Origin of the sequence: Nitrosospira multiformis ATCC 25196 (genome assembly GCF_000196355.1) — a bacterium.
Classification (GTDB): domain Bacteria; phylum Pseudomonadota; class Gammaproteobacteria; order Burkholderiales; family Nitrosomonadaceae; genus Nitrosospira; species Nitrosospira multiformis.
The window spans coordinates 1,728,570-1,786,240 of sequence record NC_007614.1 but is presented as its reverse complement, the minus strand read 5'-3'; the positions used below and the strand labels follow the sequence as shown (position 1 = coordinate 1,786,240).

46 protein-coding genes (2 of these 46 cut by a window edge) are annotated in these 57,671 nt (G+C 53.6%); 22 read left to right on the top strand and 24 right to left on the bottom strand.

Going from position 1 to position 57,671, the window contains the following annotated elements:
• Positions 1–3,725, top strand: the 3' portion of a protein-coding gene (locus tag NMUL_RS08160; RefSeq protein ID WP_011380888.1) for a PAS domain S-box protein. 469 nt of this gene lie to the left of the window's left edge; only the last 3,725 of its 4,194 coding nucleotides appear in the window; the start codon falls outside the window, past its left edge; its stop codon occupies positions 3,723–3,725.
• A gap of 83 nt (positions 3,726–3,808) precedes the next feature.
• Complete coding sequence (locus tag NMUL_RS08155; RefSeq protein ID WP_011380887.1) at positions 3,809–5,047, top strand: EAL domain-containing response regulator; 1,239 nt, start codon at positions 3,809–3,811, stop codon at positions 5,045–5,047.
• A gap of 228 nt (positions 5,048–5,275) precedes the next feature.
• Here NMUL_RS08155 and NMUL_RS08150 read toward each other — a convergent pair whose 3' ends face one another.
• Both NMUL_RS08150 and NMUL_RS08145 read right to left on the bottom strand, forming a co-directional pair.
• Positions 5,276–5,647 (bottom strand): VOC family protein, encoded by a 372-nt coding sequence (locus tag NMUL_RS08150; RefSeq protein WP_011380886.1) that lies wholly within the window; start codon positions 5,645–5,647, stop codon positions 5,276–5,278.
• A 29-nt stretch (positions 5,648–5,676) separates the two neighbouring features.
• Positions 5,677–6,045, bottom strand: a complete 369-nt coding sequence (locus NMUL_RS08145) for an Mth938-like domain-containing protein (protein WP_041352477.1) — start codon at positions 6,043–6,045, stop codon at positions 5,677–5,679.
• Positions 6,046–6,273: 228 nt separating this feature from the next.
• Between NMUL_RS08145 and NMUL_RS08140 the strand changes: the two genes are divergently transcribed.
• The 3 genes from NMUL_RS08140 (at position 6,274) to thrC (ending at position 10,501) form a co-directional block, all read left to right on the top strand.
• Positions 6,274–7,503 (top strand): pyridoxal phosphate-dependent aminotransferase, encoded by a 1,230-nt coding sequence (locus tag NMUL_RS08140; RefSeq protein ID WP_011380884.1) that lies wholly within the window; start codon positions 6,274–6,276, stop codon positions 7,501–7,503.
• Between the two features lie 99 nt (positions 7,504–7,602).
• Positions 7,603–8,922, top strand: coding sequence for a homoserine dehydrogenase (locus NMUL_RS08135; RefSeq protein ID WP_011380883.1), 1,320 nt, complete (start codon positions 7,603–7,605; stop codon positions 8,920–8,922).
• 145 nt (positions 8,923–9,067) lie between these two features.
• Positions 9,068–10,501 (top strand): threonine synthase, encoded by a 1,434-nt coding sequence (gene thrC / locus NMUL_RS08130; protein WP_011380882.1) that lies wholly within the window; start codon positions 9,068–9,070, stop codon positions 10,499–10,501.
• Between the two features lie 120 nt (positions 10,502–10,621).
• Here the strand turns inward: thrC and NMUL_RS08125 are convergent, their stop codons facing one another.
• The 3 genes from NMUL_RS08125 to NMUL_RS08115 all read right to left on the bottom strand — a co-directional run bounded on the left by NMUL_RS08125 (position 10,622) and on the right by NMUL_RS08115 (position 13,924).
• Positions 10,622–11,398, bottom strand: a complete 777-nt coding sequence (locus NMUL_RS08125; protein WP_011380881.1) for a gamma-glutamyl-gamma-aminobutyrate hydrolase family protein — start codon at positions 11,396–11,398, stop codon at positions 10,622–10,624.
• A gap of 205 nt (positions 11,399–11,603) precedes the next feature.
• Positions 11,604–12,719 carry a YbdK family carboxylate-amine ligase gene (locus NMUL_RS08120; protein WP_011380880.1) on the bottom strand — a complete coding sequence of 372 codons (1,116 nt, stop codon included), beginning with the start codon at positions 12,717–12,719 and terminating at the stop codon, positions 11,604–11,606.
• Positions 12,716–13,924, bottom strand: a complete 1,209-nt coding sequence (locus NMUL_RS08115) for a cation:proton antiporter (protein WP_011380879.1) — start codon at positions 13,922–13,924, stop codon at positions 12,716–12,718. Before NMUL_RS08115 ends, NMUL_RS08120 begins: the two co-directional genes overlap by 4 nt.
• A 634-nt stretch (positions 13,925–14,558) precedes the next feature.
• Between NMUL_RS08115 and putA the strand changes: the two genes are divergently transcribed.
• From putA to NMUL_RS08100, 3 genes are all read left to right on the top strand, one after another.
• Positions 14,559–18,146: a bifunctional proline dehydrogenase/L-glutamate gamma-semialdehyde dehydrogenase PutA gene (gene putA, locus NMUL_RS08110; RefSeq protein ID WP_238529781.1), complete on the top strand. Its 3,588-nt coding sequence runs from the start codon at positions 14,559–14,561 to the stop codon at positions 18,144–18,146.
• Between the two features lie 107 nt (positions 18,147–18,253).
• Positions 18,254–19,159, top strand: coding sequence for a hypothetical protein (locus NMUL_RS08105; RefSeq protein WP_011380877.1), 906 nt, complete (start codon positions 18,254–18,256; stop codon positions 19,157–19,159).
• Between the two features lie 203 nt (positions 19,160–19,362).
• Complete coding sequence (locus NMUL_RS08100) at positions 19,363–20,526, top strand: acyltransferase family protein (RefSeq protein ID WP_011380876.1); 1,164 nt, start codon at positions 19,363–19,365, stop codon at positions 20,524–20,526.
• A gap of 127 nt (positions 20,527–20,653) precedes the next feature.
• Here the strand turns inward: NMUL_RS08100 and nadC are convergent, their stop codons facing one another.
• Positions 20,654–21,523 carry a carboxylating nicotinate-nucleotide diphosphorylase gene (gene nadC, locus NMUL_RS08095; protein WP_011380875.1) on the bottom strand — a complete coding sequence of 290 codons (870 nt, stop codon included), beginning with the start codon at positions 21,521–21,523 and terminating at the stop codon, positions 20,654–20,656.
• A gap of 59 nt (positions 21,524–21,582) precedes the next feature.
• On the opposite strand from nadC, the gene NMUL_RS08090 reads away from it, so the two are divergent.
• The 4 genes from NMUL_RS08090 to bamC all read left to right on the top strand — a co-directional run bounded on the left by NMUL_RS08090 (position 21,583) and on the right by bamC (position 28,135).
• Complete coding sequence (locus NMUL_RS08090) at positions 21,583–23,064, top strand: FMN-binding glutamate synthase family protein (protein WP_011380874.1); 1,482 nt, start codon at positions 21,583–21,585, stop codon at positions 23,062–23,064.
• 139 nt (positions 23,065–23,203) lie between these two features.
• Positions 23,204–25,813 (top strand): ATP-dependent chaperone ClpB, encoded by a 2,610-nt coding sequence (gene clpB / locus NMUL_RS08085; protein WP_011380873.1) that lies wholly within the window; start codon positions 23,204–23,206, stop codon positions 25,811–25,813.
• Between the two features lie 238 nt (positions 25,814–26,051).
• Complete coding sequence (dapA, locus tag NMUL_RS08080; protein WP_011380872.1) at positions 26,052–26,954, top strand: 4-hydroxy-tetrahydrodipicolinate synthase; 903 nt, start codon at positions 26,052–26,054, stop codon at positions 26,952–26,954.
• Between the two features lie 56 nt (positions 26,955–27,010).
• A complete protein-coding gene (gene bamC, locus NMUL_RS08075; protein ID WP_011380871.1) occupies positions 27,011–28,135 on the top strand; it encodes an outer membrane protein assembly factor BamC in 1,125 nt (374 codons plus the stop codon).
• Positions 28,136–28,401: 266 nt separating this feature from the next.
• Here the strand turns inward: bamC and NMUL_RS08070 are convergent, their stop codons facing one another.
• The 8 genes from NMUL_RS08070 to NMUL_RS08035 all read right to left on the bottom strand — a co-directional run bounded on the left by NMUL_RS08070 (position 28,402) and on the right by NMUL_RS08035 (position 34,715).
• Entirely contained in the window at positions 28,402–28,830 is a 429-nt protein-coding gene (locus NMUL_RS08070) for an OsmC family protein (RefSeq protein ID WP_011380870.1), read from the bottom strand.
• A 162-nt stretch (positions 28,831–28,992) separates the two neighbouring features.
• The gene (gene nhaA, locus NMUL_RS08065; protein WP_011380869.1) at positions 28,993–30,867 is read right to left on the bottom strand and encodes a Na+/H+ antiporter NhaA; all 1,875 of its coding nucleotides are present in this window, start codon (positions 30,865–30,867) and stop codon (positions 28,993–28,995) included.
• Positions 30,868–30,989: 122 nt separating this feature from the next.
• A complete protein-coding gene (locus tag NMUL_RS08060; protein WP_238529780.1) occupies positions 30,990–31,256 on the bottom strand; it encodes a hypothetical protein in 267 nt (88 codons plus the stop codon).
• A gap of 148 nt (positions 31,257–31,404) precedes the next feature.
• Entirely contained in the window at positions 31,405–32,601 is a 1,197-nt protein-coding gene (locus NMUL_RS08055; protein WP_011380867.1) for an acetyltransferase domain-containing protein, read from the bottom strand.
• A 98-nt stretch (positions 32,602–32,699) separates the two neighbouring features.
• Positions 32,700–32,921, bottom strand: a complete 222-nt coding sequence (locus tag NMUL_RS08050) for a hypothetical protein (protein WP_238529779.1) — start codon at positions 32,919–32,921, stop codon at positions 32,700–32,702.
• A gap of 393 nt (positions 32,922–33,314) precedes the next feature.
• Positions 33,315–33,641 carry a hypothetical protein gene (locus NMUL_RS08045; RefSeq protein WP_011380865.1) on the bottom strand — a complete coding sequence of 109 codons (327 nt, stop codon included), beginning with the start codon at positions 33,639–33,641 and terminating at the stop codon, positions 33,315–33,317.
• 86 nt (positions 33,642–33,727) lie between these two features.
• Complete coding sequence (locus tag NMUL_RS08040; RefSeq protein ID WP_074706855.1) at positions 33,728–33,949, bottom strand: hypothetical protein; 222 nt, start codon at positions 33,947–33,949, stop codon at positions 33,728–33,730.
• Between the two features lie 211 nt (positions 33,950–34,160).
• Entirely contained in the window at positions 34,161–34,715 is a 555-nt protein-coding gene (locus NMUL_RS08035; RefSeq protein ID WP_041352475.1) for a helix-turn-helix domain-containing protein, read from the bottom strand.
• A gap of 281 nt (positions 34,716–34,996) precedes the next feature.
• On the opposite strand from NMUL_RS08035, the gene NMUL_RS15945 reads away from it, so the two are divergent.
• The 3 genes from NMUL_RS15945 (at position 34,997) to NMUL_RS15335 (ending at position 36,448) form a co-directional block, all read left to right on the top strand.
• Positions 34,997–35,155 (top strand): hypothetical protein, encoded by a 159-nt coding sequence (locus tag NMUL_RS15945; RefSeq protein WP_167535566.1) that lies wholly within the window; start codon positions 34,997–34,999, stop codon positions 35,153–35,155.
• Between the two features lie 71 nt (positions 35,156–35,226).
• Positions 35,227–35,751, top strand: coding sequence for a hypothetical protein (locus tag NMUL_RS08030; RefSeq protein WP_011380862.1), 525 nt, complete (start codon positions 35,227–35,229; stop codon positions 35,749–35,751).
• Between the two features lie 412 nt (positions 35,752–36,163).
• A complete protein-coding gene (locus NMUL_RS15335) occupies positions 36,164–36,448 on the top strand; it encodes an EexN family lipoprotein (protein WP_011380861.1) in 285 nt (94 codons plus the stop codon).
• Positions 36,449–36,526: 78 nt separating this feature from the next.
• Here the strand turns inward: NMUL_RS15335 and NMUL_RS08025 are convergent, their stop codons facing one another.
• Together NMUL_RS08025 and NMUL_RS08020 are read right to left on the bottom strand one after the other, a co-directional pair.
• Entirely contained in the window at positions 36,527–39,424 is a 2,898-nt protein-coding gene (locus NMUL_RS08025) for a cation-translocating P-type ATPase (protein WP_011380860.1), read from the bottom strand.
• A gap of 412 nt (positions 39,425–39,836) precedes the next feature.
• Positions 39,837–40,382 (bottom strand): SRPBCC family protein, encoded by a 546-nt coding sequence (locus tag NMUL_RS08020; protein ID WP_011380859.1) that lies wholly within the window; start codon positions 40,380–40,382, stop codon positions 39,837–39,839.
• Positions 40,383–40,741: 359 nt separating this feature from the next.
• On the opposite strand from NMUL_RS08020, the gene NMUL_RS15330 reads away from it, so the two are divergent.
• Positions 40,742–41,499 (top strand): IS5 family transposase gene (locus tag NMUL_RS15330; protein WP_148235532.1). Its coding sequence is split into 2 segments (ribosomal slippage): positions 40,742–41,075 and positions 41,075–41,499, totalling 759 coding nucleotides; the frame shifts between segments, so codons are not numbered across the junction.
• Between the two features lie 426 nt (positions 41,500–41,925).
• Here the strand turns inward: NMUL_RS15330 and NMUL_RS08000 are convergent.
• From NMUL_RS08000 to NMUL_RS07975, 6 genes are all read right to left on the bottom strand, one after another.
• Complete coding sequence (locus NMUL_RS08000) at positions 41,926–42,612, bottom strand: endonuclease/exonuclease/phosphatase family protein (RefSeq protein WP_011380858.1); 687 nt, start codon at positions 42,610–42,612, stop codon at positions 41,926–41,928.
• An 82-nt stretch (positions 42,613–42,694) separates the two neighbouring features.
• Positions 42,695–44,848 carry a VTT domain-containing protein gene (locus tag NMUL_RS07995; RefSeq protein ID WP_011380857.1) on the bottom strand — a complete coding sequence of 718 codons (2,154 nt, stop codon included), beginning with the start codon at positions 44,846–44,848 and terminating at the stop codon, positions 42,695–42,697.
• Positions 44,814–45,284 carry a hypothetical protein gene (locus NMUL_RS07990; protein WP_011380856.1) on the bottom strand — a complete coding sequence of 157 codons (471 nt, stop codon included), beginning with the start codon at positions 45,282–45,284 and terminating at the stop codon, positions 44,814–44,816. The genes NMUL_RS07995 and NMUL_RS07990 overlap by 35 nt, the downstream gene beginning before the upstream one ends.
• Before the next feature lie 306 nt (positions 45,285–45,590).
• Positions 45,591–45,947 carry a chaperone modulator CbpM gene (locus NMUL_RS07985; RefSeq protein WP_011380855.1) on the bottom strand — a complete coding sequence of 119 codons (357 nt, stop codon included), beginning with the start codon at positions 45,945–45,947 and terminating at the stop codon, positions 45,591–45,593.
• Positions 45,944–46,927, bottom strand: coding sequence for a DnaJ C-terminal domain-containing protein (locus NMUL_RS07980; RefSeq protein WP_011380854.1), 984 nt, complete (start codon positions 46,925–46,927; stop codon positions 45,944–45,946). The genes NMUL_RS07985 and NMUL_RS07980 overlap by 4 nt, the downstream gene beginning before the upstream one ends.
• Before the next feature lie 222 nt (positions 46,928–47,149).
• A complete protein-coding gene (locus NMUL_RS07975; protein ID WP_011380853.1) occupies positions 47,150–47,734 on the bottom strand; it encodes an HdeD family acid-resistance protein in 585 nt (194 codons plus the stop codon).
• A gap of 355 nt (positions 47,735–48,089) precedes the next feature.
• Here NMUL_RS07975 and NMUL_RS07970 point away from each other — a divergent pair, with 355 nt between their 5' ends.
• Complete coding sequence (locus NMUL_RS07970) at positions 48,090–48,437, top strand: hypothetical protein (protein WP_011380852.1); 348 nt, start codon at positions 48,090–48,092, stop codon at positions 48,435–48,437.
• 104 nt (positions 48,438–48,541) lie between these two features.
• Positions 48,542–49,027, top strand: coding sequence for a hypothetical protein (locus tag NMUL_RS07965; RefSeq protein WP_011380851.1), 486 nt, complete (start codon positions 48,542–48,544; stop codon positions 49,025–49,027).
• 78 nt (positions 49,028–49,105) lie between these two features.
• Here the strand turns inward: NMUL_RS07965 and NMUL_RS07960 are convergent, their stop codons facing one another.
• Positions 49,106–50,086 (bottom strand): NAD(P)/FAD-dependent oxidoreductase, encoded by a 981-nt coding sequence (locus tag NMUL_RS07960; protein ID WP_011380850.1) that lies wholly within the window; start codon positions 50,084–50,086, stop codon positions 49,106–49,108.
• A 240-nt stretch (positions 50,087–50,326) separates the two neighbouring features.
• Here NMUL_RS07960 and NMUL_RS07955 point away from each other — a divergent pair, with 240 nt between their 5' ends.
• The 4 genes from NMUL_RS07955 to NMUL_RS07940 all read left to right on the top strand — a co-directional run bounded on the left by NMUL_RS07955 (position 50,327) and on the right by NMUL_RS07940 (position 56,683).
• A complete protein-coding gene (locus NMUL_RS07955) occupies positions 50,327–52,726 on the top strand; it encodes a catalase (protein WP_011380849.1) in 2,400 nt (799 codons plus the stop codon).
• A gap of 196 nt (positions 52,727–52,922) precedes the next feature.
• Complete coding sequence (locus NMUL_RS07950; protein WP_011380848.1) at positions 52,923–55,433, top strand: mechanosensitive ion channel domain-containing protein; 2,511 nt, start codon at positions 52,923–52,925, stop codon at positions 55,431–55,433.
• 231 nt (positions 55,434–55,664) lie between these two features.
• On the top strand, positions 55,665–56,087 hold the full coding sequence (locus tag NMUL_RS07945; RefSeq protein WP_011380847.1) for a PRC-barrel domain-containing protein: 423 nt from the start codon (positions 55,665–55,667) through the stop codon (positions 56,085–56,087).
• Positions 56,088–56,155: 68 nt separating this feature from the next.
• Entirely contained in the window at positions 56,156–56,683 is a 528-nt protein-coding gene (locus NMUL_RS07940; protein WP_011380846.1) for a hypothetical protein, read from the top strand.
• 1 nt (position 56,684) lies between these two features.
• Here NMUL_RS07940 and egtB read toward each other — a convergent pair whose 3' ends face one another.
• Positions 56,685–57,671, bottom strand: the 3' portion of a protein-coding gene (gene egtB, locus NMUL_RS07935; RefSeq protein WP_011380845.1) for an ergothioneine biosynthesis protein EgtB. The gene runs 312 nt beyond the window's last position; 987 of the gene's 1,299 nt are visible here — the last part of the coding sequence; its start codon lies off the right edge, out of view; it ends in the stop codon at positions 56,685–56,687.

Below are 57,671 nucleotides of genomic sequence, written 5' to 3'. Positions count from 1 at the left end.
TTGTGCGTGCTGCACTCAATACCTTGCAGAGCGGCGTCTCGGATTTCGAATACTACCCGCCCTCGAGAGGCGCAATTGCCGCCTTCATGGCATTGCCCATCATGGCTGATGGAAAACTGGAAGGTGTTTTGGCGCTGCAAATCTACAGCGAACGCGTGTTCGAGGTTGTCACTGATAATGTGGGACTGGGAACAAGCGGTGAAACTGTCGTAACGCGCCTTCTCAACGATCGCACTGCGCTTGTGATCGCGCCGCTCAAGCATCAGTCGAATGCCGCACTGCAATACAGGATACCTCTCTCCACTCCACCATTTTCAATTGTAGTTCATAGCGGATTGCACGGAGAGCGGGGGGGCGGAGTGAAAATGGATTACCGCAACAAGGAAGTGGTGGCCGCCTGGCGTTACCTGCCGCGCATGAACTGGGGTATCGAGGTCAAGATGGATGCTGAGGAAGTGTTTGCTTTTGTTCCGAGGGTGCGCAACTACAGCTTGATCGTCCTGGGCTTCATCCTGATTGCTGCCATGCTGGGAGCTTTGCTGTTCAGCAGGCGCGTGGTTACCACACTGAAAAATCTCAGCCATAGCGCGCAGCACATCGCCGGTGGAAATCTCAAGCAGCGTGTTCCCGTTGCGGGATGGGACGAAATCGGCCAGCTCGCCAGTACTTTCAACACAATGACCGAGCGCCTGACCGCCAGCAATCGCCAGCGAGATGTAGCTGAAAACGATTTGCGCCAGCTCAACCAGGACCTCGAAAACCATGTTGCCGAACGCACAGCTGACCTGGAGCAGGCGAATGCAGTGCTCATCAGCAAGGAAGAGGAAATGCGCTCGATCGTGGAGCACATGGTGGACTGCATCATTACGATCGACGACAAAAGCATAATACGCTCGGTCAATCCCGTTATCGAAAAACTCTTCGGTTACACCCGGGAGGAAGTAATCGGTCAACCCGTCTCCATTCTGATGCCCGAACCTTTCCGCAGCGGTCATGAGGGATACGTCGAAAGATACTACCGGACCGGAAGGGGGCGGTGCGAATTCGATCACATTCTGACGCTGGAAGTCGAAGGAGTGCATAACATCGGCATGGGCCGCGAAGTGGAAGGCCGGCACAAGAATGGTGAACTCATCGATCTGTATGTCGCAGTCAGTGAATACTTCGTGGGGGGCAAACGTTATTTCACCGGGGTTTTGCGCGATATCCGCGAACGCAAGCGGGTCGAACAGGCTTTGCGCAACAGTGAACAACGTTTTCGAGCCATCGTGGATAATCTGGCCGCTCTTGTTGGCGAAATGACCCCCGATGGAGTGCTGGTGGAGATGAATCGCACCGCTCTGGAGGTGGGCGGCCTGCAGAGCGGAGATGTCATTGGCAAATGTTTGTCCGAGACCGAATGGTTTTCCTATAAGCCGGAGGTGCAACAACAGATCCGCGACGACATCCGGCGGGCAGTGGCGGGCGAGATCGTGCGCCATGACGTTGCGATTCGCATTGCCAATGGCGATCTCATGACAATCGATTTCATGCTGGTACCGGTGCGTGATGATAAAGGCAAGGTGATCAAGCTGATTCCGTCCGGCATCAATGTCAGTGAGAGAATCAGGATTCTCAAGGACCTCGAACAGGCTCGGCATGAGGCGGAGCAGGCCAACGAGGCAAAATCCATCTTTCTTGCAGCCATGAGCCACGAGATACGCACTCCCATGAATGGCGTGATCGGCATGGCTGACGTGCTGCAGCAAACCAGCCTGAGCGGTTATCAGATGGAGATGGTCGATCTCATCCGTGAATCGGCTTTTGCGCTGCTGGAAATCATCGAGGATATCCTGGATTTTTCAAAAATCGAAGCAGGAAGACTCGAAATCGAGCAGGCGCCGATGTCCGTGGAAAAGGTCGTGGAAAAAGCATGTGCCATGCTCGAAAGCCTGGCTGCCAGGAAAGCTGTGGAACTTACCCTGTTTCTCGACCCGGCGATACCTGATGAAGTCCTCGGTGATGCACTGCGGTTGCGCCAAGTGCTCGTCAATCTTGCCAATAACGCTATCAAGTTTTCCAGCGGATTACAGGAGCCGGGGCGGGTGTCGGTGCGTGCGCTGCTCGTTGAGCACGACCAGGATACGGTAACGGTGGAATTCGAGATAACCGATAATGGCATAGGCATGAACGAGGAGGTACAGTCGCGGCTTTTCACCTCTTTTACCCAAGGAGATACGTCCACCACCCGGCGGTATGGTGGAACCGGACTGGGGCTGGCGATCACTCATCATCTGGTGGAATTGATGGGAGGGAGTATCCAGGTCCGGAGTGCTCCGGGCGAAGGGTCGGTTTTCACTGTGCGGTTGAGCTTTGACCTCATTCCTTCCTCGCACATGGAAGATAAGGTTATCGATCTCACCGGCATCTCCTGCCTGGTAATCGGTGCTGAAAAAGGTTTGGCGGACGATCTGGCGGTATATCTGAGATACAGCGGCGCGGTTGCAGAGCGAGTGATCGATTTGCCAGCCGCACTCAAGCGAATCGAGGTACTTCCGCCCGGCCTGTGGCTGCTGGTCATAGATGCCGGGCATGAAACACCCCCCCTTGAAGAGTTGCGTGCCGCCTTCCGTTCCCGTCCTGACCTGGATCCGCATTTCGTAGTCCTCGAGCACGGCCATCACGAGCCTGATATTGAGCCCCGCTTTGTCGTCATTCGTCGCGGGCGGAGGCGGCATGAGCGTACCGAAGAGGTCGATACCGTTACGCTGGATGGCGATGTCATGCACCGTGACGCCTTCCTGCGGGCAGTCGCGCTCGCTGCCGGAAGGCTGCAGGAGGAATTACCCGTCCCGCCCTCCGAGGAGGTGAAGGCGGTAGCGTTGCCGTCGCGAGAAAAGGCACTCAGTGAAGGCAGGCTCATTCTCGTCGCTGAAGACAGCGAAATCAACCAGAAAGTGATCCGGCAGCAGCTTTCCCTGCTCGGTTATGCGGCGGATATTGCGAAGGATGGAGGGGAGGCGCTCAAACGCTGGGAAAGCAACAACTATGCATTGCTGCTGACAGACTTGCATATGCCGGAAATCGACGGGTATCAACTGACCGCGGCAATTCGCCTCAAAGAGGGGGAGCAAGGCGCTGCGCGCAAGCCGATTATTGCCATTACGGCCAATGCACTCAAGGGTGAGGCTGAACATTGCCGGGCGGTGGGCATGGATGACTATTTGAGCAAGCCGGTGCAGCTCTCGCATTTGAAAGCGGTGCTACAGAAGTGGCTTCCTTCTCCCGGCAGCAGCACTGAATTGCTCGAACTGGCTCCACCAGGTTCTATCGCGCCTTCCGCCATACCTGTTGCTCCCGCTACGCCCGGGGAATCTGCTGCTACCGGCGCCCCCGCTCTATCCACGGTTGTGGCAAAACCTGTCGATGTCCATATCCTTGAACAACTTGTAGGGAACGACCCCGCCGTGATCAATGAATTCCTCCAGGATTTCCGGGCGAGTGCACGAAAAACAGCAGAGGAGTTGCAGGCAGCGTGTCTGGCCGGTGATGCGAAAATAGCCGGCGGTATCGGACACAAGCTTAAGTCCTCGGCTCGCTCCATAGGCGCATTGCAATTGGGTGAGTTGTGCGCTCAAATGGAACAGGCGGGCAAGGCGGGTGACATGACTCGGTTGAATGAGCTATTGCCATCTTTCGAATCGGAATTCGCCGCTGTGGATAAGTATATCGGCTCATTGGCATAATATCGTCGGCTGATAGACAGGTTGCCCCCAGCGATGTTCGAATTCAGAAACCTGACTGAACAATAACTGAAAAGATAAACGTTATGGTCGAACGATCGGCAGTGAAGATTCTGGTGCTTGACGATGAGTCTTTCATGCTCAAGCTGTTGAATCGCATTTTATCCAATCTCGGATATGCCTCGATCACGCTGTGTGATAGCGGGGGGACCGCGCTGGAGAAAATAGCCAATACGGACGCTGATACAGTACCCGATGTGATACTGCTGGATCTCAACATGCCCGGAATGGATGGGATCGAGTTTGTGCGGCACCTCGTGGATCTTCACTATCCCGGCAGCCTCATATTGGTCAGTGGTGAGGATGAACGCATACTTCAGACCACTGAAAAACTCGTGCGTGCTCACAAAATCCCCATATTGGGTTACCTGCATAAACCCGTGACGCCTGACGCTCTGGCTGCCATGCTGGGAAAGTGGGCGCCGCCTTCCGCCAGTGCCCCAGGTACAGCGAAGAAAGTCTACAGCGCGGATGAGCTTCGTGCCGCCCTAAAAGAGAGTGAACTGATCAACTATTATCAGCCCAAGGTCGCAGTGGCGAGTGGTGAAGTGGTCGGCGTAGAGACACTTGTAAGATGGCGTCACCCTAGGGACGGAATAGTATTTCCAGATCAGTTCATTGGAGTGGCGGAAGCTTCAGGGTTGATCGATGATTTGACTCAGACCGTATTTACTGCCGCCATGACTCAGGCAAAAGCCTGGCAGGAAGCCAGGCTGCCACTGCGGATTGCCGTCAACGTTTCCATGGATAACCTCGCGTCGATCGATTTTCTGAATTTTGTGGCGGAAGCCGCGGCAAAGGAGGGGATAGCCCCGCAAAATGTGGTGCTGGAAGTAACTGAAAGCCGACTGATGCAGGATACACGGGCGCCCCTTGAGATTCTGACGCGGCTGCGTTTGAAGCGTTTCCGCCTTTCCATCGATGATTTTGGCACAGGGCATTCATCACTGGCCCAGTTACGCGACATTCCTTTCGACGAACTCAAGATAGATCAGGGTTTCGTACATCGCGCATCGACGGATGAGACCTTGCGGGCAATTTACGACGCGAGCTTGTCCCTGGCACGACAATTGAATATGGAAGTCGTGGCGGAAGGCGTACAGGATCAGGAGGATTGGGAACTTCTGCGCCGTACAGGGTGCGATCTTGCGCAAGGAGCTTTTGTCTCGCGCCCTCTGCTGCCGGAGGATGTGCCTGGCTGGATAGAACTGTGGCGGGAACGGGTTCGAACCCAACTTTTTCCGAGGGAAGATGCAAAGGAATAATCGGCAGGGCGAGAGACAGAAGCAATCTCCGCGGGAATGACGGGAGCATCCGCAGTTTTCAGTCTTTCACGCCACTTGCCCAGTCCGCGGATCCGTTTGTTCAACCCTGGCGAAGATCCTTACGCCGCTAAAGGTTTTTTTATGCAAGTTGCAAGCTGTGCGAGGAGGATAGGGGGAGTTGCTGTGAGTACGAGATAATCCGCTTTCCGGATGAAGCGGTCGATGAGTTTATTGCATCGAATGTAACCCGATCATATTGCCTTCGGTGTCGAGGACCAGGGCGATGAAACCATATTTACCGATGGACATTTTTTCCTTGAAAACACGTCCACCATGCTCGGCAGCACGCGCGGCCTCTACCGCACAATCTTCACATTTGAAATAAACCAGAGTGCTGCTTCCGCCGGACGGGCAACCCTCCATTTTCGCTAGCGCGCCCGCCGCTCCGTAGACTTCCTCCGACATGGGGAAGGCCCACAGTTCTATATCGGGGCTTGGTATCCGCTCGAGCTTCCCTTGCAGAACGCCTTCGTAGAACGTTTTTGCGCGTTCCATGTCCTGTACATAAATTTCAAACCACCCGACTGGATTGGATTGCATGCGTTGCTCCTCGATGTTTATCAATCTGGTTAAATCAATAATGCAGCCGCTACCCGTCGTTCTTCCGCGGATAATATGTTGTAAGTGCGACAGGCGGCAGCGGTATCCATCACTTCTATGCCAATGCCGGACTCGATCAGGCTTCTGGTAAGCTGCGGATGGGGAAAGCGCAATGTGGCGCCCGTTCCGAAGAGGACCATTTCCGGTTGCAGCGAGAGGATGAACCGGAAGTGTTCAGTATTGAGTTCCTCGAACGTTTTTGCCTCCCACTCTTCGATCAGGCGATCGGGCAACACGATCAGGCTATGATCGTAGCGTACATGATTGATCATGACGTAGTCGGTTCCATAACCGGTAAACAGGTTGTGCCCGGTGGGACCGGAAAGATGCAGTTTCACACGAGACTCCATTTGCGGCAGTTTAGCGGGTCGGGTAACATTACATCTTTTTCCCGTTGCGATAAAGGTTTTGCGTCGAATAAAGCGGGAACGACAGAATCTCTTGATTTTCAACACCCAACACTCGCGGGCGTTTCCGGTTACGTATTTCCATCTGAATCCGGCCTTGCAAAGCGCCGTCCCTGACCTTTGCCGTAAGGCTTTTGCCACCCATCCTTCCCCTATCTGATGCAGCCCATTCTCAAATCCAGCAAGTTGGCCAATGTATGCTATGACATTCGCGGACCGGTGCTCGACCGGGCGCGGCAAATGGAAGAGGAAGGGCACCGTATCATCAAGCTCAATATCGGGAATCCGGCATCATTCGGTTTCGAAGCTCCCGAAGAAATCCTGCAGGACGTGATGCATAACCTTTCCGCCGCATCCGGTTATTGCGACTCGAAAGGATTGTTTGCGGCACGCAAGGCCATCATGCATTACACGCAGGAGAAGCGCATCGAGGATGTCCGGCTGGAGGATATATACATCGGCAACGGCGTTTCCGAACTGATCGTGATGGCGATGCAGGCGCTGCTGAATACGGGTGATGAGGTTTTGATTCCTTCACCCGATTACCCGTTGTGGACAGCAGCGGTGGTGCTGGCAGGCGGGACTCCGCGTCATTATGTGTGTGACGAGCAATCGGGCTGGTTGCCTGATCTGGAGGATATTCGCTCGAAGGTGAGCTCGAACACCCGTGCGATCGTTGTCATCAATCCGAATAATCCGACAGGTGCGCTTTATCCGGACGAAGTGTTGCGTGAAATCATCGAGATTGCACGTCAGCATCAACTCATCGTCTACGCCGACGAAATCTATGACAAAGTCTTGTACGAAGATGCGACCCACACTTCGATTGCGTCCCTGGCGGATGATGTGCTGTTCGTTACATTGAACGGGTTGTCCAAGAATTATCGTGCCGCAGGGTTTCGCTCGGGATGGGCAGTGGTCTCCGGAACAAAACACTATGCGAGCGACTATATCGCTGGTCTGACCATGCTGGCCTCCATGCGGTTGTGTGCAAATGTTCCTTCGCAGTTTGGTATCCAAACGGCGTTGGGGGGGTATCAAAGCATCAAGGATCTGGTCATGCCCACGGGGCGTCTTATGCGGCAACGCGATCTCGCCTGGAAAATGTTGACGGAGATCCCGGGCGTATCGTGCTATAAGCCACGAGCAGCAATGTATCTGTTCCCCCGCCTGGACCCCGCGATCTATCCGATCGAGGATGACGAGCAATTTGTGCTGAATTTACTGTTGGAAGAGAAGGTGCTGCTGGTGCAGGGTAGCGGTTTCAACTGGCCATATCCAGATCATTTCCGTGTTGTATTTCTCCCTAACAGTGACGACCTGACTGAAGCCATTAGCCGGGTTGGAAGTTTTCTGGGCCGCTACCGCAGGCAGCACGGAACCGGGTGAGGCGAACTCGACTTCTGTAAACGACAACGCCGCGTACGAACAAAATCCCTTTCAGCAAATATGGCAAATATGTCCGAAAAATTCATCATTACCGAAGATATGAAACCTATCCATGTGGGCCTGTTGGGGGCAGGCACGGTCGGCAGCGGCACGTTCGCCGTGCTCAAACGCAATCAGGAAGAGATCACCCGCCGCGCCGGCCGCAGTATCGTCGTTCGCATGATTGCTGATCGAGAGGAAGAGAAGGCCCGTCAGATCGCAGGCGACGATGAGGTCATCGTCACACGCGATGCGAATGAGGTGGTGATGAATCCCGATATCGATATCGTGGTCGAACTGATCGGCGGCTACACCGCGGCCAGGGACCTGATACTGAAGGCTATCGAGAATGGCAAGCATGTCATTACCGCCAACAAGGCATTGCTTGCTTCACATGGGACCGAAATCTTCGCCGCGGCGCAGAAGAAAGGCGTAATGGTGGCGTTCGAAGCGGCGGTGGCGGGAGGCATTCCTATAATCAAGGCTCTGCGTGAGGGATTGACTGCCAACCGCATCGAGTGGATAGCCGGCATCATCAATGGCACGAGCAACTTCATTCTCTCGGAAATGCGGGATAAGGGGTTGACGTTCGAAACCGTATTGAAGCAGGCGCAAAAACTGGGTTATGCCGAAGCCGATCCCACTTTTGACATCGAGGGCATCGATGCGGCGCATAAACTCACGATCATGGCCTCGATCGCCTTTGGCATTCCAATGCAGTTTGACAAGGTATATACCGAGGGTATAACCAAATTGACCCGCGAGGATATTCGTTATGCGGAGGAACTGGGTTATCGCATCAAGCTGTTGGGCATTACGAAACGTACGTCCGGAGGAATCGAGTTGCGTGTGCATCCGACACTCATCCCTGCTCGAAGACTGATCGCCAATGTCGAGGGGGTGATGAATGCCATCGTGGTGAGAGGCGATGCGGTAGGCTCTACCCTCTATTATGGTCCGGGAGCGGGTGCCGAACCTACAGGGAGTTCAGTCGTGGCAGACCTGGTGGATGTAACTCGCATGCACACAGCCGATCCCAAGCACCGCGTTCCTCATCTCGCCTTCCAGCCAGGCCGCCTGTCGGATACGCCGATCCTCACGATGGACGAGGTGGAAACGTCTTATTACCTGCGGCTGCGGGTCATGGACAAACCTGGGGCCCTGGCCGATATCACGCGGGTGCTTGCGGACCTCGGCATTTCCATCGAAGCCATGATGCAGAAAGAGCCAAGCGAAGGCGAAGACCAGGTGGATATCATTATGCTCACGCATTTGGCGGTGGAAAGAAACGTTAACGATGCGATCGCCCGAATAAAGCGATTGCCCATAACGACCGGCAAGGTGACCCGCATCCGGCTGGAGCATCTGGGCAGCAAATAATTGACATTACCGGTTATGGTCAACCCCCGCTAGTGTCCGGGGTAAGATCGCTGACATTTTCAGGGCAAACTCATCAGCAATATGGCGGATAGCGGGATGAATTGCTTCACTTTTATCTTTTTGCGAGTTTGTAGGATTTAGGATAATGCTCTACATTTCCACTCGTGGCGGCATGCCGCCTAAAAAGTTCTCCAGGATTCTTCTCGGCGGCCTTGCTCCGGATGGCGGGCTGACGCTGCCGGAAACCTATCCCAGGTTCGATGACGCAAAATTGCAGGAACTGCGGGACATGGATTACCCGGAACTTGCGTTCGAGATCCTTTCCGGTTTTGCGGATGACATTCCTGCTGCGGACTTGCGCGCAATCATCGGGCGAACCTATACTGCCCAGTCGTTTCAAAACGATGAAATCACGCCGCTTAAAACCCTGGAACCGGGGCTGCACATACTTGGTTTGTCGAATGGCCCGACGCTGGCCTTCAAGGATATCGCCCTGCAATTGCTGGGCAACCTGTTCGAGTACGCGTTGGACAAGAATGGCGAGCAGCTGAATATCCTCGGTGCAACTTCCGGCGATACCGGGCCGAGCGCAGAGTATGCCATGCGGGGCAAGCGCGGCATTCGTGTGTTCATGCTTTCGCCGCATGGAAAAATGAGCCCGTTCCAGACAGCTCAAATGTTTTCCCTGCATGATCCGAATATTTTCAATATCGCCATTCGCGGCGTGTTCGACGATTGCCAGGACATTATCAAGGCTGTCAGCAATGATTATGCCTTCAAGCAGAAATACCGCATTGGTACGGTTAATTCCATAAACTGGGCACGCATTGCGGCGCAGACCGTTTATTACTTCAAAGGTTATTTTGCTGCCACCCGCTCGAATACAGAGCAGGTATCTTTCGCGGTGCCATCGGGAAATTTCGGCAACATTTGCGCAGGGCACGTGGCGCGCATGATGGGCCTGCCTATCAAAAAGCTGATACTTGCCACCAATGAAAATGATGTGCTGGATGAATTTTTCCGGACGGGACATTATCGCCCGCGCACGACCGCCGAGACCGTCCAGACCAGTAGTCCCTCGATGGATATTTCCAAGGCCTCGAACTTCGAGCGCTTCATTTTCGACTTAACCGGAAGAGATGCCGCCAAAGTGAAGGAATTATGGCAGGCAGTAGATGAGGGCGGAGCCTTTGATCTCGCCGATACGCCCCTGTGGGAGAGAATCGAAGACTTTGGCCTTGTATCAGGGACCAGCAGTCATGCAGACCGAATCGCCACCATCCGCCGGGTGCATGACCGATATGGCTTGGTGATAGACCCGCATACAGCTGACGGCGTGAAAGCGGGATTGGAACATCGTGACGCCAGCGTGCCGCTGATCTGTCTTGAAACGGCATTGCCAGTCAAATTCTCAGCAAGCATTGTCGAGGCGATCGGACATGAGCCTGAGCGTCCCGCAGGATATGAGAATATTGAAGAAAAAGCACAGCGCTATGTAGTCATGGATGCTGACGCAGGGGCGGTCAAGGCGTTTATTGTGGAGCAGGCGGGGCCGCCCCAAACCGCGGCGGCGATATAAGCTTGCGATGAGACGGGAGGTGGAGCACCGGTAAATATAAGCCGGCCGCAGCATCGCCCCCCATTTCGCCTTCCTTCGGCAGATTCAGGACGAACAGCGACAGGAGGGAATTGCCACTTCTTATTCGCGCTGCTTTTCGGCTGCAGCAAGAAAATCATCCAGTATGGGACCGGAATCGAGCAGGTCTGTGGCAGGGCCATGAAATTCGGGATGCCACTGGAATCCCGTCACATAGCTGTCTCCCTGCATGCGTATTGCTTCGATGATGCCGTCGGACTCGGAAACTGCCTCGACCATGGAGTCCCGTCCCAGTTCCTTGATTGCCTGGTGATGTATGCTGTTGACAAGATGCTGGTAGCGGTTGCCGTAGAGATTTGCCAACCGGGAATTTTCTTCAATCAGCAACGCATGCCGATGCTGGTCATACAACACTGCATCCACGTGTATGATGCATTCCGGGCGATCCGTCGCGATATCCTGGTACAGGCTTCCACCCAATGCTACATTGATGAGCTGGAGCCCGCGGCAGATACCCAACACGGGTTTTCTTTGTACCACGCACTCCCAGAAAAGCTCCATTTCGTAAAGATCACGCACCCGGTCGCCGGACCACTCCGGCCGCTGAGGTGTTTCACCGTAGGAAACGGGAGATACGTCCGCGCCACCTTGCAGCACCAGGCCGTCAATTTCCCGGACATAGTCGCTGATGCGCACATGAGAACGCTCGACGCCACCGGTTTCTATTGCTGGCAACATGAATGCCAGCGCTCGCCGGCGCATGATCCAGTGGGCGACGGTCTGTTCAAGGTATTGCAGGGTTTTATTGCGAAAACCCAATTCAAGGGGCGGTTGATGCAGGATACGGGGTGACAGGCCGATACGCAACGGGCGGGGCATCTCAGGTAACGAATGAGTCCTCAGAAATATAAATGTAATTAGATTTTGGAATTTCCGCGGTGTTCTTCGTTACATATAAGATACCTGGATAACTTTGCGTCCTCCTTTGCCCGGGGGCAATCGAGCCGACGTTGCGCTACTTTGTTCCGCTGGTTTTTCTCAGCGATCCATATCTAACCGACAATTTAGACATTCCTCACGGGAATCAGTTTCCCATCCATAATTCGGCTTGCAACTGCATGACGTCGGCAAGGTTGTGCTCGCTTGCATAAGCCCTGCGCTGCCAACTTGTGCCGTTACCGACGATGAGTATCTCGCGGATTCGTTCCATCGCTTCCACCGCGTGCAGTTCTCTTGCATGGTCGGAAATGTGTTCAAGCATCTCCATTATATCTTCCCGGATACTACGTTGCTGATGGGTACGAGGATCGATAAAGACACCTTCCAGGCCAAAGCGGCATGCCTGGAAGCGGTTGAACGTATACACCAGATAGTCATCCTCTTCGGGCGCCATACGCTGCTCCACCATGATGTATCTGGACATTGCCTGAATATAGCAGGCAATGGAGGCTGCAATCTCGACTGTAAGGGGCGTGTCGCATACCCTCACCTCGATGGTACCGAACTCGGGCTTTGGCCTTATATCCCAGTAAAAATCTTTCATGGATTCGACCACTCCAGTTCCCGTCATCTTGGCGAAAAATTTTTCGAAATCGTTCCAGCGCAATACGAAGGGAGCTCGCCCACTTAATGGGAAGGAAAAAACGGAGTTCAATCGGGCAGAGGCAAAGCCGGTATCATGCCCCTGCACAAACGGCGAACTGGCCGACAGAGCAATAAAATGCGGAATGTAGCGCGAGAGCATGTGCGTCAGATGGAGCGCTTCGTCCGGCCCGGGACAGCCGATGTGCACGTGCTGTCCGAATATCGTGAATTGTTTTGCGAGGTAGCCGTACAGCTCCGAGAGGTAATGAAAGCGCGGCGCATCGAAAATCTTCTGCTCGCTCCAATGCTGGAACGGGTGGGTGCCTCCGCCTGCAACAGCTACGTTGAGAAAACATCCGGCCTCGGAAACAACGTCCCGCAGGGCACGGAGTTCCGTCACCAGTCCGGCATACTCCTGCTGCACCGAGGTGTTGATCTCTATCATACTGCGCGTCATCTCCGGTTTGATTTCCCCGGGATGAGTGCGCTTTGCTACGCGACGCAAAATCTCGGGTGCAGAAGGGGCGAGGTTGTAATCGTTGCATCCGAGCAATTGCAGTTCAAGCTCCACTCCTATGCTCAGGGGACGGGAGGGCGCGAAGGGCATCAGGCTCATGTTTTTTTTTCCGGTGTTTCTCCGGCTCTTCGCAGGGCAACTTGCACCAGAACAGGTCCGATCAATTCAAGTATGACGATCCAGCTCATCAGCACCATTCCAAGGCCGAAGGCGAATTCGGGAAAATCGATTGCAGTATCCATTGTCAGCAGAAGCGCCACGCTTGACATGGGGACCAGTGCAATACCGAGGGAGACCGCCTGCCGCCAGCCAATGCCGCTATGGGTTGCCAGTGGCAGCACGGCCAGCAGTTTGGCCATGATTCGTACGGCGATAAGCAGTAGAACCAGTAAGAAGCCATCCCGCAAGCCTCTGAGATCAGCTGCAAGACCATTCGCGATAAACATCAATACCACCAGAACGGCGCCCGCGGAGCCGAAGTGCGGTGGGAACGTGCGGGTGTGTTTGCGCTGGTAGCGGGTGATCAGTCCGGCGGCAAGCAGGACAAGGATCGGGCTGAGCCTGAGCGTCGAGGCCATGATGGTGGCAAAGGCGATCATGCCGAACAGGATGAAGGAAAAAGTTTCCTCGTGCTGCCCCAAGTGGTGATGGATGCGTTCGAAGGTAATACCGAACAACCATGCTAGCAACGCGGACCCGCCGAGGAGATAGAGTGGAGCGAATATGGTATGCACGAAGCTCGTGCCGGCCTGACCGTGCATGACAGCAACCGCCAGCTTATGGAAAATCACTGCATAGATGGTGTTGAGCGCTGTCATGAGCAAGAGCCGATCGGTTACCTGACCTTGAGCGCGAGATTCCGTTACCGTGCGTACTATGATAGCGGGCGAGGTTGCGATTGCGATGGTTGCTACGATGGCGGCGGCAGTGCTGGGAACATCAACCCATACCAACACCGAGAAGACAACCGCAAAAGTAGTGATGGCTTCGAGAAGGCTGGTGCCCGCAAGCCATGGGTTGGCTTTCAGCCACCGCAGATTGACCTTGCTGCCCAACTCGAACAGGAGAATCCCAAGTGCGAGATCAACCACCAGACGCCACTCATTCACAGGGAGTTGAGGGATAAATCCCAGTCCACCCGGTCCCAATACCACGCCAATGCCGATATAGCCAACTATCCGGGGGAGCCGCAGATGACGTACCATTGCTTCGCCCAGAAGTACGGCGACAACGAGTGTGAGCGCGAGCCACAGCGCCGGACTGATTTGAAGTGGCCAAGCTGGAAGATAATCAGACCAGGTCATGCGTTTATGATCAAGTACTCCTGAGAATGAAGAACGGCCATGAGACTCATCGGACCGTTTTAAACGTTACTGCAAGCCACATCGGAGCCTCCTCCAGACAACGCGGATATTGGATCTGTTCAGATCCGGTAGAAACCGGCCACATCCGAAGCCGACTCCAGAAAGCGTTTCTACTGCTTTTGCGGGATTATGAATGAGGTATTGAGTCAATATTGGGAGAGATGCCCGGATTATAAACCATGAATCACATCAGGGATAACTCTTCGAAGCTGAGGAATAGGGGATAGACCCCAGTTTTTCTCATGATAAGGGTTCTCACGGAGTTTTCAGTCTGCGCAGCAATCGGGGATATGTGAGGGGCCGAACAGACAGGCTTGGATTAAGCGTTCTATGCTTTTCAAGCCCTTCTTCCGCTAGCATAGGGGCAGAAAAGGGAGGATTTCCGAGGAGCTCTAAAAAGCGATTCGAAAATCTAGAACGTTCTGCACTGCTTTTATAACTTTTTGCCGTAATCAGCTTCCCATCAGGAATCATCGCTTCGCTCATAAGGAAAAACGTGGGAAAAACGGCCGCCTGTCCTCGCTTCTTGCGCTCTGCAATTACCCACGCGTATCGGCACAATGAGACTGAAAGCGTGAATGGCTTGTTGAGGCAGATCGATTGGCCGCCATGCAGTCGTGCCCGAGCTGAGGAACTCGCCCGTAAGCTGGTGACTTCGATGCGAGGCAAATACAGTCATAGGGGCGGCGTGGATGCCTTGATGCACGAATTTTCCCTGTCGAGTCAAGAGGGTGTAGCTCTGATGTGCCTGGCCGAGGCGCTGCTGCGCATCCCGGATCGGGAGACTGCAGATCGTCTCATACGGGACAAGATCAGCAAGGGTGACTGGCGCGTACATGTGGGACACAGCCCTTCGCTTTTCGTAAATGCGGCGGCCTGGGGCCTTCTGATCTCTCGCAAGCTGGTTTCGACCCACAGAGAAGATGGACTGTCAGCCGCATTATCCGGATTGATGGAAAAGGGGGGCGAGCCGCTGATTCGAAAAGGAATGGATCTGGCAATGCGTATGCTGGGCCACCAGTTCGTGATTGGCGAAACCATCGAGGAAGCGCTGGAGCGTAGCCGTGAGCGCGAGATGCGGGGATATCGTTATTCATACGATATGCTGGGGGAAGCGGCAATAACGGAGGCTGACGCCCAGCGCTACTGGACTTCCTACGCCTCGGCTATCCATGCTATCGGCAAGTCGCGCGGCAAGGGTGGTATTAAGAGCGGTATTTATAGGGGACCAGGAATTTCAGTAAAGCTTTCCGCACTGCATCCCCGCTATGTGCGCTCCCAGCGCGAGCGAGTGATGTCTGAGCTGTTGCCACGTCTTAAATCACTGCTGCTGCTTGCCAAGCACTATGACATGGGCTTCAACATGGATGCGGAGGAAGCCGATCGGCTCGATCTCTCGCTCGATCTCCTGGAAGCGCTCGTGTTCGACCCGGATCTTGCGGGTTGGGATGGCATCGGCTTTGTCGTCCAGGCCTATCAGAAGCGATGCCCGTTCGTTGTCGATTGGCTCATCGATCTTGCGCGGCGCAGCGGTCATCGCCTCATGGTTCGGCTTGTGAAGGGCGCATACTGGGATGGGGAAATCAAGCGTGCACAGGTAGAGGGGCTGGATGGCTATCCCGTTTACACGCGCAAGATTCACACCGACATATGCTATATGGTTTGCGCGCAGAAACTTCTTCGCGCTGCGGAAGCGGTCTTTCCCCAGTTCGCCACTCATAATGCACACACATTGTCAGCCGTATACCAAATAGCACAGGATGCGGATATCGAAGATTACGAGTTCCAGTACCTGCACGGGATGGGCGAGACGCTGTATGACCAGGTCGAACTTCTGAAAGAGGACCGGTTCGTAAAGCCGTGCCGCATTTATGCGCCTGTAGGCAGCTATGAGACGCTGCTTGCTTACCTCGCGCGCCGCCTGCTTGAGAATGGCGCAAATTCGTCATTCGTCAACCGCATTCTCGACGATGATATCGTTGTAGAAGAGCTGGTTGCGGATCCAGTCAGTCAGATCGAACAGGAGGGGGTGCATCCTCATCCGGCGATTCCCTTACCCGGCGATTTGTACGGCCACAAGCGCAGGAATTCCGCAGGCCTTGATTTCAGCGACGAGCAAGCGCTGGCTGCGCTGTCTGCTGAATTGACTGAAATGGAAAGGCGTGAATGGAGAGCCAGGCCTGTGCTGGCAGCGGGGGGGAATGCCGGAAATGCGGGTTCACGGGTTCTCAATCCTGCTGATCGCAATGATTCCGCCGGCACGGTGGTAGAGGCGACCGAGCATGATGTCGAAGATGCAATCGCTGTCGCGCACGCGTTCGTAGCCGAATGGCAAAGTGTATCGCATGAAGCCAGAGCCGCGATGCTTGAGCGGGCAGCGGATGCACTGGAAGCGCACCGCACGGAACTGATGGGACTTGCGATACGCGAAGCCGGCAAGTCATTACCGGATGCAGTCGCGGAAGTGCGTGAAGCGGTTGATTTTTGCCGTTATTACGGGCAACAGATACGCGACTGGCCCAACATGAGTCCGTCTTCAGCGCTCGGCCCTGTCGTCTGTATCAGCCCCTGGAATTTCCCGCTGGCAATATTCATTGGCCAGGTAAGTGCCGCACTTGCTGCCGGCAATCCCGTACTCGCGAAGCCAGCCGAGCAGACGCCCTTGATTGCCGCCGTTGCCGTCAGGCTGCTGCACGCGGCAGGTATTCCACGGGCAGCATTGCAGCTTTTGCCGGGACAGGGCGAGAGGGTTGGAGAGCAGCTTGTCAAAGATGTCCGGGTGCGTGGAGTTATTTTCACTGGCTCTACCGAAGTGGCGCAACTCATTTGCCGTACACTCGCCCTTCGTGCGCAGAAAAGCGAAATCCTCTTCATCGCCGAGACCGGAGGCCAGAATGCGATGATCGTCGATTCATCCGCTCGTATCGAGCAGGTGGTGCAGGATGCGCTGACGTCGGCGTTCGATAGCGCGGGACAGCGTTGCTCGGCGCTGCGGGTATTGTGCTTGCAGGAAGATATCGCTGAACAGGTGCTGGAGGTTCTGAGAGGGGCAATGGGAGAACTCACGGTGGGGGATCCCCGGGAGCTCGCTACCGATGTCGGCCCGGTAATTGATGCAGATGCTCAGCACGCGCTGCTCGATCATATCGAAAAAATGCGCGCGGCAGGTCATACCGTGTTCCAAGCGGCACTACCGTCGGTTTGCGCAAACGGCACTTTCGTTGCACCAACCTTGATCGAGATTGATCATATAGATGAGCTAGAGCGTGAGGTGTTCGGGCCGGTGCTGCATGTCGTGCGTTTTGCCCGCGAACGGGTGGACGAGCTTGTTGGCCAGATCAACGCGACTGGCTACGGTCTGACGCATGGCATTCACAGTCGGGTCGATGAGACCATCGATTTCATTACCAAGCGTGTGCATGCCGGCAACATCTATGTCAATCGCAATATGATCGGGGCCGTGGTCGGCGTGCAACCCTTTGGCGGGGAGGGCAAATCGGGTACCGGGCCCAAGGCCGGAGGGCCGCTCTACCTGCATCGGCTGATGCCTCAGACGCCCCTCTTGCTGGCGGATAACGGCGGACTGCGGGTGAACAGTCCACCAGTTGAGTTGCAAGTGCTTGCCGCGTGGGCTCGGCAAGCGGGACGGGACGTACTCGCCTCGTTGTGCGAGGATTACGCGATGCGCACACCCTTTGCATTCAGCATTCCATTACCGGGACCGACAGGCGAGAGCAATACATTAAAATTCGCCCCACGGAGAGCGGTAGCTTGTATTGCCGTAGACGAAGATGCATTGCTTGAGCAGATGGCGGCGGCACTGGCAACCGGCAACCAGATTATCTTGGCTGATAACCCGCCTTTGCGCGCGTTGCTGGATAAGCTGCCGTCGCAAGTGCGGAATCGATTGCGCATCGAGCGGGAGTGGATCCACGCACCCGTTTCTGCGGTGCTCTATTCAGGCCCTGAAGATGAGGCGTACCGGCTCCGAAACGAGCTGGCGGGACGCGAAGGCGCTCTAGTCGCATTCATTACAGCCTCCGGCACTGACTTCCCTTTATATCGGCTGACGGCTGAGCGGGTGGTTAGCGTGAATACCACTGCTGCTGGCGGCAATCCTGGCTTGATGGGACTTGATTTCAATGGATCATCCACCCATTAGCCGGCCATAAGGCAAGAATCTAGGTTTGGATTCAAGCTTCTCAAGATGAACTGAGGCGCTATATTTAAAACAGATCTTGATATTCATATATAAAGCGAGGAGCAATCATGTCAGATCTTAAAACCGTATGGTTCGGAATGCTGACTGACGATTCGGATGATTCCGGTACCGACAGTTCCATCGTGTTAATTATCAATGTAAGAGGCGGCAGATTCGATGTCTTGCACCGCACATTTCCTGATACAGAGCAGAACGACCAGGAACAAGGACAAGCGAATCTCTATGAAATAACAGAAGATGACTTCGAGCCGCAGCCCTTTGTCGGTTCTACGGTCGATCCTCAGGACCTGAATGCTTCCTCCATACGCATCGGTATCCGGGGCAACGACATGTGGCGTCCCAAAAGTGTATTCATCTGGGGGGAACAAAAAGATGGATTGATCGTTCCCCTTGCCCTGAATACCGAGTTGCAAGGGGATGCGGGAATTGCGGGTCAGTTGGTGGGTGTGGCCCTCAGCACGGACTCTGGTGAAGGCAAGCTTTCCTTTGCTCCTGCACGCGTTCAACTGGGAGACCAAACGGTAGTTATTCGACGATTGCTCATACTCTTGACGACCGCTGATGTAGATAATGCCGGCACCGACGACGATATCGCGCTTCGGATTACCACCGCTGATGGCCGTGTGGCCGTAGATCATGTTTTTCCTGATACTTCTCAGGATGACCTGGAACAGGCCCAGGCAAATTTTTATTTCGCCTCGGTCGATATTCCTTTTACAAGGGCTGAGCTGAACGCTGACTCGATCAGGTTAAGTATCAAGGGTAACGACGCCTGGGCGCCCGCACGCCTGTTTCTGTTCGGTCTCAGCGAGCCTGAAGGCGGCCAACCTCCTGAATTTGTCGTACCTCTGGTGCATCTTCCCAAGTGGCCCCTTGGTGCCTTGAGCACCGATACTGGAGAAGGGCAGGAATCAGTTGTGTTGCCCCTGCTGGACAATATTATCTTGCTTTAATAATATGGATTTTAATGAGGTCAGACTCGATTGATCATTAGAAAAAGAATGATCGATCACCTCATTTAAGATCAATTGACTCTGATCCTATTGATTTCGGACTTGCTGTGATCAGCGCTAAAGTTTTCAACAGTTGCTGACATATTTCAATCTCGAATCTGATCCCGCAGTTCTTGTCTAAAAGCAATAGCGATTCAGGGGCAATGCGTTACCCCGCCCTGCCGGAACTATTTCCCACCGATGCACATTATTCCAGACGGCTATTTGTTATGACGACCCGCAATAGCACAATCGACGTGGCAAAAGGAATCGGCATATTTTTTGTCGTACTCGGACATAATTGGCTGTCAACCCATGAGAAAAACGAACTCCATATAGTTATTTTCTCATTTCACATGCCTTTGTTTTTCTTCCTGGCAGGAATATTCTTGAGAGCACCGGACGGAATCCTGCGTTTCGCAATAGGCCGGGCAGGATCCTTACTGAAACCCTATTTCGTTGTCCTGACAGCCCTGGGTGTACTCAAGATGCTGAGGGCCGAACTAGGTGGAGGCGGCGAAGCTGGGATGAGCGGCATCAGTTATTTTATAGGCCTGCTTTATGGGACCGGGGATACGATCGAGTGGATTGCCCTATGGTTTTTACCGCATCTTTTTATTTCGTTGATCGCATCCCTCATCATTTTGAGGACAATTGAAGCCTGCACGGACAACAAGGTATGGATAGTGTCAGTTGCTCTTCTGCTCTTAGGGGTGGGCATAAGTTCTATCGATGCCTATCATCACCCTACGGCAATAGCCGCCAGCCTTATGGGACCAGGACGATTCCTGGGACTTCCCTGGGGCGCCGATCTTATTCCGATAACATCTTCCTTCATTATCTTCGGATATCTGCTCGCCGAGCCCGCGAAATCGATGAAATTCAGCTTGCCCGGCTTATTTATATCTGCTGGGGTGTTTGTTGCTCTGCACTTTTATTTTGATGACACCATTGATCTTAATGAAAGGGTATACGATAGTGCGATTGTATCGACCATGGAGGCGGCGACAGGAATATATATAACGTTCAGTATCGCTTCCTTACTGCAAAATTTTTCATTCTTCAGAAAACCGCTGGCATATCTGGGATCGGGGACACTTTTTATCCTGATCTTTCATGGCTTCCTGCAAACCCGGGCGTTTGTCGCGCTGCGCCATATCAGTCCTTATATGTATCTAAACAGCATTGTGAGTCTTGCATGGAGTATCGGGATGTCTTTGCTCCTGTGGGAGATGGCGAAGCGCCAGCGATGGTTGTCAAAGTTGCTGTTACCACAAAAACCGCGAAAGGCAATTGTTCACGACGAATTGGGCGGGAGTGCCGGCTAATCTCCCGCTCGGAGACTCTCAAGCCCCTCAAAAACCCATGAAAGAGACATGGGATTTCCTCCCCTTTCGCTATTTTCTTTCACCCATGGGTTGATTAGGCGACTACTGCGCCTGTCGCGGGGTCATGTCAACTACGGGAAGAAAACCGCATCGACAGGTCTATGGCCTTTATATCCTTGGTAAGGCCGCCGATGGAGATGCGGTCCACACCGGTTCTGGCTACTGCGCGGACATTGTCGAGCGTGATTCCGCCGGAGGCTTCCAGCACTGCGCCTTTATTGGTTAGCCGCGCGTTCAATACTACTGCTTCCCTCAGTTCTTCCAGGTCGAAGTTATCCAGCAGTATCAACGTCGCTCCGGCATCCAAGGCGGTACGAAGGTCTTGAAGTGTTTCCACTTCGATCTGAATGAATATTCCCCGGGCGGCAATTCTCCTTGCTGCACGCAGTGCCGGTTCAATACCGCCGGCAGCCATGATATGGTTTTCCTTGATCAGAATGCCATCATATAAACCGATCCGGTGGTTTGTTCCCCCCCCGCATTTAACCGCATATTTTTGCGCCAGCCGTAATCCCGGCAAGGTCTTGCGGGTATCGACGATGACTGCACCCGTTCCGGATATTGCATTCACGTAACTCCGGGTCTGGGTGGAGACAGCCGAAAGCAGTTGCAGAAAATTGAGAGCTGTCCGTTCACCTGTCAGCAGTGCCCTGGCAGTACCCTTCACTGCACAAAGTTTCTGCCCGGCACCGACTGTTTCGCCGTCCCGCGTATGCCAGCGCACTTCGACATGCGGTTCCAGTTGCCGAAAACATTCCTCAAACCAGCGGCTTCCACACATCACAGCCTCTTTACGACTGATCACAGTAGCGGTCGCAGTTTCGTCACAGGGAACAAGGCTGGCGGTGAGATCACCTGCACCCACATCTTCGAGCAGCGCCTGGCTGACGTTATTCTTGACTTCGGTTTCCAGATACGTGAAATGATCGTAAAACATTTTTATTATGTTCACCGGAACGAATGGAGTATTTTAGCTGAATGTGATACGGAGGCATCATGTCTGATGCATTGAAAGTAATCTCATACGGTTTCGGCACGATTGCCGGTCTGATCGTGATAGGCATAGTCATATTCTGGTTCATTCAGGATGTAACACAGAAGAAGCATTCCATCCTGCGTAACTATCCAGTAATCGGACGCCTGCGATTTTTCCTGGAGAAACAGGGAGAGTATTTCCGGCAATACTTTTTTTCCAGTGATCGGGGCGAAATGCCCTTTAATCGCGCTACCCGCTCATGGGTGTACAGGAATGCAAAGAATGAGGGGGGTATCGTCGGTTTTGGTTCGACCAATGATTTGCGGGAGCCAGGCTCTATTTTTTTCGTCAATGTCGCTTTCCCCGTATTGGAGAGCGACCGGTTGCCCACTCCGCCCTTGGTGATTGGCGAGGACTATTGCGAGCACCCTTTCAATGCGCAATCCATTATCAATATCAGTGGAATGAGTTACGGCGCGATCTCAGCCCCCGCGGTCCGCGCGTTGTCGCTGGGAGCGGCGGAGGCGGGATGCTGGCTGAACACAGGGGAAGGTGGGCTCTCACCTTATCATCTGGAAGGGGGTGGCGATATTGTCATGCAAATCGGTACTGCAAAGTATGGTATTCGCGACCAGGAAGGTAATTTTTCACCGGAGCGGGCAAAGGAACTTGCGAAGGTGGTCAAGGCATTTGAAATAAAACTCTCTCAGGGAGCGAAGCCGGGTAAGGGAGGATTGCTTCCTGCAACCAAGGTAACCAATGAAATTTCGGCTATCCGCGGTATTCCTGCTCATCGTGATTCAATCAGCCCCGATCGTCATCGCGACATCGGGAATGTGGATGAACTGCTCGACAAGATTGCTCATATCCGCGATCTCACCGGGCGGCCCGTGGGTGTCAAGGCTGCCATCGGGGGATGGCACTTTATTAACGAACTGTGCGACGCAGTAAATCGCCGGGGTTCCGAATATGCGCCGGATTTTCTTACTATTGATGGCGGCGAAGGGGGCAGCGGGGCCGCCCCCCAGACGCTGTTCGATCATATGAGCCTGCCCATTGCGGAAGCATTACCACGAGTGGTGGATGCGTTACTGGAATCCGGCTTGAGAGACCGCATACGTGTGGTTGCGGCAGGTAAGCTGGTGACAGCGGCACGGGCGGCGTGGGCGTTGTGTGCGGGCGCGGATTTTGTCAACACCGCGCGCGGGTTCATGTTTTCACTCGGCTGTATCCAGGCCATGCGATGTCACACGAATACCTGCCCTACTGGTATCACCACCCATAATCGGCGTTTGCAGCGGGGTCTGGTGGTGCAGGAGAAATACCTGCGTGTTGCCAATTATGCCAGAAACATGAACAGGGAAATCGATATGATTGCCTACTCCTGCGGCTTGCGCCACGCCCGCCAATTGAAGCGCGAGCATGTGCGCATCGTGGAAACGGCGGGCAAAAGCGTGGCTCTCAACATTTTGTACCCTTATCCGGAAATACCTTCGCTTTGACATCGCATGCGATACAGCTATGGCTTGCTTATTGCATCCTCCATCTTCCCGGAGGATTTGGACGCGTGAGGGGATATCTTGAAAATTCTACCGTATCCCATATATATAAGAATCATTCACTACCCATAAAGGGCTTCTCATGCGTTTCGACAAATTAACTACAAAATTCCAGCAGGCGTTGTCCGATGCGCAGAGCATTGCTGTGGGTCAGGACAACCCTTATATTGAACCGCAGCATTTACTGCTCGCACTTTTGCAACAGCAAGACGCAGGCACGGTTTCGTTGTTGCAGCGCGCAGGGGCGAATGTGCCCCCCCTGCGCGAGGCACTGAAAAAATCGATTGAACGCCTTCCTAAAGTAGAGGGTACGGGTGGAGAGATCAACGTTTCGCGTGATCTGGGTAACCTGCTCAATCTGGCCGACAAGGAGGCGCAAAAACGGGGTGATCAATTCATTGCTTCGGAGATGTTCCTGGTGGCGGCGCTTCAGGACAAAGGGGAGACCGGCAACCTGCTAAGGCAGAATGGGGCCAGTCGCAATGCGCTCGAACAAGCGATCAACGAGGTGCGCGGTGGCGAGAATGTAAGCAATCCTGAGGCCGAAGCCAGTCGGGAAGCATTGAAGAAATACACGCTCGATCTGACGGAACGGGCGCGCGCGGGAAAGCTTGATCCAGTTATCGGGCGCGATGATGAAATTCGGCGTACTGTTCAGGTATTGCAACGCCGTACCAAGAACAATCCCGTGCTGATCGGCGAACCGGGTGTGGGCAAGACTGCTATTGTCGAGGGTTTGGCTCAGCGCATCGTCAATGGCGAAGTGCCGGAAACCCTCAAGGACAAGAAAGTACTTTCGCTGGATATGGCCGCGCTGCTCGCGGGAGCCAAATACCGGGGTGAATTCGAGGAGCGCCTCAAGTCTGTCCTAAAGGAGATCGCACAGGCCGGGGGCAGCGTTATTGTCTTCATAGACGAGCTTCATACCATGGTAGGGGCCGGCAAGGCCGAGGGCGCGATCGATGCGGGCAACATGCTCAAACCCGCGCTGGCGCGCGGCGAATTGCATTGCGTGGGTGCCACCACCCTGGACGAATACCGCAAATACATTGAGAAAGACGCCGCGCTGGAGCGGCGTTTCCAGAAAGTGTTCGTGGAAGAGCCGACGGTCGAGGCGACCATCGCCATCCTGCGCGGCTTGCAGGAACGATACGAGCTGCATCATGGCGTGGATATAACCGACCCCGCCATTGTTGCAGCAGCCGAACTGTCGCATCGTTATATTACCGACCGCTTTCTGCCCGATAAGGCCATTGATCTGATCGATGAAGCCGCAGCCCGCATCCGGATGGAAATCGATTCCAAGCCGGAGGCAATGGACAGGCTCGACCGTCGCCTGATACAACTCAAGATCGAGCGCGAGGCGGTGAAGAAGGAAAAGGATGAGGCGTCCCAGAAACGTCTTGCATTACTGGAAGACGAGATAGCCAAACTCGAGCGCGAATACGCCGACCTGGAAGAAATCTGGAAAGCCGAAAAATCCCAGGTGCAGGGTACGCAGCATATCAAGGAAGAGATGGAAAAGGTCAAGCTCGAAATCGAGGCGGCGACGCGCAAAGGAGATTGGCAGAAAGTTTCGGAGTTGCAATATGGGCGCCTTCCGCAACTGGAGGCGCAACTTCAGATGCAGGATCGGCAGGCTGAGAAGGAGACCGTGGAGCAAAACAAGCCGAAGCTGCTTCGAACCCAGGTTGGGGCGGAAGAAATCGCAGAAGTGGTTTCGCGCGCTACCGGCATCCCTGTTTCCAAGATGATGCAGGGTGAACGAGAGAAACTGCTGCACATGGAGGAGAAGCTGCACGAGCGCGTAGTGGGGCAGGATGAAGCGGTACGGCTGGTGTCGGATGCCATTCGCCGGTCGCGCGCAGGTCTGGCTGATCCGAACCGCCCTTATGGCTCTTTTCTGTTCCTGGGGCCGACAGGGGTGGGTAAGACCGAGTTATGCAGGGCGCTGGCAGGATTTCTGTTCGATTCGGAAGAGCACATGATCCGCATCGACATGTCGGAGTTCATGGAAAAACATTCGGTTGCGCGGCTTATTGGCGCTCCGCCGGGGTATGTGGGCTACGAGGAAGGCGGCTATCTGACGGAAGCCGTACGACGAAAACCCTACGCGGTTATTCTGCTGGATGAAGTGGAGAAGGCGCATCCCGACGTATTCAACGTCTTGTTGCAGGTGCTGGATGACGGCCGCATGACAGACGGGCAGGGACGCACGGTGGACTTCAAGAACACCGTTATCGTCATGACTTCAAACCTCGGTTCGCAAATGATCCAGCAGATGGCAGGAGATGATTACCAGGTCATCAAGCTGGCGGTCATGGGCGAGGTGAAGGCATATTTCCGCCCGGAATTCATTAACCGGATTGACGAGGTGGTGGTGTTCCATGCGCTGGATGAGAAGCATATCAAATCCATCGCGCGGATACAGCTGCAGCAACTGGAAAGGCGCCTGGCAAAACTTGAGATGCATCTTAAGGTGACGGATGCTGCACTTGCAGAAGTGGCCCAGGCGGGATTCGATCCAGTGTTCGGTGCCCGGCCTCTCAAGCGCGCGATACAGGGCCAGATCGAGAACCCCTTGGCAAAGGAAATTCTCGAAGGTCACTTCGCTGCGAAGGATACCATCACAGTCGATGCGAAAAATGGCGTGATCACTTTCTCGAAGGCAAGGGAATCCGTACCGGCTTGAGGCGATTTCCGGCAACCAAAGACTTTCTTCCCGATCCTCTCCCGCCTGTTTAGCCAGTGGGAGAGGGAGAGGGAAGGGAGCAGCTTTACAGTACCATCGTCCGACTCTCATCGGATTCATCCAAGGTGTCGGGAACCCGCTTCTCCCGGCGCTGTCTGACAACGCGACCTGTACCGTCGCGAATATACTTTGCGGGTGCCGGATTCAGGTAAAATAGGAGTTTTTTTCGAGTCGCGTCATGGATAACGTCGCAATAAAAGGCAGTCTGGTCGCCATTGTCACCCCGATGCATGAAAATGGCGAACTGGATCTGGAGCGCTTCCAATCCTTGATCGACTTTCATGTGACGGAAGGGACCGATGGTATCGTGGTGGTAGGAACCACCGGCGAATCACCGACCGTGGATTTCGAAGAGCACCATCTGTTGATCAAAACCGCAGTGGAGCAGGCGGCAGGGCGGGTACCGGTAATTGCGGGAACCGGAGCCAATTCCACGCGCGAGGCAATTGACCTTTCCATCTATGCGAAGAATGCGGGAGCGGATGCAAGCCTGTCGGTTGTACCGTATTACAACAAGCCCACGCAGGAGGGTTTATACCAGCATTTCAGAGCGGTGGCGGAGGCTGTGGATATACCGCAGATACTATACAACGTGCCCGGCAGGACGGTGGCAGATATTGCCAACGATACGGTCCTTCGTCTTGCGCAAATTCCCAACATTGTCGGAATCAAGGATGCAACGGGTGATATCGGTCGCGGATTCGATCTGTTGTGCCGTGCTCCCGAAGATTTTGCAATCTATAGCGGCGATGATGCCAGTGCCCTGGCTTTGTTGCTGCTCGGCGGGCATGGCGTTATTTCCGTCACCGCCAACGTGGCGCCGAAGCTCATGCATGAGATGTGCATTGCGGCATTTGCCGGTGACCTGGCTGCTGCCCGCGCTGCAAACAGAAAGCTTTTGAGATTGCATCTGGATTTATTCATAGAGGCCAATCCTATTCCTGTGAAATGGGCGGTTGCGCAAATGGGATTGATAGGCGAGGGGTTGCGGTTGCCACTCACACCGTTGTCGAATCGATATCATCAGACTCTCAGGGAAGCGATGAGCGAGGCGGGAATCGATTTGGCGATATCTGTTTAAATGACTGCCCGAATTCGAGAGCCGGGAGCAGGATTTTCAGGAATCAAGTATTACACATGAGATCGCAGATAATGGCTGCGCTGTGCCTGGCAGCGGCCGTTGCAGGATGTAGTGTTTTCTCGGAGATTTTGCCGGAAGCTAAAAAGATCAATTATAAATCGGCGGGCAAACTTCCACCTCTGGAAATTCCACCTGATCTGACCGCGCCGGGTTCGGATGAGCGTTATCATGTTCCGGATATCAGTCCCACCGGGGTTGCGACTTTTTCCGCTTACAACAAGGAGCGCAGCAAGACGGCAGGTATCACCGCCGGGGGAACTCCCATCCTGCCCTCGATGGATGAGGCCGGGGTACGGATGGAACGTTCCGGGACCCAGCGCTGGCTGGTTGTAAATGGCGAACCGGAGGAAATATGGCCGATCGTCAGGGATTTCTGGCAGGAACTGGGCTTTCTCATCAAGATCGAAATGCCGGAAGCGGGCGTGATGGAAACGGACTGGGCGGAAAACCGCGCCAAAATTCCCGAAGATATTCTTCGGAATACGCTCGGCAAGCTTCTGGACAGCTTGTATTCAACGGGCGAGCGTGACAAGTTTCGCACGCGGCTGGAGCGCGGTGAAAATGGCACTACGGAGATCTATATCAGCCATCGCGGCATGGATGAAGTGATCGAGGGCGCCAACGTACGCACTGTATGGCAGCCTCGTCCCTCTGATCCTGATCTGGAAGCGGAGATGCTTTCCCGTTTGATGATGCGCTTTGGCGTGACGGAGGAGCGCGCCAGAAGCGCAGTGGCGAGCACAGGCGTTCAGGAGCGTGCACGCCTCAATGGTGAAAAAGGCGGGATACTGACCGTAACCGAAGCATTTGACCGATCGTGGCGGCGCGTCGGACTGGCGTTGGATCGTATCGGATTTACCGTTGAAGACCGAAACCGCTCTCAGGGTGTTTACTTTGTGCGCTATGTAAATCCGGAGGCAGAAAACGGTGCAGGGACCGGTTTGCTTTCGAAGCTTGCATTCTGGCGGGACGAGGATAGCGATAAGCCGGGTCAATACCGCATCCAGCTAAGCGAAGCGGGGACCAATACCGACGTCACCGTGTTGAACAAGGATGGGGTGGCGGAGGATTCCAGTGACGCAAAGCGTATATTGAAATTGCTGTATGAGCAGTTGAAGTAATCAACCCCGGTTGCTATTGCCGTATGGCTGTACGTCCGATTCGTGCCGGTGTGTCCAGCCATATGAGAATTGCAGCGAACCACATGCATTGAAGTATCGTGCTTCGCTCCAAGATCCAGCAGTACTTACTATTGGTACTGCCGCCATTATCTTGGGGCGAAGGTGATAGGCTTTCTTCAAGCTATCAGACAGGTTTCGGGTAAATTCGAATTATCCGTTATGTAATACGTTGGCGAATGGCGCTCCGCTCTCGTATCGGACAATAACTACGTTTCCAGTCTTGCTTCCATTGTTATTTTTGCCTTGAATAGTTTGGAGACGGGACAACCTTCCTTTGCCTTGTTGGCAATCTCTTCGAATTTTGCCTGGTCTGCCCCCGGTATTCTGGCGGCAACGTCAAGGTGGATAGTGGTGATCTCGAAGCCTTCTCCAACTTTATCGAGCGTGACGGCTGTATGCGTCTCGATCTTCTCCGGCGTCAAGCCAGCTTCTCCAAGCATCAGGGAGAGTGCCATCGAAAAACAGCCTGCGTGCCCGGCACCGATGAGTTCTTCCGGATTGGTGCCCTTGCCATTTTCAAATCTCGATTTGAAACCGTAGGGTGCTTCGCTCAGTACACCTGTTTCGGTGGAAATCGTTCCACCCCCGTCCTTGATTCCACCTTTCCAAACTGCCCACGCCTTCTTTATAGTCATATTCCCTCCTCATGTGGAAAAGTTATCGTTTACTTCTGCCCGTATAGCTTGATTAGCAACAAGTGTTTCGGAAAATAATTCCATCATCTGCTTCATTTTTACCTTCGCTTCGCTGCCACCGCGTTTCCCTGCTATTTCCGCCGGGAGCGTTTTTATTCACGCTCATGGATTTTTTTCTTCTTCTGCCTGTGCATTCCAAAGTATCGCGACGCCGATAATTGCCGATAGGATTGATCCACCGAAAATTGCGATTTTGGCGGCCGCATAATCGCTTACCTCGGGGAAGGCCTGACTGGCTATGAAAAGTGACATGGTAAAACCGATTCCGGCGAGCGCCCCCGCTCCACCGAGCTGTCGCCAGGAGTAGGCATCTGGCTTGGTGGCAAAGCCCAGTCGAACAGCGGTTACGGTGGCAGTGATAAACCCGAGGGGCTTGCCGATGACCAAGGCCGTAGCGGTGCCGAGCATTAACGGTATGTGCTCGCCGAATACGCTTGTCTCTACAACCACTCCTGCATTCGCAAGCGCAAACACCGGCAATACCAGAAAGCTCGATCTTGGCGCCAGATGCCGGAGCATGCGAGCAGCGGGAGATTCCAAGCGGTCATGAATGGCATCCAGTGCCTCCAGTGCGGGTTCGGAAGGGCCGTAATGCATGACCTCCCTCCCGCGCCGGGTTTCGGCGGTCAGAATGGCATCCGCTTGCAGCATGAGTGCGCGAAGATTAGGCGGCGGGCGCGTAGGAATGAACAAGGCGAGAATGATGCCTGCAAGCGTGGCATGTATCCCGCTGGCATACACGAAAACCCACAGGACGATTCCGAGAATCACATATGGAGATGCCCGATACACGCCGCCCTTATTGAGCAGCGCCAGTAAGCCCGCAATCGCGACCGCGCTGCCCAGATAAGCGATATGCAGTTCACCCGAATAAAAAATTGCAACGACAATGATTGCTCCAATATCATCGACAATGGCAGCCGCGGTAAGAAAGACACGTAGCTCGACAGGAACGCGTTTACCCATCATGGCGATCAGCGCAATTGCGAACGCCGTATCCGTTGCCATCGGGACACCCCACCCATATGACCATGCACCATCGGTTCCGTCCGATCCCGGAGCCATTGGCGGTCCTGGCGGCACCAGAATCAGGTAAAGCAAGGCGGGGACAGCCATGCCTCCAATCGCTGCGGCGATTGGCAACATGGCGGATTGCCGCTCAGCAAGATGCCCCACGGTAAACTCGCGCTTGATTTCGAGGCCGACAACCAGGAAAAAGATCACCAGCAATCCGTCATTTATCCAATGACGCAATGAAAGTTCAAAAGCGCTATGCTGGAACGTAATCCCCAGACGCTGCTCCCACATTTCGTTGAAATCCGGGCCAAGCGCAGAGTTGCTCAGAACAACTGCGAGCGCGGTCGCAAGCAACAGCATGATTCCGGTCGAAGGCGCCCATTTGGCAAAATCCAGTGCGGCAGCATGCACAACGTGGCCAAGCGAGCCAAGCATTGCCTCAGAGAGTGAACGCACATCCCAAGGGCCATCGTAACGACGGCCGTTGATGAAGAATGTCGGGGTGACGATGACACCGCTCGCGTTTGCGCTGGCTATATCCGCTTCTACGCGATCTCTTGCTCTTTCTGCTGTTTCTTCCTGTCCGGCTTCTTTATTCCCCTCCAGCTTCAAATCAGAAATAATGGTGCACAGATCGTCTGCGCTCAGCTTGTCAGAGCGGCTCATCAGTGCGACATGCAGATCCCAGAATCGACCGGAATTGTTGTGTGATTCCACCAACTCAGCCGCACGCCGCGCAATTTTGCTTCCTGCCAACGGGCGATGGCGAAATACATAACGCATTCGATTGCCGAACCGGCTTCGCAACTCGGCAACGCGCTCATGTGCCGAGCGTGAGGGCGCATCCGCATAACTACCGTATTCGACCAGGGTAATTTCGGCATCAGCCGGTCCCAACGTATGGTCATACGCATCATCGACCGGTTTATCGAGGTGATTGGGTGGCAGTTCAGGATTCATCAGAGATCGAGCGTATCAAATATATTCGCTCACTCCTGGCAATGGCGCGCCGGAAGTTTCCTGCTTTTTGCTACTATCCCGCTGGATGAATTGGGATTGAGAAGCGAAATGCTGCGCTTCGCTTAATAGATGAGAAATCGCTTGTATGTTTCCGTCACTACGGGGGTTGCAAGCTCTTGGTCCTCAAGGCGTTTGATTGCTCTCGACAATGCGTCGCGAAGCTCGCGAGCTTGTTCAGCTTGCATCACGTAGGGTCTGCCGGGATCTGCCTCGGCAAGCTTTTGCTGCTCGTGGGATAAAAATGGAAACCGGACCGACAGCAATCCATCAATAGGTTCTGTTTTTATTTCCCATCCCGTGATTGGGAATTGAAAAAGATCGTCACCCATTACAGCAACTCCTGTCATTCTCTGAAACCCGAAGCCTAGCAAAAGGAACGATTCTTTTTCGTTGGATAGCGCACATACAGGAACATTTGGCATGCAACATCACCGGTTTCCCGTTTCGCCGGATTTACCCATCAGACTTATGACATCCTTAGATATAGGGCGTCCACCAACTGCCCCGGTGGCGAGATTTTAATGCCGCGAACCGGCGGCAGATGGGATAGAGTGTGGTAGTGACTCCCACCCATACCAGGTAAACAACTGGAAGGCTGAATCCCCACCAGGATGGGAATTCCCAGGAAGAGGTCAGGAAGGAGCGAATATTCGCTCCCATTGCAAACGCAATGAGCAGGGTGAAGCCATGAATAAAATACAGATGAATGAGATAGAAAAACAGGGGCACGCGGCCAAAGGTAATCAGAAAACGTCCTGCGACACCGTGCGGCCCGTGCGCCTCATGCCACCATTCAAATGCAGATATCAGCAGGAACATGAGTCCGAGTGTCATCAGCAGATAGAGCAGTGACGGTGGATATTTCGTCGTATTCAGGAAGGAAAGTAGTGTGAACACGGGGGTTTCCTGCAAAACCCATGGATCCGGATCGCCATAAATATTCAGGCCGCGGAGAATGAGGAAGCCTGCGACAAGAATCGTGCCGCATTTAAATACTACCTTTATTCTTGTCCTCGATGGCAGCAGCATGAGAGGACCAAATGCATAACCCGAGGCCATTACTCCGATCCAGGGGATGAGAGGGTACACCACCGGAAAGTGGGGGATGTGGAGCACGCTCACCAGCCACCCTTTCCAGGTGAGCGAGCCGCCCGCTGCCTGAAAATCCTCAAGCCGTATGCTGTCGAGCAGATTGTGAGTCAGGATCATGCCGATGCCAACGCCGGCGACCGCCCATAGCGGCAGATAGACGAGCGCCGCGAGAACAATCATGGACCACCCCAGCGCCCAGATCACCTGCAGGTCCATCAAGTTGTAATCCAGATTGAAGAACCAGGCAAAACGCACCACCGTCAGTTCAAGAAATACCAGCCACAACCCCCGCAGGAATAATCGTTTCGCCAACTGGGAGTGGGCCATCCCCCGCGATGCAGACAGATAAGCACTGGTGCCTGCCAGAAACACAAAGGTGGGGGCGCACAGGTGAGTGATCCAGCGTGTCAGGAAAACGCCGGGAGTAGTGCGGGCAAGATCAGTGGAGCTGAAATCGGCATTGGTGAAGAATCCGCGCACATGGTCAAGGGCCATGAGAACCATGACCAGCCCACGCATGAGATCGACAGAAGTAATATAGGGTGGAGGAGTTGAGGAAGGTGCAGGAGAGGGTTTGGCCATGGTTGAACTTTCCCCATCGTGTTCCATCAGCTCGTCTGACAAGACTGTATTAAAGTTTTTGGATATTGCGAGCAGATAGTGGCAGTACCGGAAAACGTCTAATCATTTGCCTCCCTCCACTTCGCCGCCGCGAGACAAACTGCTTCCCGCAATGTGGAGGCGCTGCTTCTGATTTCATCGCAATAGAGAGTGAAGCCGCCGCAGGATTGCGATGTCGGATGATTATAGACGGCCTGGTCGCAGTATTCGCTTAACCAGTCGAGTATCTCGCTATCCGAGAGATCAAGGGGGGCGGGACAATGTTCGGTCCACGCTGCCATCCAGTTCATCCATCGCCCCACCCCGTTTCCCATCACGCCCTCCCTTGCTCTACCCTGGTTTACCCTTTCAGATCGGGTTCAATTTCCGCGCCAGGCACGGCCTGGATATTTCTTTGTGCCTTTCCCTTCCCTGACCGCTTGTCTTTCGACGCCCTGAGGGCCTTACTCGATCGAGGCTATGCCTGAGGCAGGCTGCACGTCTGTTTCACGGATGTTGCAACACCAGGACCGATCAACTGTGGCGCTGCAACATGGAAAGCATAATACAAGTATTACTTGTAATTGTCAAGATAAACTTGTAAACAAGTATTGGAGGGAAGGAAGGGGCTGGGTTTTGAAAGGATCGGGGTCGGGCAATCGCTGGAAGTCGTGGGAAATACGGATAAATGCAGGTTAACGGCCCGGAACCCTGACGAAAGGAACTTCAGCCTGGCGCTCATGCGTTCTGCCTGGGCCGAACTCCATCACCTGATCATCACGAAGGATGACCGAATAATCAACAGCATCCCGATAGGGTCCACCGAACAAGGACCAGGAGTGCCGACGATCGATATAAAGCAACGCCTCATAATCGCCACTGCGCTGATAGCCATCCGGATTACCCGCGATGCTTATCACTTGCTCTTTTGTCATGCCTTCCCGGATACCTGACATTTTTCCCGTGATAACACACGAAGAGAGCACCCACATGCTGAGCAAGACAACCATAAGATATTTCATATGAATTCCTGATCGATAAAAAGGCGAAAAGGGAAAAAGATATAATCCAATCAATAGGTTATTTGTACAGAACTTCGGCCTTCGAATCAGCTCTCCAGTTCCCGGATAAGCAATGCGACTTCCGCTACTTCACCCAGCACTTCCTTTACTGCCTGCTCAAGTGTATACCTCCTTTTTTCCAGTTCCCGCGACTCCTCGGGGAATTGCATGATGTATCTGTCACGTTTTGCACGTGCCTTTTCTGATACATGAAAGGCGAGCAGCATCTCCGTACTGTCATACGGCAGTCTATTTGCTAATGGTCTCATGAGGGCAGGAGTGTTACTGGCGTATCTCTGGTCCAGATTATTATAAGGCGCCAACTCTTCTATTATCCGATGATAATCAGAGTGGGTGACGCAAATATATTCTGTATTTCCTTATGTATCTTTTCTTTTTATAAACATGCTACTCCAACAGCGTCAGCTTCGGCGTCTGTCATTTTTGCGGCGATCCGTTCCATGCCTGGAAAGGTGCCGCCTATCTGATTGCCGTCTTTCCCCTGACCTTCGTTCTACTCTCGGACATCCGACGCGGAGGAAAAGCTGGAGGGGGATGAGGAGGCAGATCCGGTACCGGTAGAGGTTTCAGATCTACCGAAGGAACCGCCTCAGCCACTTCGGTAACTGTTTCACCTACCAGCGCCTTGCTTATTGTTACCAGTCGCGCTGCATCTTCTTTAGACATGCGCCGCATTGCTTCGACAACCTGATTGATAAGTGCATCGTTCTCCGAAACCGGTTTCTCAGTGACGCGGGGAGAGGTACCTCGAGTTCCACGTCCCGGATTCTCCGGTTGACGCGATACTGCAGCATCAGGCGCAGCCGGAACTTCCAGTGACATTCCGAAATGCATCATCGCCGGGGGCAGCTTGAGCACTTCTGCGATCTTGTTCAGTCTTTTCCCGCGCGGTTGTGTAGCGCCAGATTCCCACTGCTGAACCGCCTGTGGAGACACGCCCACAAGCTCGGCCAGCTCCGACTGGTTCAATTTAAGCTTTTCGCGTCCCTCGCGAATTATCCGCGCTATGTCCATGCCATCATAATACAAGCAATTCTTGCATCCCGCTTACAAGTTTCACTTGACATATACAAGTAAAACTTGTAATAATATCCTTCATTGGAAATCTTCAAGCAAGAAAGGTTCACTTTCACCAAGGAATCATGAAGCAGAGCCATTTACCGTCAAGCAAATGGCTTTGCACTCTGAATGACTATAGACGTATCGGGTAACTATTAACACCCACCTGTGGCACAGGCATTCATACAAGGACAACCACACCATAGTGCAAATTTTAAGGAACCGGAGCGTAACGAATGAGAACAGGTATCAGAAGACCAGACACCAAGAAGAACGATATGCGCTTGCCTCTTGAGCATTGGGAGTATGGAGATCCGGAAGCGGTTGCAGAGCGCAGGCAAACCCGATCATGCCACGGCTGCCGGCATGAATCGAATCCGAATGGGGTGGAATAACCTGGAGTTCTGTGAAAAAGGGCAAAAACACGGCGTTCGTTGTACATTTTTTCAAAAAGGGAATATGACAAATGAAATTTAATGATCCGCAGCATGCATTGAGCTGGGCGTATGAAACCACCAGTCGTCCAATCGTGAGAATCTCATCGGTTAACGCGATGCGCGGCCCTGACAGGGCAGGGGAGAGTGGCGCACATGGTGAATTGACTGCGCACGATCTTCACGCACAAGCGGCGCTGATTCTAAGCTTATGTAATCGCATATTATCTGAACTGCATATGGCTTACATAAATGTTCAGTTCGGCCGGGAAGCGAGTGGCTTCGATCTGCTCAGTCGGCACCTTGCTGCAAATTTTGGGACAGGAATTCATCATCGCAGGGGTATCGAGCAGATAATTCGCGCCTACTGTGGCCAAAAGATTGGATTGCGTGAAATCAGGAAAACGATGGCCTGTGGAATGCTCAAGGCGGCCTCATTGCGTAATCGCGGTTATGACGCGCTCGATCTGATTCATGATCAGGCGATGGATATGTTGCAGAGGGAGATGGAAAGCCGCGGCCTACTGCGGAGCCCGGCGGCCAGTGAAATGGCTTAATTGGACCAGACCAGAAGAAGATCGAGCTGGTGTGCGGTAGACATCTTGCCCCGGCTCGATCCTGGTTTTCGCTTTCGCCGGTGGCGTTGATTACTTCTTTTAAAAACTTTCCTATGCACTCGCTCGCTCCATGGGCAATCTTCCTTCAAGACATGCCCCACTACCCCATGAATCGTGAAAATCCACCCTATCCCGGTTAAACCTCCACTTATGCCACATCAACAGTGCGTATTGTGGAAGATTCGAACCGTCGGAACGAAGTTTTGTAACGATTCTGCCTTCCTTCGGCTTGGTACGCCACCGCACAGAATTAGCCCGCCGATTTATGCAATTCTCAAGCGGTATGAACACGGACATAACCGTGATTATCGCTCTGGTGTATCACGGATAATCTACTCCGAAGAATTTAAATATGAGAAAGACTATTATTTCAGTAGGAATGAGCGGATGCGTGATAGCAATACTTGCCGGATGCGATATCCGCCCCGAGCAGGAAGACGTCAGATCCGTTGATTGGTATGAATCGCATGCAACGGAACGAGCTGCAAAGCTAAAAGATTGCATGACGAGTCCGCGCATGCTGGATGCGACGCCCGATTGTGTCAATGCGAGCCGTGCTGAAAATAATATTAAAGCAGCGACTAAGTGGGCTACGCCAGATGAAGGTGTGCGGACCGAGCCATCTATCAGAAATTAAGAACGAACAGCAGAATGCTGTCTTTCCGCGACGTAAAATAAAACATGAAGTAACCGCAGTTGGTGCGGCCGCTGTACTCTAGGGCTGCTGAGCTACTGGGGAACGAGAGGCTTGGCTCGCTGCACGGTATATCAATTTGCTCAATTCACGCAACCACAGCACGGAACTTGCTACCCCTGCGCAAAGCAGCCAGTCGCGCAGACTCAGGCTGACGGTAGAGAATGCGTGCTGTAGAAATGGCACGTAAATTACAGCGACCTGCAGCAGAAGCGAAAGCGGGATCGCGCTCCATAGCCATTTATTGGAGAATAAACCGACGAATGCACTCTGTTTATCAGAACGCGCATTCAGGACATTAAAGAGGGAAAACAATACCAGGGTATTGAAAGCCATTGTCTGCGCATAGGGTATGCTGCCCGCGCCTTCTATAAGGCCTTGCGGAAGGCAGGCATCGATCACCAGCAGCGTTCCTATTGCCGTGATTACACCTACAAAGGCGATGCCGAACCACATTTCAGGTGTTATTACACGTTCTCCCTTTGCCCGGGGAGGTCTGCGCATCACATGAGCACCTGGTGGATCGACGCCCAGCGCGAGGGCAGGCGCTCCATCGGTTACGAAATTAATCCACAGAAGTTGCGTTGCCAGCAGGGGCAGCACAATAAGCCCATCCTCCGTCTGCAATCCGATGATATTTGCAAGCAGTACGCCGAAAAACATCACCAGTACTTCTCCTATATTGGACGAGAGCAGATAGCGTAAAAATTTTCGAATATTGGAAAAAATGGTGCGGCCTTCTTCCACCGCCGCCACGATCGACGCAAAATTGTCGTCCGTGAGAACCATGTCAGCCGCTTCCCTGGAGACATCCGTCCCTGTGATTCCCATGGCCACTCCAATATCCGAAGTTTTCAGGGCAGGCGCATCGTTTACGCCGTCCCCCGTCATTGCAGTGACTTCACCCCCTCTCTGGAGCGCTTTGACAATACGAAGCTTATGCTCCGGGTTTACGCGCGCATACACGGAAACTTCCTTTACAGTGCGATCAAGCTCCTCATCCGAGAGTTGCTCGAGTTTTGCACCTGTAACAACCCGCCTGTCTTCAGCTATTCCCAACTGAGCGGCAATAACGGTTGCAGTTACAGGATGATCGCCCGTGATCATTATCGGTCTGATACCGGCGGCCTTTGCCCGACTAACGGCATTTTTGGCTTCCTCGCGTGGAGGATCGAGCATGCCGATCAACCCTACGAATACAAGGTTGTACTCGATGCTTTCGTCCGCTCTATCGGCTTCGAACGCATCAGCAGGGAGGGATCGGAACGCGACACCGAGAGAACGTAATGCCTCAGCTGCCAATTCCTCATTCAGCTTCAGGATCTCACTGCGTCGCTCCGGAGTTAGCGCTCTGGTTTCTTCCCCTACCAGTTCAAGGGAGCAGCGGGTGAGCAATGCATCAGGCGCGCCCTTGGTAAAGACGAGCAGGCATTCGCGTTTTTTTTTATTGGCATGTAGTGTCGTCATCAATTTACGCTCCGAGGTGAAGGGAAGTTCGCCCACACGCTCGAATCGTGCATCCAGTGCATCAGCCTCCAGTCCTGCCTTGCGCGCCGCGACGATAAGCGCTCCTTCGGTCGGATCACCCTCTACCCTCCATCCATCCGCATTATGCTGCAATACAGCGTTACTGGCTCTGTCGGCAATGGCCAGAGCCCATTCAAGCTCATGTCGCAACGCGCCTTCAATCCTCCCACTCGCTTTATCTTCTTCCATGACACCTGGATCAGCTTGAGGGAAATTATCCGGATAGTCATTATTCCCAGGGCTGCAGCTGCGCACCTCGCCTTTGGGTGAATAGCCGGTACCTGTCATTTCGATGCGTCCACTTGCCGTAATGACTACCCGCACTGTCATCTCATTTTTTGTCAGGGTGCCTGTTTTGTCGGAAGCGATAATGGTTGCGGAACCCAGCGTTTCGACTGCAGGGAGATGACGTACTATTGCATTTCTGCATGCCATGCGTTGGACGCCCAGGGCAAGTACGGCTGTTACCACGGCAGGCAAGCCTTCGGGTATGGCGGCAACAGCGAGGGCTACTCCCAGTATGAGGACATCCATAAGTACAGCCAGACTGCTTACCTTCCCTATGAGAATAATCGTGGTAATCATTATGATGGCGATTGCCATCACGATTATTCCCAGGAGCTTGCCGATATGCGCAAGTTCTTTCTGCAACAACGTTGTCTCTGGCGGCACCATTGCCAACATTCCTGCGATACGCCCCATCTGGGTTTGCGCACCGATTGCCACCACCAGCGCATACGCACGGCCGAAAGTAACGGTAGTCCCACTAAAGATCATATTATGGCGGTCCCCAAGCTCCGACGGTTCCGTGATGAGCCCGGTATCCTTGGACACAGGCAAACTCTCGCCGGTAAGTGCCGCTTCAGACGTTTGTAGTGCGGTGGTTTGAATGAGCCGTGCGTCCGCAGGGATGGTATCGCCTTCTTCAACGAGAATGATATCGCCGGGCACCAGTTCTGCCGCAATAACCGAACGCTGTACACCGTCGCGGACGACCTTGGCACGCGCTGCCGACATCCGACGTAAGGCAGCGACTGCTTCTTCCGCTCTGGATTCCTGAATGTAACCCATGAGCGCATTGAGCAGCACCACCGCAAAGATAGCGATTGCCTCGTAAGGTAAAGCGGATTCACGTTCATAAAGCCACAGACCTGCCGAAATTGCCGTTGCAATCAGCAGAAGGATAACCAGTACATTCTGGAACTGAGCGAGAAATTTTTGCCAGCGGGGAATAACTTTTCCGGCTGGCAGCTCATTTCTGCCGTATCTCTCCAGTCGTGCCAAGGCTTCCGTCTCGCTCAAGCCCAGCCGGGTATCCGCTTCGTAGGCGGAGACCAGTTCTTGAATGGATTGCTGATATGAGTCTTTTTTATTTTGTTCGGATGTATGCAATGTTCATCTTCCTGCTTCTTGTTTTCCTTATTTCTTCTATAACATGAGGGGCCCTGAACAGATACTTACTGGCGCAACTGGATACGGGAATGCTGCCGAAAAGGAGGTGATGATCGGACATATGCCTTGGGACAACCGATTTTAACTGCAATTCGCTCGCTCAGGACTGCCAGGACTGTTCAGGAATTTCCTGTACTGAAGATAGGCTGGAAAAACAACAGCAGGGGTAGTGGAAGCAGGGATTACGTAGAAGCCGGCAAAAGATCGGTGGATCGAGTGTCCCAAAGAGGAGTCTCTCTATATCGAGAAGCTTTTTGAATTTTCTTTGAAGAAAGCGGGCTGCCAAAAGGCGACCGAGTGCTTTGATCGTACCAAGGGGAGAAGTTAGTATGATCTTTGAGTCTGAGAAGTGCTAATGCTGTCCGACCGAACCGCGCCACGCCCCGGTTTCCTTTCCCCGGCTTTCGAGAAATTCCTTGAAGCACCGGAGATCTTCGCTTGTACGTGCCTTTACTGCCCCCAAAGCGTCCCCCAGTCCTTCAAGGAAGGTCCGCGGTCCATAATCCATCTTCAGCACCACTCGGGTTTTTGAGTCGGAGATTCCGTAGAAGCTCACAACACCAGAATTTTTGGCACCATTCGTGCTGTGCCATGCGATCCGCTGATCAGGAACCTGTTCCGTAATCTCGGCATCCCATTCTTCTTCCTTGCCGGCAATCTCTGCCCGCCAATGCAGGTGGGTATCATCGATCTGTTGTACTTCGCGCACACCTTTCATGAACCTGGGAAATTCTTCAAATTGGGTCCATTGGTTATATGCAGTACTAACCGGTACATTGACTTCGATAAAGTTCTCCACACTCGATGTGTATCCGGAGTCCCTCGATTTCCTGAATGTTTTCGATAACATCATCCCTCCTGCAGCAACTGCGGCGAGTGCCACTATTCTTCGTAGCATTTTTACCTCCTGCAGACTTGATTTCATTCGCACGGTGCCGGATTTTCCAGACAGGAAACCTCTCGGTTTTATGAAAAATTATTTGCTGATACCCGCGATAATAGGTTTTTCGGGCGGAAATTCTGTGCGGTTGGACACGTATCGCAATTTCGCGGACATCACGGGGAACACTTGTTTCACGCTCGCGAAGGGGGCGGATTTAAGGGACGAGGCGCACGCAGCTGAGTAAATCCTGTAAGCGTGAGTAACGATGGACCGGTAAGATTACGTCCCATCCTTCGGAACTAGGTTCAGGACCTATTAATTTCATGATTCACGAATAGGATCAAATGTGATTCACTTATGGCGGAGGTGCTGCCATGAGAGATTTGTTTTACCTGTCGGAAACACAGTTCAACCGTATAAAACCTTATTTTCCCTTGTCCCACGGAGTTCCCCGTGTTGATGATCTGCGGGTGATCAGCGGGATCATCTACGTCATTCGGAATGGCCTGCAATGGAAGGATGCCCCCAGGGAATACGGGCCGCACAAGACACTGTATAACCGTTTCGTGCGCTGGAGCCGACTGGGCGTGTTCAACCGCATCTTTGTGGAACTGACCGGTAAAGAGGAAACGCCCGAGAGGCTGATGATCGACGCCACGCATCTGAAGGCCCACCGCACGGCAGCCAGCCTGCTAAAAAAGGGGATGTTCCCCGCCGTATCGGTCGCACAAAGGGCGGCCTGAACTCGAAGCTTCATGTGGTCTGCGACGGTCAGGGCAAGCCTGTGGCCATGCTCCTGTCCGAAGGGCAGATGAGCGATTACAAGGGAGCACGTGTGCTGCTGCCGTCATTGCCCAAAGCCAAAACCCTGATTGCAGACCGCGGCTATGACGCTGCCTGGTTCCGGGCAGCGTTGCGTGCCAAAGGCATGACGCCCTGCATACCGACAAAAAGGAATCGCAAAATCCAGATCAAATACGACAAGACCCTCTACAGGCAAAGGCACAGGATCGAGAACATGTTCGCTCGGCTCAAGGACTGGCGCAGGATCGCCATGCGTTACGACCGCTGTGCCCATACCTTCTTCTCTGCCATCTGTATCGCCGCAACTGTCATCTTCTATCTCAATTAATGAGTCCTGAGCCTAGGGTTAACAGCTGTAAATCAAGAAACTGCAGAGGCTGCCTGCATCCCTCGACACCCCGCTGGATTCTTGGCTGCATCGGGTGCCCTGCATTTTTTCCGTCAGTTCCCGCTATGATTGCATGCTATGCGGCCTGCATGGGCTCGATGTTCGCTTATTGCGTGATTGTCTGGGTCTTATCGATATAGCCGGGAATGGTAATGGTAGCGGTGGGGGCGGGGGAGGGCCTCCGGCCGGAGGTACCTGTTTCCCGAATAAATGCTGCGAGCAGGGTGAAAGCGGCAAGTGTACGTTGTGCATTCCCCCGGACGCTGCTTGTCTATAAAGGGTCAAAGCAACCGAGTAGAAAGATAATTCCTGGACGGGGATGAACTGGCATAAATCCCGATTGCGCAGATATCAGGGATCAACCGCTCAGATTTCTATTATGGCTTTCAGGGGCAGGTGATCCGATGCAATCCTTGCGAGGCTGCTGCTATGAGCTTCGAGGCTTTTCAGGCGACGGCGCGGATGCACCCATAGACGGTCCAGCGCCATGAAAGGTTTCCGCGCGGGAAATGTGGCGCAGTGAGGAGGACGCTTGAAGTGAGCGTGCAACCAGCGAAGAGGGCGTCCCCACAGAAACCACTCATTGAGATCGCCCATTAATACATATATCTCCGTAAGACGGATTTCAAACAGCTTAAGCAAGTGGCGTACCTGTTGCCGTCGTTCCGAAGGTCGCAGACCGAGATGGGTGGCAACCACGTGCACCCGCCGGTCATTCCAGGCAAGAGTGACATCGAGCGCTCCGCGCGGCTCCCGGCCAGGCAGGGTAAGATCTATCCGATTTACTGCCAGGACCGGAAGCTTCGTCAACAGGGCGTTTCCATAGTGGTGTGTGCGGCGTACCAGGGTGGGTCCGGCAATGGCGGTGAACCCGGTCTTTACGGCGAAATAATCCAGCAGGTCATACCCTTCAACCTGGTGATGCTCTACTTCCTGCAGAGCAATTATATCCGCATTCATCTCCTGCAGAACGTCTATGATACGGTCAGGTTTAAAGCGTCCGTCGGCGCCGATACAGCCGTGTATATTGTAGGTAGCCAGTGTCATTTGCATAGAATTTCATGAATCCCGGTTTTCTGTAAGACAGACATTTAAACTGAAAACCGCCGGGCCGAAAGCAGAAAGTCGGCGAGCTTCAGTCAGATTGAGTAACTGGTGAAAGGTTCATCGTCTCGCGCCGTCGGCTCGCCCATCTCCAGCATGTCCATGCGATGACGATTATGATCGCAGCAACTGCAACCAATGCTGCAAACGCCGGCAGGTCAGGTTTCTGGATGGTGGCAGCCAGCTGATCCGTAAAGACGGATATGCTGGTTATCCCGGGCAGCAAGCCTACTGAGCTTCCCAGCATGAAATCCCGGAAACGAATCCGCGACGCCCCTGCAACGAGATTGACGACCGTGAAGGGAGCGAGCGGTATGATCCTGAGAGCGATGATTGTCATCAGACCGCGTCGGGCCAGGCGTTTGTTCAGGTCCCGGATTTTTTTTCCGGCAAAGCGCCAAACTGTATGGCGTCCTACCAAGTGGCCGATACCGTAGCTGGAGGCAGCACTCAATAGCGCGCCCCCCATCGAATAGAGAAAACCGTACCAGGGACCAAATACCAGAGCGCATACCATGATAAGCACAGTGAGTGGAAATGCAATCAAACCGCCGAGAAGGAATATGGCGAGCGTAATGAATGGAGCAGCTGGAGCGCGCTCGAATTCGGCGGCAAGCGTTACCAGGGTGCTGACATCTATCCATTCCTTGAGAGGCGACCAGCGCCAGGCGGCAGCGAGCGCCAATACACTGATCAGTATCGATACAATGAGACCGATGTGACTTCGTACAGGTGCGCGTTCTCCCTCGGGAATAAGCTTCCCCATCAGCAAGCCCGCATCAAGCGGCTTGCCAGGGTCCACGATATCTTCGTCCGGCACCAGGGCATCCACATCGGCGGCGACTCGAAACTGCCACGGCCGTACGGTACGACCATGACCTCGCAACGCTTCGATCGTACGGATCAAAGATCCTTCCCGCGCCATGCGTTCTTCGATGATACTGGCATGCATGCCTAAATGTTCGGCAAGCAGGCGTGCCCTAAAACCAGCTATTGCCCGGCTTACATTCTCTCTGCCATTCGCTTCAAGCATAAGATCGCATTCGGTATCCAGTCCCATGGAGCGATTATTGAGATTGGCTGATCCGATACGCAACCGCTCATTATCAATGATGATAATTTTGGAGTGGACGTTCACGCATTCGTTGACAAGGCCGGGGATGCACGGCTCATAAAGGGCCAGGCGGTGATACCGATCTGCGGTGACCAACCGCTTGAGCGAGCGCTCGCGCAGCACATCCATGGTGTATTGCGATAACCAACCGACTGTTTGTTCCGCCAGCAGCACGACGATCTCCGGACCGCTTTCTTCTTCCAGCCGCCGAACCAATGCATCCGTTATGATGTGGGAAGTAAAATATTGCGCTTCTATGTAGATGCTGTGGCGTGCGGAAGCGATCAAGTCCAGCACCAGCCGTTCCACCTCGCGCACTTCTTTCTGGTTTTCATATTCGGGAACAGTGCGGGCGATCGCAACCTCGATGTTCTCAACGTCGGGTGCAAGATAATCCGGCCAGTAGTCTGTTTCTCTCCTGACCCTGGGAGCAGAAAGTTTCTGTCCCGTTGCAAGGAACCACCGTTCACGCGCCAATTCTCCCAGTGCGCTGGCGATCGGGCCGGAAACCATCATCTGGATATCGTGGTAAGGCTGCGGTATGGGTTCTGTCAGCAAATCCCTGCGCCGCTCGTCACACGCCGCGTGCTCGGTCGTGTCCCAGCGACCCAGCGTCAGGTCCAGCCCTCCCACAAATGCCACCTGGTCGTCAACTACCACGACTTTCTGGTGATGGGAGGCTCCGGTGGGATGATGATCATCAAGATGAAAATGCAAGCGTCGGTGGCCATTCCATCGTTGTTTATAGAGAGGAAGCCATTCTCGGTCAGCTGCAAACAGCATGACGAAATCCCAGTCGAGGACATGAACATGGAGATTTCTGTTACGTTTGACGAGGCTGTTGAGGAAATCCCCGAGGGTGGTCGGCCAGCCATCGGGTTCTTCATTCCGTACCAGTTTCAGCCTGCTGTCGATATCCCAGGCCATGATCAATACGGAACGGCGGGCGCGTTTTACCGTTTCCCGGAAAGCACGAAAAAAATCTGCTCCATCAACGATAAAGGCAGCCTTGTGCGCGTGCTCGATGCGCCAGCAATTATTCCCCGGCTTCAGGATGGATGATCCGTTCATTGCTTTTAAGGTTTGCACCGGGAAGTATGATAAAGACTTTTGCAGGGCTTAAAACTTGCACTCTCGCACGAGCAGCGGTTAGAGGTTCTGTGAGTCGACTGAATTCTTCCAGACCGCTGACGGCTGCAATACGGCCAAGCAATTCCGGTCCACCTGCTGCGTCAATCTCTTCAAGTTGAGCCGGGGGTTCTCCGGGATGGAGCGTTTCAAACAGGGCGTGGTTATAGTTGGAGGGGAGGGTTATTTCTATTCGCTGCGCCCCTTCCAGTAGCGGGGGTATTGATTCAATCGTTTCCCTCCCGCGCCAGGGTAATTTGATCAGCGGTTCTTTTTCCATTTTAAAGTTATCCCTATGCCTGAGAAGCTGCTTTGCCCTTAAAAATAACTCGACATCCGGCCTCGCGGTCTGCTGGAGCATCTTGTTAAGCTCGTTCATTGGGCACGCCTGAACCGCAGATGAGGAGGGCGATGAGGCGGTTCTGGAAGGCCGAGCTTATTACTAGGGGCGATAATGCCTGAGCTACCGCTTCGTGTTCCGTTCGTTTTCGTACATAAAGGGCAAGGCCTCGATAATGGAGGGATGAAGCGCTCTCGCTGTGTGCAGGGGGAGCGAAGCGCTGGGGACGAACCGGGATGAGGAGAGCGGGCTAGGGGTGAGGGCGTAAAAACAGGGCTTCGGGAGATCGGAGTGGAAGCTCCCATCGCGTGATTCGAGGGGTAGAATGATGCAAGCAGGTAACAGCTACCAGTTATTCAGTACATTCAATCGCATTTGCAAGGTCTCAATTTCATCCAGTAACTGCAGGGCAAGCGCAACTCCCGCAAGGTTGATACCAAGATCGCTTTGCAGTCGAAGGGCCGTTCTGGCACGCCGCATTTGCGCGCCTGAGAAGCGCCAGCGATGGGGTTCATGTTCTTCTGTCGCAATTTCCGGGGTAATTAACCCTTCATCCACCAGTTCGATGATATATCCCGTTTGTACTGAACACGCGTGGCTGATCTCTGTCAGTGTCAACGCGTTCTGTTCATCAATAATGGTTACTGTCTGCCCTGGCTGTAACGAAGATGCTTCCTTTTGATATTCGTTTTCGTCACTCATGCCTGCACTCCCAGTTTGGCCCGCGGGTTGAACGATTTGAATTGCTCCGCCATGCTGCGATAAAAGGCCTTATCACTTTCATCGGTGGCAGGCGGTGGCACAATGCGCAATACAACATAGAAGTCACCCGGTATTTTGCCGGGAATACCGCGTCCTTTGAGTCGCAGCTTCCGTCCGGTAGTGGAATCAGCAGGTATTTTCAGGTCAACCATTCCTTCCGGAGTGGGAACAGTTATCGTTGCGCCTAACGCCGCCTCCCAGGGGGCTACCGGGAGGTCAAGATAGACGTCGTGCTCGTCTACTCGATAGATGGGATGAGAGCGAAACTCGATTTCCAGATACAGATCGCCCGCCTTTCCCTGACCATGGCCCGGCGCACCCTTGCCAGCAAGACGAATGTATTGCCTGGGCCGGATACCACGGGGGATAACCACGTTCAACTTATGTTCGCGCGTCGATACATGTCCTTCTGCATCGACCTCTGGTACTTGCAGCGAGATGGTGCGGGTAGCGCCGTGATATGAATCTTCCAGATCGATCATTATTTTGGCATACCGATCCTCGCCAGGTGCATGAAAGAAAGCTCCACCGGGACCCCCATGAGTCTCTCCTCCGCGTCTCGCTTGCTCGGCACGAAAACTGCGCCCAAACAGGGATTCGAAAAATTCGCTGAACTGGGCGGCATCTGCTCCTGTAAATCCCTGTTGTGAAAACTCGAAGCCGGCATTCCAATCCGGGGGAGGACGAAATTCCTGATCGGCTTTCCAGTTTGTGCCAAGGCGGTCATATGCTACGCGCTTCTCCGGATCTTTGAGGACTTCATAGGCCTCACCCAACTCCTTGAAGCGGGCTTCCGCTTGCGGATCCTTGCTGACGTCGGGATGATATTTGCGCGCCAGTTTCCGGTAGGCGCGCTTGATGTCATCCTGTGAGGCGTCGCGGGGAACCCCCATGATTTTGTAGTAATCCTTGAATTCCATTGCAATTACAGCGGAAAAAGCTGTTATGGGATTGAGATCTCAAGCATAGCCAATCCCGCGGGAGAATGTAACTACTCCTTGCCGGTTTGTTTAATAGCTACCTGAAGCAGGATCGCCAGCAAGGTGGATGTGCCGATTCAGAAGGCACCCTACCAGCCGTAACGCAGCCGGCTGACGCCGGCAGGATCCACTCGGATATCGGATTACCGCATCATATTCTTGTTATAAAGACTTATGGGTTAACCCATGCCCATGAGGCCATTCTTCATAATCGGTGCCCCATTTTTTTGCTCGCCAAGCAAGCGCCAGGAGTAATAATCCCGAAACGATAGCGTATAGGGCGATCATCCAAACCAGCGCAAGTGCCCCGGCGCCGGGGAAGAAGAACACGAACACACCGAACGCAATGGAGATGATGCCGTTGAGAATCAGGAATCCTTCCCCCCGGATGACTTTGCGTAACCGGATGGCCATTGCAATATCCACAATTCCGCTTGCCAGTGCAGTTGCCCCAATTATCAGCACAAGCACCACAGCGGTCAGGTTGGGAAGCATGAATGCCGTTACACCCGCTCCAATCCCTACCACCCCCCACAACAGCATCAGCCACCAGTCATGATGGGTTTTCCGGTTTTGGAATGCTGCCATAGTGGAGGCTACCCCCTGGATGAGGGCATAAGCAGCGAACATGACGAGCAGCCACAGGAGCGTCATCCCTGGCCAGAATGCGGCAAGTATACCGAACACCAGCGATATGAAGCCGCGTAGCGCAAGAGAGCGCCAGGATTTCGAAAGTAGTTCATTCATGATATCACCTCTCTTTTTCGAGTGATGTTATGAAGAGTGGAATCCGCAGCGGTTGGCGTTACTGACTTCGTTACCGGATTTCATCCCGACTTGGAAGGTCTCATGGAGGGCGCCTGCAGTTTCCGTATTGCCATCATTCTCGGCGCATTCAATCGCTTTTGCCGTGCGTTAACCGACATAAGACGAATGAGTACAAGAATAAAGTTGGGAGTATGTGCGTTGGGACACAGCCCTATTACGGCAGATGCGATAAGGTAAGGATGATTTTAAAGGAAGCTCCTGGTTTGAAGCGTCGTTTTAATTTCCACCTTTCCTTTCAGTAAGTATCTTTCAGTATATTGACGCTACGGGTGATATGATGACTACAGAAAAGAAGCCGCCTTCCAAGCGAATGGAACGCGAGGAAACCGGGGTGCTGACGGAACGGGTGAATCTGCCCAAGTCGAAACCGCGTGCCAAGGATAAGGAAGAGCCTCAGACGTTGCTCCCGCATGAGCGCGACGAGACAACCAGGCCGGCGGGTACGAGCCACCAGGGGAATGCACATTCACGCGAGGTAATCGAACAGGCGCATGAAGATACGAAGCAGGGTCTGAAAGATACAGACCGGCGTGGAATACCATCGGATATTGTTGATTCTGATATCCCGGCTGCAGATGATATTCCCGGGGTCTCCCACGACAAAAACGTAAAGAAACATTGATACGCTAGCATTTTGTGCTCATGCAACAGCGGATGAGCCGAAAAGATAAAAGCTATTCATTTCAGTATTCGCATCAGATAGGCTGAGGCAAGTGAGGCAGACCAATGAAAACTGTTGAACGCGTTCTTACAGGTGCAATCGCATTTGCATTCGTCTTGGCGGGGATTGGCTCCCGCCCTGGTTTTGCTCAATCAGGATCAGATCCCTCCTCTACCATTGCCCCGCTTCCAGCGGTGCAATCACAAGGCCAGACTGAGTTTTTAACGGGAGGTATCGGGGCGGATGAGGTGGAGGCAATATTGAAGGAAGCACGCACCTGGCCCCTGGTGCTTCAACTTGCCCAGAATGCTCCGACTCATGCCGCCTATATCAGTGACGTTCGCGTCACTATCAAGGATGAATCCGGCAAGATACTTCTGGACACGATCACCGAAGGCCCTTTTCTGCTCGCCAAGCTCGCGCCGGGAAAATATTCGATCGATGCTTCGTATGAATCGAAGACGCTTCATCGTGATGTGAGCATAGGGAAGGGAGGTAGCAACAAAATAATGTTGCTATGGCCTGCTTCGGGGAACGAGAAAGACAGATAATGGTAGGTTCAGATGCCGTGAAAGACTTATTACGAGGGATCCTGGAAAATACACTCCTTAACCCATGAAAGGCAGAAGCTACGGGCAAAGTCTATAGCCCAGCCTGTTCAAGCGGTTCTGAATGTCGGTAGATGCAACGGCGGCATGTGCCGCTGCAACACTGATCTGATTGAGTCCATCAACCACATCTCCCACCGCATATACACCCGCCACAGTGGTACGCTGGTGCCGATCGACAATCAATTTCCCCTCTCTATTACAGCGCGCGCCAAGCTGAACCGCCAGCTGGGATCTGGGGCTCTCGCCCAGCATCGGGTAGATTACATCGAACGGAAGTTCTTCTCCATTTGAAAGGCGTATCGAAGGTTTCGATTCTCCCGTTATATGGAGGCTGCCAAGCGCGTCCTCAATCACCTCGACATTGACCTTACGAAGCCTTCTTTTTTCGGCACTCGTCAGTTCAGCCTTGGCCTGATAGATCAATGTCACGTTCCGGCTGTATGTTCGCAGAAACAGTGCATGCTTTACACCCTCTCGAGGAGATGAGGATAGCAGGGCGATGTTCTGATCCGTGGCTTCATAGGCATCGCAGATGGGGCATAACCGGATAAGTCCTTTCCTTATACATGTCTTCCAGTCGCTGGTATCCAGTCTCGAGTCAGCAGTTCCCGTTGCCAGCAATATCGTAACGGCCCGAATTGACATTCCGCCAGCCCCGCCCCCATCCCCACCCCTATGGCGGCTAGTTCCACTGCCGGCACTATTGCTGACGTGGGCCTCAAAAAAATTTTCAACCTGCCTGAGTCGCAGGACCTCACCGGCCTGTACTTCAACGCCGTACTGCGCTGCCTGTAAGCGCAGCCGATCCAGAAATTCATTTCCCGAGATACCCATGGGAAAGCCGGGGCAGTTATGGGTGGTAGGGATGAGCGCTGCGCGGCTGAATCCACTGTCAACAATTGTAATATGGCGCCGAAAGCGAGCGAGATAAATTGCTGCGGTAAGTCCACCCGGGCCAGCCCCGATGATCAAGCAGTCGACTACTCCAGTTGATTTCACATTGCTGACTCCATGGCACGTTTTAGCGGAAACTCAGACCACTAATTTATGGGGTGGAGAAAAAGAACGCCATTTCAAATACTTTCAAAATAGTATCGCTGGATTCTTTTCGATTCAGTTCGTGACAACACATAGCAGATGCAAATGAAGGGGCTTGACCCTTGCTGCGACATTCTGCAGTGGAAAAAAAATTAGCTTATGTATGATGGCGTACCGAAAAAAGCCTCGTGAGGCCTCACCATGGATCATCAGTCCAATGCAGGGGGATTCGTGATGGGAACGGCTAACGAAAAGGACAATAAATCTACTGTTGGGGGACCCGCTAACCCGACCGGCTCACCGGCGAACGATTTCACCAGAAAGCTCTCCGCTACTGACGAGCTCGCAGCGGCAATACCTTATAACGCCAACAAGGCAGGAGAACATGGAGAGGCTTCCACTTTTCCCGAGGAAGGCCAAACGGTAGCTCCTTCCGATCCCTTTGTTACTGGGAGTACGCTAACTGAGACAGTTGCGTCACCGAAAGTCGGGTCGGGTGAACCTCGGCTACGTTTCAATGCTGGCAACGAACCGTTGGACCGTGTAAGAGCGGATTCGAGTAATCAGACTCTTACCACCAATCAGGGTGTTCCTGTCGGTGATAATCAGAATTCCTTAAAGGCGGGCTATCGCGGACCGGCGCTGCTGGAAGATTTTATTCTGCGTGAAAAGATCACTCATTTCGACCATGAACGCATACCCGAGCGTGTGGTTCACGCCCGTGGATCTGCTGCCCATGGATATTTCGAATGTTACGAATCACTTGCCCAGTATACGTGCGCTTCCCTGTTTGCCGAGGCGGGGAAACGCACTCCTGTTTTCGTCCGTTTCTCCACGGTGATCGGGGAACGGGGGTCTGCAGACACTGTGCGCGATGCCCGAGGCTTCGCAACCAAGTTTTATACGGACGAAGGCAACTGGGATCTGGTAGGAAATAACATTCCAGTATTTTTTATACAGGATGCCATCAAATTTCCCGATCTGGTCCACGCAGCCAAACCTGAACCGCATTTTGCGGTTCCGCAGGCTTCCACCGCGCATGACACATTCTGGGATTTTGTCTCGCTCATGCCCGAATCCACCCACATGCTGATGTGGTTAATGTCCGATCGGGCTATCCCACGTAGTTTCCGAACGATGCAGGGTTTTGGCGTCAATACATTTCGCCTGGTAACAGCGGCGGGTGAGTCGCGATTCGTCAAGTTTCACTGGCAGCCGCTTGCGGGGACCTATTCGCTCGATTGGGATGAGGCGGTCAAAATATCGGGCGCCGATCCTGATTTTCACCGACGCGACTTATGGGAAGCAATAGAGTGTGGCGCATACCCTGAATACGAGTTGGGCATGCAGATTTTTACCGAGGAACAAGCGGAACAGTTCAGCTTTGATGTGCTCGATGCGACGAAGATTGTTCCGGAGGAGTTGGTCCCGGTCAAGGCGGTCGGGCGCATGATCCTCAATCGAAATCCAGATAATTTTTTTGCTGAAACGGAACAAGTGGCTTTTTGTGCTGCGCATATCGTTCCCGGGTTGGATTTCAGTAATGACCCCCTCCTTGCCGGCCGCATTCATTCCTATGTCGACACCCAGTTGACGCGTCTCGGTGGGCCAAACTTCCACGAGATTCCGATCAATTCGCCGGTCGCGCAAGTTCACAATAACCAGCGGGACGGGATGCATCGCCAGACCATCAATAGAGGCCGGGTTTCATATGAGCCGAATTCCCTTGCGGGAGGCTGTCCATTTCAGGCTGGTGCCGCCGGCTTCAGGTCATTTCCCGAACCGATGAAGGGAGATAAGGTACGCGGTAAACCCGAGCGGTTTGCGGACCACTACACGCAGGCGACCCTGTTCTGGAACAGCCAAAGCGCTGTGGAAAAGGTTCATATCATTCGCGCCTTTCGTTTTGAGCTCACTCGCGTCCAATCTCCCGCCATAAGGCAGCGAATGGTGGCAATGCTCGAAAATGTTGCAAGCGATCTGGCTGAGTCTGTGGCTCGCGGATTGGGTATGGATACTTTGCCGCCACCCCTCCCCAAAGCCCTGAAGAAAGATGTTACGCCGGAGGTTTCTTCATCTCCCGCTCTGTCACTTTTTGCTCGTCCCGGCGATGGTGGCATCCGTATGAGAAGAATAGCGATTCTCGTTGCGGATGGCATAGATGGAAGGATTACGACACTGCATGCCGGGTTGCTGGGAGAACAAGCGGTTCCCCGCTTCGTTGGGGCACGTCTGGGTTCAGTCCAGACCACAGAGGGAAAAATCCAGGTGGATGTAACGCTGGAGGCCATGCCGTCAGTCCTCTTCGACGCTTTGGTAGTGCCCGGGGGAAGCGAGGGCGTGGAAGCGCTTGCGCGTTTGGGGCAGGCGCTGGAATTCGTCAAGGAGCAATATCGCCATTGCAAACCCATACTGGTGCTGGGCTATGGCAGGAAACTGATCGAGGCTTCCGGTATAAGATGGACATTGCGAGCAGGCGGACAGGATAGCGGACTTCTTCACTTCGAAGATGAAGATATCGGAAACGCCTTAGACCGCTTCATCGAAGCTATAGCAGCGCACCGGCATTTTGAAAGGGAAACGGATCCCCCACCTGTATAAAGTCGCTTATTCATTTTATTTCGGCTCGGAAGGCCGAAATCCTTGGATTATTACGGCGACTCTTGCAGCTTTATAGAATGTCGTCGCCGGAACCAATCAATCGAATTGTTGTTCCTGCCTACTTACTTCAACTGTAACCATAGACGAGCGATGCCGGCCAGACTTGATCGGCCATCGCAAACAATGTCTTTCTACTATGTCACTGAACAAAATCCCTGCCTTGGTGGCAGTAATCAGCTTCCTGTTGCCATTTATTTCATTAAGTCAGGCTGAGGCGGAAGAACAAGCAATCCAATCCCCACTTACTCCCGCTCAAGCCAGGCGGACCTTATCGATTCTTCAGGACGATGCAAAGCGTGCGGAGCTCGAACAGACGTTAAGGGCAATCGCACAAGCGACGGCGGAAGCGCCACCGGCAAACACGCCAGACGAAGTTTCCGCGCCCGCTGCAACTTCTGATTCTGACCAATCTCCAGCTGCCGTACAAACCAATGGAGTCTCGTCATCCGGCGCTCCACCGGCAGGAGGTGTTCCTATCGAAATCGCCAAGGGCGGCTTGGTCGCTCAGGTATTCGATCTCATCGGCGAGCGGCTGCACATCGTCGTGAATCAGTTACGGGCAGCCGTTCAAACGCTTCTCCAAATAAGAACGGTGGGCGATTGGTGGCAGAACAATCTGGGTGTACCGGAACGCCGTGCCATTGTCCTGGAGGCATTATTGGAGGTTGCTCTCATACTTGGCGGGGGGCTGTTTACCGAATGGGTACTGAGACGAGCCTTGCGGCACCCGCGGCGAATGATTGAGGACCGTGCGGCAGTTCGCCAAAACGCGACTGAGCGCCAAAAGGACGACGAGGAAAGGGCGAAAGAAAAAGTAGGGTCGGAGAAGGAGGTGAACCAGGCTGCCCCTCATCTTCAACCCGTAACGAGCATGCATGCTGCCCCTGGCTCTGGCTCTGGCTCTGGCCCTGGTACGGGCAGGGCAACGGCTGTCGACAGGCATTGGAGCCTGTTGCGTCGCTTTCCATTTGCTCTGGGTTACTGGTTGCTCGAATTGGTTCCAGTGGGGGGGTTTGTGGCAGGAGCCACTCTGCTCTTGACTGCTTTCGGCGGAAGATCGTCAATATTCTACACAACCACGCTCCCGCTCATCAGCGCGTATGCCACTACGCGAATCGCGCTGAGTATCGGTCACCTCATGGCATCGCCGATCGGCCAGCGCTTGCGCCTGATGCATATCAGTGACAAGGCAGCCAATTTCCTGAATCTCTGGCTGCGGCGCATTGTTATCGTCGCTGTTTTTGGTACTGCCATTGCCGATATCGCTCTCGAAACCGGAGCGACCCCCGACACTCATAATGCGCTTTCCAAACTGGTGGCTCTCGTTGTCCATATCATGCTGCTGATAATGATTTTTCGCAGCCGCAAGGAAGTGGCAGTCGCGATCCGGGGTTCAGCCGAAAACAGTCAAGCCCTGGCGGGATTGCGGAGACTGCTGGCTGATAGCTGGCTTTTCGTGGCAACGTTTTTTATCGTTGGCGCCTGGCTGTTGTGGTCGATGGGAACGGAAAACGGGTTTCAACAGGTGCTCCATATCTTTGCGCTATCAGCCGTGGTTATTATCAGCGCGAGCCTTGCGTCGATTTTTGTTCTTGGCGCGCTCGACCGCGCCTTCATTGCCGACCGGAAAAACACGCCTGCGCAGCAAGGACAGCAGTTGTTCGAAGGATCAGCCGAAGCTGGAACAAAAAGCCCCTATCACCTGCTGATACATCGTGCGGTCTCATTGTTGATCGCTGTTGTTACCGGACTCGTATTGCTTCGCGTTTGGGGAGTGGATACCTTGTCCTGGTTTGAAAGTGGATCAGTTGGCCGGCGAGTGGCTTCCGCTGTCGTTACAATCACGGTTACCTGTGCTTTGGCACTGGCGGCATGGGAATCATTGAATAGTGCGATCTGCCGCCGCATCGATCGCTGGGGGAAGGCTGGCGATATTGCCCGCGCTGCCCGCCTGCGTACCCTCCTGCCTATGCTGCGCACGACCATGTCCGCTGTCTTTATCATGATAGTGCTGCTTGCAGCACTGGACGAGCTTGGCATTACCATTGCGCCCCTGTTGGCCGGTGCCAGTATCATCGGAGTCGCATTGGGTTTTGGTTCACAGAAGCTGGTGCAGGATTTCATCACCGGAATTTTCCTGCTCATGGAAAATGCAATCCAGGTGGGCGACTTCATCACAGTGGCTGATCTTTCAGGATCGGTCGAGCATTTGTCGATTCGCACCGTCCGGTTGCGCGCCCCGGACGGGTCATTGCATGTGGTTCCGTTCAGCTCGGTTTCAACCGTCACCAACACCAATCGCGGTATCGGGAATGCTTCGATCAGGGTTAGCGTGGCCGCTGATTCGGATGTCGGAAAGGTATTTGCTGCTATCAGGAGTGTGGTGGATGATATGCGAGCTGATCCACATTTCAAGGATCTCATCCTGTCGGAAGCCGATATCTGGGGCGTCGACCAGATGGATGGGTTCATGATTACCATTCTTGGACAGATACGGACTCTGGATAAAGGCCGATGGCCGGTACAGCGCGGCTTCAACTTACGGATTCTGGAGCGTTTCCGTGAATCGGACATCCGCTTCGTCAATCCTCAGGAGCGGCAGGTGGTGATGGAGAATAACGAAATCCGGGCGAGGAGCGACCCATGAGCCATCCAAGCCCCGCATTCAAACCCCGTAAACATTCGATTGCTTCCATTTCAGAACGACTGCATGGAATAAAGAGAACAGAGGGCTCTTCCAAGGAAGGAGCATGGCAAGCAAGGGATAGTTCAGCATGAGTGCGTTAGCGAACAGAGAGGAATACCTGTTGTTTTTAAGATAACTTCTAAATTGATTAAGTTGGGAAAGAGGCGAGAGAGATCAATCTAGGAGAACAGCATGAGCATGAGCTATGAACGCTATGAATATAACATCCATGGATTGGATAAAATTGTCGATGGCACCAACCCTATGCCGAGGTTCATGGGGGCCACCTGGCCGATAGGAGAGGATGTCTACAATAACAAAGGCGAGAAACTGGGTGACATCAAGGAAGTCATGCTGGACGTGGAAGAGGGGCGAGTGGCCTACGCAGTATTATCTTTTGGAGGATTCCTCGGGGTCGGCGACAAACTCTTCGCTGTCCCGTGGAACGCACTTACATTGAAGCTGGAAGCGCTGGACAAGCGTTTCATACTCGACGTGGAGAAGGAACGGCTCGAATCGGCGCCCGGCTTCGATAAGGGCAACTGGCCGGATATGGCGGATGAATCGTGGAACACCCGGATTCACGCATACTATGATAATCAGAAGGGGGGTTGACGGAAATTCCGGCAGCGCTTGCGCTTCACTTGCGGCAGTAAATAGTGAGAGACTTAGTGAGGGACTACATGAAAAATAATAGAGGTATCCTGGAGCGGGCCGTAATATCCGGAACGGTGAGCGGTCTTGCAACAGCAGGTATCGCTTCGTTCGCCGGAAAACATGAAAATGGTTCTTATGCGGCACCCCTGAACGCAACGAGCCATATTATCTGGGGGGAGGAAGCCGCCCACCATGACCGCCCATCACTAAAATATACCCTGACGGGTTTTCTCCTGAATCACGCGTCCACCATTTTCTGGGCATCATTTTACGAGAAACTTTTTGGCAGCCACGGTACCCGGCAGTACATGCGAAGACTTCCTTTCACTGCATCTCCTGAACCGGTGTCTCTCGTCAAACCCCTCTGTGGCGGAGCCGCAGTAGCAGCTGCGGCTTACGTTATTGATTATCACCTCATTCCAAAGCGGTTTACGCCCGGATTCGAAAAGCGTGTTTCAGGAAAATCTTTAACCGCAATTTTTGCCGCGCTTGCAGTCGGCCTTGCTGCGCGCGACGTGATCGATGCGGGAATCGAATTTCATAAACGGCGCTGATTTAAGAATCTCTCAAGTCTCTTGCAAGACGAATTCCGGAAAACTGCCAGCATGTATCCGCGGGGAAGAAATTACGAAAACTTGCCCGTATCCGCTCTTTTGGAATTGCGCATGACCCGCCGCGCAACACATACTGGTTCACCATAGACCGGCTGTTATATTCGCCTACCGCCTCATCCCAGACAAAGGACATCGGTTCGTTCTCGTTGGGTTTTGCAGGATTGTAACCCGGGTAAGGGGAGTAGCTCGACTGCGTCCATTCCCATGCATCACCATAGAGTTGAGCAAGACCCCCGGTATTTGCAGATGGCGTAGAGCCGCCTGCGGAGGAGGGATGAAAACGGTTGTTATCAGCGAAGCAACCTTCTATTTCCTGTTGAGAAGCAGCATTTTCCCATTCAGCTTCCGTGGGGAGTCTGGCGCCCGCCCATCGTCCGAAGGCATCGGCTTCGTAGAAGGACACATGAATGACCGGCAGATTCAGGTCCAGTGGCATGGCACCGCTGAGAGTGAATTCCTCCCATCCCTGATCGCTTTCCCGCCAGTAAAGAGGATGCGACCGGCGGTTGGCTTTCATCCAGTCCCATCCTTCGGAAAGCCACACGCCGGGATTGTCATATCCGCCGGCTTTCATGAATTCGAGGTATTCGCGATTGGTGACAAGCCGGGATGCGAGCTGATAGGGTTGCAGGTATTGCTTGTGACGGGGCGATTCATTGTCGTAGCTGAACTCGTCTCCCTTATAGCCTATTTCAACGAGACCCCCGTCAAAACGACACCATTCGAGGGGCGGGGGGACAGGGGAATCAAGGAGCGGCTGGCTATTATAGGAAGGGTTCAAAGGGCTTTGGGAAAGCAGATGTTTGACGTCGGCCAGCATGAGTTCCTGGTGCTGCTGCTCATGATGCATTCCCAGCACCGCGAGCATGCGCAGCATTTCGTCTTCTTCCGAACGTTTCAGGACCTGCTCCATACGTTCGTTGACGTT

What these genes read in the sequence shown, in the direction of transcription:
- NMUL_RS08155 (WP_011380887.1), top strand. Translation starts at nt 3,809, where the DNA reads ATGGTCGAACGATCGGCAGTGAAGATTCTGGTGCTTGACGATGAGTCT.
- NMUL_RS08150 (WP_011380886.1), bottom strand. Translation starts at nt 5,647, where the DNA reads ATGCAATCCAATCCAGTCGGGTGGTTTGAAATTTATGTACAGGACATG.
- NMUL_RS08140 (WP_011380884.1), top strand. Translation starts at nt 6,274, where the DNA reads ATGCAGCCCATTCTCAAATCCAGCAAGTTGGCCAATGTATGCTATGAC.
- NMUL_RS08135 (WP_011380883.1), top strand. Translation starts at nt 7,603, where the DNA reads ATGAAACCTATCCATGTGGGCCTGTTGGGGGCAGGCACGGTCGGCAGC.
- thrC (WP_011380882.1), top strand. Translation starts at nt 9,068, where the DNA reads ATGCTCTACATTTCCACTCGTGGCGGCATGCCGCCTAAAAAGTTCTCC.
- NMUL_RS08125 (WP_011380881.1), bottom strand. Translation starts at nt 11,398, where the DNA reads ATGCCCCGCCCGTTGCGTATCGGCCTGTCACCCCGTATCCTGCATCAA.
- NMUL_RS08120 (WP_011380880.1), bottom strand. Translation starts at nt 12,719, where the DNA reads ATGAGCCTGATGCCCTTCGCGCCCTCCCGTCCCCTGAGCATAGGAGTG.
- NMUL_RS08115 (WP_011380879.1), bottom strand. Translation starts at nt 13,924, where the DNA reads ATGACCTGGTCTGATTATCTTCCAGCTTGGCCACTTCAAATCAGTCCG.
- NMUL_RS08105 (WP_011380877.1), top strand. Translation starts at nt 18,254, where the DNA reads ATGTCAGATCTTAAAACCGTATGGTTCGGAATGCTGACTGACGATTCG.
- NMUL_RS08100 (WP_011380876.1), top strand. Translation starts at nt 19,363, where the DNA reads ATGCGTTACCCCGCCCTGCCGGAACTATTTCCCACCGATGCACATTAT.
- nadC (WP_011380875.1), bottom strand. Translation starts at nt 21,523, where the DNA reads ATGTTTTACGATCATTTCACGTATCTGGAAACCGAAGTCAAGAATAAC.
- NMUL_RS08090 (WP_011380874.1), top strand. Translation starts at nt 21,583, where the DNA reads ATGTCTGATGCATTGAAAGTAATCTCATACGGTTTCGGCACGATTGCC.
- clpB (WP_011380873.1), top strand. Translation starts at nt 23,204, where the DNA reads ATGCGTTTCGACAAATTAACTACAAAATTCCAGCAGGCGTTGTCCGAT.
- dapA (WP_011380872.1), top strand. Translation starts at nt 26,052, where the DNA reads ATGGATAACGTCGCAATAAAAGGCAGTCTGGTCGCCATTGTCACCCCG.
- bamC (WP_011380871.1), top strand. Translation starts at nt 27,011, where the DNA reads ATGAGATCGCAGATAATGGCTGCGCTGTGCCTGGCAGCGGCCGTTGCA.
- NMUL_RS08070 (WP_011380870.1), bottom strand. Translation starts at nt 28,830, where the DNA reads ATGACTATAAAGAAGGCGTGGGCAGTTTGGAAAGGTGGAATCAAGGAC.
- nhaA (WP_011380869.1), bottom strand. Translation starts at nt 30,867, where the DNA reads ATGAATCCTGAACTGCCACCCAATCACCTCGATAAACCGGTCGATGAT.
- NMUL_RS08060 (WP_238529780.1), bottom strand. Translation starts at nt 31,256, where the DNA reads ATGGGTGACGATCTTTTTCAATTCCCAATCACGGGATGGGAAATAAAA.
- NMUL_RS08055 (WP_011380867.1), bottom strand. Translation starts at nt 32,601, where the DNA reads ATGGCCAAACCCTCTCCTGCACCTTCCTCAACTCCTCCACCCTATATT.
- NMUL_RS08050 (WP_238529779.1), bottom strand. Translation starts at nt 32,921, where the DNA reads ATGGCAGCGTGGACCGAACATTGTCCCGCCCCCCTTGATCTCTCGGAT.
- NMUL_RS08045 (WP_011380865.1), bottom strand. Translation starts at nt 33,641, where the DNA reads ATGAAATATCTTATGGTTGTCTTGCTCAGCATGTGGGTGCTCTCTTCG.
- NMUL_RS08040 (WP_074706855.1), bottom strand. Translation starts at nt 33,949, where the DNA reads ATGAGACCATTAGCAAATAGACTGCCGTATGACAGTACGGAGATGCTG.
- NMUL_RS08035 (WP_041352475.1), bottom strand. Translation starts at nt 34,715, where the DNA reads ATGGACATAGCGCGGATAATTCGCGAGGGACGCGAAAAGCTTAAATTG.
- NMUL_RS15945 (WP_167535566.1), top strand. Translation starts at nt 34,997, where the DNA reads ATGAGAACAGGTATCAGAAGACCAGACACCAAGAAGAACGATATGCGC.
- NMUL_RS08030 (WP_011380862.1), top strand. Translation starts at nt 35,227, where the DNA reads ATGAAATTTAATGATCCGCAGCATGCATTGAGCTGGGCGTATGAAACC.
- NMUL_RS15335 (WP_011380861.1), top strand. Translation starts at nt 36,164, where the DNA reads ATGAGAAAGACTATTATTTCAGTAGGAATGAGCGGATGCGTGATAGCA.
- NMUL_RS08020 (WP_011380859.1), bottom strand. Translation starts at nt 40,382, where the DNA reads ATGCTACGAAGAATAGTGGCACTCGCCGCAGTTGCTGCAGGAGGGATG.
- NMUL_RS08000 (WP_011380858.1), bottom strand. Translation starts at nt 42,612, where the DNA reads ATGCAAATGACACTGGCTACCTACAATATACACGGCTGTATCGGCGCC.
- NMUL_RS07995 (WP_011380857.1), bottom strand. Translation starts at nt 44,848, where the DNA reads ATGAACGGATCATCCATCCTGAAGCCGGGGAATAATTGCTGGCGCATC.
- NMUL_RS07990 (WP_011380856.1), bottom strand. Translation starts at nt 45,284, where the DNA reads ATGAACGAGCTTAACAAGATGCTCCAGCAGACCGCGAGGCCGGATGTC.
- NMUL_RS07985 (WP_011380855.1), bottom strand. Translation starts at nt 45,947, where the DNA reads ATGAGTGACGAAAACGAATATCAAAAGGAAGCATCTTCGTTACAGCCA.
- NMUL_RS07980 (WP_011380854.1), bottom strand. Translation starts at nt 46,927, where the DNA reads ATGGAATTCAAGGATTACTACAAAATCATGGGGGTTCCCCGCGACGCC.
- NMUL_RS07975 (WP_011380853.1), bottom strand. Translation starts at nt 47,734, where the DNA reads ATGAATGAACTACTTTCGAAATCCTGGCGCTCTCTTGCGCTACGCGGC.
- NMUL_RS07970 (WP_011380852.1), top strand. Translation starts at nt 48,090, where the DNA reads ATGATGACTACAGAAAAGAAGCCGCCTTCCAAGCGAATGGAACGCGAG.
- NMUL_RS07965 (WP_011380851.1), top strand. Translation starts at nt 48,542, where the DNA reads ATGAAAACTGTTGAACGCGTTCTTACAGGTGCAATCGCATTTGCATTC.
- NMUL_RS07955 (WP_011380849.1), top strand. Translation starts at nt 50,327, where the DNA reads ATGGATCATCAGTCCAATGCAGGGGGATTCGTGATGGGAACGGCTAAC.
- NMUL_RS07950 (WP_011380848.1), top strand. Translation starts at nt 52,923, where the DNA reads ATGTCACTGAACAAAATCCCTGCCTTGGTGGCAGTAATCAGCTTCCTG.
- NMUL_RS07945 (WP_011380847.1), top strand. Translation starts at nt 55,665, where the DNA reads ATGAGCATGAGCTATGAACGCTATGAATATAACATCCATGGATTGGAT.
- NMUL_RS07940 (WP_011380846.1), top strand. Translation starts at nt 56,156, where the DNA reads ATGAAAAATAATAGAGGTATCCTGGAGCGGGCCGTAATATCCGGAACG.